Consider the following 56,685-nt stretch of genomic DNA (forward strand, 5'->3'; position numbering starts at 1 on the left):
TTGGTCGGCGCGATCAAACACACGCTGCGTTCGAACCGCTGCTGCGCATCGAGCCATGCGAGCGCGGCCGCGAGCGCCTCGGTCGCGTAGCCGTTGCCGTGTGCCCACGTCGCCAGGGCCCAGCCGGCTTCCGGCACGCCGCGAATCGACGGCTCGATGGCGCGATGGAAATCGGCGAAGCCGAGATCGCCGACGTAGCGGCCCGTCGCCTTCTCGCGAATCGCCCAGTAGCCGTAGCCGAGCAGCGGCCACAGCCCGCGATACGCGAGCAGGCGCATCCACGAGTCGCGCGGCGCCGACGGCTTGCCGTTGAAGATGTGCGCGACGACGTCCGGCTCGGTCCACATCGCGGCGAGCGCGTCGAAGTCGCCGAGCGGATGGCCTTCGAGGACGAGGCGCGGCGTGTCGAGGACGGGCGGGGAAGCGACGGGCGGCGTGGCATTCGACGTCATCGGGCATTCCATCGGCAGGAAGGGGAAAGGCACGCGGACCGGCCGCGCGGAACGTGCCGGTACGATACCGCGAATTCCGCCGCGCGGCCTCTACTTCAGGCTCTTCAGGAAGGATCGCCCTGCGGACGTGATCGAAATGCCGGAGCGGCCGTGCGGCGGATGGCTGGCGAAACCCGCACCGATGAGTTCCCGCGCGATCGACCAGCCGAGTGCCGGCGAATCCCGGCCGTAGCGAACGTCGGCGAGGCGTTCGAGGGCCCAGACGGCGGACGCCGACAGGGTGGGGTTTGACGTGTCGTGGTCGCTCATGACTTCCTCCGGGAACGGGTAAGCGGTGTGGGTCGCGCAAGCGCGTGCGGAATGCGGCGGCAGGCATTCCGTCATCGGGCGCGTGTCTCGCGGCGTGAGCGCATCGACAGCAGCAGGTCGACGCGCGACGGGGCGGAGGGCGGCACGCGGGTCAGCCCTCTTGCAGCAACGGCAGCAGCGCCTGAAGCGCCGCTTCCTCATCGGGTCCGGCGGCCAGCACCTGGGCGGACGTGCCGCCGCGCAATTCCAGCGACGCGATCGCGTCGCCGTTTTTCGCGTTGCCGCGGCACCCGTTCGCGATCAGCACGATGTCGCTGTCGAAGCGGCGTGCCGCTGCGGCGACCGCGTCCCGGGCCGCGCTTGCGCGGGTCCGGTTCCACGCGGCGCCGATTTGAAGGTAGACGACGGTTGCCACGTTCTTTACGAAAGCCTCTGGTTGAGTCGTCGGGGGCCGTGCGCGGCGCCGAGCCCGCAGTGCGCCAGAAACGCGCGAAACGCGGCTTCCCATGCCGCGTCGCGCAAGTCGACGTCGACGCCGGCGAGTCGTTTCATTTCCGGGTCGACGAACACGGCGCGCAGCGATCGAGGCGGCACGCCGCGCGCGAAACAACGGTCGTCGGCGTCGAGCAGCAGGTGCGGATGGCGCCGGAACCGCACGCAGGCGATCGAGATCGGGTCCGTCACGTGCCGGGCCGATTCCGCCGGATACACGAAAGCCAGCTGGATCTCGGCCGCCGCCAGCTGAGCGCCGGCGTCGTGGAAGCGATGAATCAGCTGGAAGCCGCGTTCTACGCCGCGCCCGACGCCCACGACGACGAGCGGCCGGTTTTCCGTGATTTCCCGCAGGGTAACGGGGCGCCGATCGGGCCGCAGCAATGCACCATCCAGCTCGAACATGTCGACATCCTCAGCGAAACCGCCTGCAAGTCCGATGAACGGCGGAAAGTGAGGATTATAGTACAGCGGTGGAAAACATGTGTATTGTATTATAATGCCGTGTGCAGCCGATGCTGCACGCACCCGTTTTTTCGACTCGAACCTTACCCGATGGAAGCTGCAATGAACGCCGCCCCTGCCTGCCCGCAATGCGCGATGGAAAACACCTACCCGGACGGCACGCTCTACGTGTGCCCGGACTGCGGTCACGAATGGTCGGCGACGGCCGGTGCCGAAGCCGGCGATGAAGCGGCCGGCGACGTCGTCAGGGACGCGAACGGCAACGTGCTGTCGGACGGCGATTCGGTCGTGCTGATCAAGGACCTGCGCGTGAAGGGCTCGTCGATCACGCTGAAGATGGGCACCAAGGTCAAGAGCATCCGGATCGTCGGCGGCGATCACGAAGTCGACTGCAAGACGGACGCCGGCGGCTTCATGCTGAAGGCCTGTTTCCTGAAGAAGGTGTGATTGCGCGCGTGCGCCGCGGCGGCGGCGCTTCGTCCGCGCGGCCGGCCGCACGCGCATCGAGCGGCTTCGACTGTTTGACTACCAAGGCTTAGCGAGTATGGCAGAGGATCGAACCTCCTACGATGCGTTCGTCAGATTCCTGTCGACGCCGTTGCACGATGGCCGGCCGTTCGTGCTCGAGACGCGCCATGCGGTGTCGCTGCACTTCGATCATCTCGCCACGCAGAGCTTCATGTCGCTGAAGGATCCGGCCGGGCTCGCGCTCGGCTACACGCGCGTGATGATGGGCTTCCTGCTGCTGCAGCCCGCGCCCGCGCGCATCTGCATGCTCGGGCTCGGCGGCGGCTCGCTGGCGAAATACTGCCACCGGCATCTGCCCGATACGGCGATCGATGCGGTCGAGATCAATCCCGAGGTGATCGCGCTGCGCGACGTGTTCAGGATTCCTGCAGACGACGCGCGCTTCCGGGTGGTGTGTGCCGACGGCGCGGACTACATGGCGGAAGCGGACGTGCGCACGGACGTGATCCTGCTCGACGCGTTCGTCGCCGAAGGCATGCCGGACCGGTGCGCGAGCGTCGCCTTTTTCGCGGCGTGCCGCGAGCGGCTGAACGACGCGGGTGTGCTCGCGATCAACTTCACCGACGACGACCCGGCGCTGCCGCTGTACCTCGAGCGGCTGCGCGCCGTGTTCGGTGCATCGTATGCGCTGGTCCCGTGCGGTGACGACAACAACTTCATCGCGTTCGCATGGAAGGGTGGCGATCGATTGCCGTCGATGCGCATCCTGCTCGAGCGCGCGCTTCAGTTCGCCGTTGCCGGTGAACTGAAGCTGGCCTCCACGGCCCGGCGGCTGAAGGGCGGCGCGAGCGTCGATCCGGCGCGGCTGGTCTGGCGCGAGCAGGCGTCCGGGCGCTGGGAAATCGGGGCTTGACCGCGATTACTTCACGCGCTTGCCGAGCGGGCTCTTGGTCTTGTAGGTCACGCCGTGATGCTCGAGATACTCGCGGATCAACTGACGGACGACTTGCGATGGCGTGAGATCCTGCGCCGCGCAGAGCATCTCGAATGCTTCCTTCTTGGCGGGATCGATCAGGACGGTCAGGCGGGCGGTCTTCGTTTCCATTGCGCGGACAGGTCGGCGGATATGTTAATCAAATTATAATACATCTGCGTTCGGCGCCACGGCCGAAACGGGTTGTCCGGCCGGTTGCCTTGGGGGCCGGGCATCCATCCGGACATCGCGCCGGGATGCGCCCGCACGGGTTGGGTTGCGCGCCGGCTCAGGGCCGGCGATCGAGCCGGCAGAGCCAGGTCAGCACGTCGTCGGCCACGGGTACGATCGCGAGCGTGACGAGCATGCCGGCGAGCGGTACCGTCGATACGTAGCCGACGTACTTGAAGCCGATCGCGCCGGCCAGGCCGCCGACGAAGAACGACGCCAGCATCGTGGCGTGAATCCTCAGCTTCGCGCGGTTGGCGACGACCGCATGCATGTCCACGTCGACGGCCGAGCGGTTCCAGTAAAACAGCTTGCCCAGCTCGATGCCGAGGTCGGTCACGATGCCGGTCATGTGCGTCGTGCGGATCTCCGCGCCCGACAGCTTCGTGATCATCGCGTTTTGCAGCCCCATGATGAAGCACAGCAGGATCACGGTCACGGGCACGAAGAACGCCTCCCACAGCGCGAGGTGGCTGCCGAGCAGCCCGAACAGCAGGAGCAGCACGGCCTCGACCAGCAGCGGCAGCACGTACTGGCTGTGCAGGCCGCGGCGGCGCCCCCAGTTGACGAGCACCGCCGAGCAGCCGGCGCCGACGAGAAACGACGCCAGCGAACTGATGCCGGCCAGCGCGAGCGGGATGTCGCCGAGCGCCGCCTGGTCGGCGATCGCCGACACGATGCCGCTCATGTGCGACGTGTATTGCCTGACCGCAAGGAAGCCGCCCGCGTTGGTCGCGCCGGCGACGAACGCGAGCGAAAAACCGAGCTGGCGGTTCGCGGTCGCGCTGCGGTGTTTGCCCGTCAGGCTTCGAAAGTACTGCGCTGGCATAAGGGTTTCGCTCAATCGCCGGGATCGAGGGCGCGGACGCGCCGCACGGCGCTCTTCGGGCCGAACGGGCGGCCCGCGAGGGCGCCGGCTTTCTCGAATCATGTGGCTTGTATGATAATGCAATTATCATGTTCTGTTAGCCAGATTGCGCTTTCGATGCAATAATGCGCGTGGAGCCGGCGCGCCTGCCGTCGCCGTTCCATGCCCCCGTTCAACCCGAGCGTACTGGAGACAATCCGGATGGCACCCGTGCCGGTCGTCCATTTCGTGCTGCTGGTCGTGGCCGCCTGGCTCGCGATCGGCGCGCTGGGGCTCGGGGCGCTGCATCGCACGCGGGTCGTCGCGCACGGGCTGTTTCCGCTCGGCGCGCTCGGCGGTCTGCTGCTGGCGGCCGCGGGGCTCGCGGGCGTGTTTGCCGAGCCGTCCGTCGCGGTGCTGCCGATCGGGCTGCCCGACCTGCCGTTCCATCTGCGGCTCGACCGCCTGTCCGGCTATTTCCTGTTCGTGCTCGGCCTCGTCAGCGCCGGGATCGGCGCGTTTTCCGCCGGCTACTTCCGTAAGGGCGAGGGTGCCGCGCCCGGGCTCATCTGCTGCGAATATCACGTGTGCGTCGCGAGCATCGCGCTCGTGCTCGTCGCGGACGACGCCTACGCGTTCATGGTCGCGTGGGAAACGCTGACACTGTCCGCGACCTTCCTCGTGATGACCAACCACCGGATCGGCGAAATCCGCCGTGCGGGTTACCTGTATTTCCTGATTTCGCATGTCGGCGCGCTCGCGCTGCTGCTGTGCTTCGGCATCCTGCAGGCACGCACCGGCGATTACACGTTCGCGAACATGCGCACCCAGTCGCTCGATGCAACCTGGGCGTCGCTCGCGTTCCTGCTCGCGCTCGTCGGCTTCGGCGCGAAGGCGGGCGTATTTCCGCTGCATGTGTGGCTGCCCGATGCGCATCCGGCCGCACCGTCCCCGGTCTCGGCGCTCCTGAGCGGGTTCGTGCTGAAGGTGGGGCTGTACGGGCTGCTGCGCACCGTGTTCGACCTGCTGCACGTGCAGATCGCGTGGTGGGGCGTGCTGCTGCTCGTGCTCGGCGGCGGCACCGCGCTGCTCGGCGTGGTCTTCAGCACGATCCAGGTCGACATGAAGCGCCTGCTCGCCTATTCGTCGATCGACAACATCGGCCTGATGTTCGTGTCGCTCGGGCTCGCGGTGCTGTTTCGCGCGTTCGGCATGACAACCCTGGCGGCGCTCGCGCTGACCGCGATGCTCTATCAGGTCGTCGCGCATGCGGCATACAAGAGCCTGCTGTTCCTGGGGACGGGCGCCGTGCTGCACGCCACCGGAGAGCGCAATCTCGGCAAGCTAGGCGGGTTGATCCGTTTCATGCCGTGGACGGCCTGGGCCGTGCTCGTGGGCGTCGCGGCGAGCGCGGGCCTGCCGCCGCTGAGCGGTTTCGTCGCGGAGTGGCTGTTGCTGCAGGCGTTCCTGTTCACGCCGGGCCTGCCGGATTCGGTGCTGGCGATGACGGTGCCGATCGCGGCCGCGCTGGTCGCGATGTCGGCCGCGCTCGCCGGCTACACGATGGTCAAGTTCTTCGGCATCGTGTTTCTCGGGCAGCCGCGGGAAGCCAAGCTGAGCCGCGCCCGCGACGCGAATGCGTGGGAGCGGCTCGCGTTCTGCTGGTTCGCGGCGGTCAGCGTGCTGCTCGGGCTGATGCCCGCGCAGTTCGTCAAGCTGCTGGATCCGGTCACGCGCGGGCTCGTCGGCGCCGGCGTCGGCGCGGACAATCACGGCTGGCTGCTGTTCGTGCCGGTGTCGACCGCGCGCGCGAGCTACATGCCGGCCGTGTTCATGCTGTTTTTCGTCGCGTGCTGCGGGCTCGCGTGGCTGCTGGTGCGGCGCTTCTATCACGGCCGGCTGCGCCGCGCCGCGCCATGGGGTTGCGGCTTCCCGTTTCCGACCACGCGGATGCAGGACACGGCCGAGGGGTTCGGGCAGCCGATCCGCGAGATCTTCGCGCCGCTGCTGCGCATCGAGCGGCAGGTGCCGTCGCCGTTCGAGGCGCAGCCCGCGTACCGGGTGTCGGTCGCCGATCGCACCTGGCTGCTCTACGAGCGCATCGCGGCGATCACGCTGCGCGCGGCCGAATGGGCGGGCCGGCTGCAGACGGGCAGGATCGCCGTCTACCTGACCTACAGCTTCGCGGTGCTGATCCTGCTCCTGATGCTGGTGAGAAGATGGTGACCGTCTCCGGCGTGGTATCGCAGATTCTCGAGATCGTGGTGGCGCTCGCCGCCGCGCCGCTGCTGTCCGGCTGGATCAACCAGTGCCGCGCGTGGCTGCAGAACCGGCGCGCGCCGTCGGTCTGGCAGCCGTACCGGATGCTCCACAAGCTGTTCAACAAGGAATCGGTCGTCGCGCACGGCGCGAGCGCGGTGTTCCGCGGCGCGCCCTACGTCGTCTGGGCCGCGATGACGCTCGCGTGCGCGATCGTGCCGACGCTGTCGACGGAACTGCCGCTGTCGCCCGCCGCGGACGCGATCGCGCTCGTCGGCCTGTTCGCGCTCGCGCGCGTCGCGCTGTCGCTCGCCGCGATGGATATCGGCACGGCATTCGGTACGCTCGGCGCCCGGCGCGAGATGCTGATCGGCTTCCTCGCGGAACCGGCGCTGCTGATGGTCCTGCTGTCCGCGTCGCTGATCACGCAGTCGACGCTGCTGACGAGCATCGTCGGCACGCTCGGGCGCGGCGAGCTCACGCTCTATCCGAGCCTGGCGTTTGCCGGCATCGCGTTCACGCTGGTGTCGCTCGCCGAAAACGCACGGCTGCCGGTCGACAATCCGGCCACCCATCTCGAACTGACGATGATCCACGAGGCGCTGATGCTCGAATACTCGGGGCGGCATCTCGCGCTGATGGAATGGGCGGCGAGCCTCAAGCTGTTCGCCTATTCGTGCATCGGCCTCGCGCTGTTCGTCCCGTGGGGCATCGCCGAGGCCGGTAACCCGCTCGCGCTTCTGCTGGCGGTACCGGTGCTGTTCGTCAAGCTGATGGCGGGCGGCGCGGCGCTCGCCGCGGTCGAGACCGTCAATGCGAAGATGCGGCTGTTCAGGGTGCCCGAGTTTCTCGCGACCGCGTTCCTGCTCGCGGTGATCGGCATGCTCGTGCACATCCTGCTGGGGGCGTGAATGCACGGCTATGCGACGCAACTGATCAACTTCCTGGCGGCGCTGTTGCTGATCCTGTCGTTCGCGATGCTGAGCCAGCGACGCACGCTGTCGCTGATCCATCTCTATACGCTGCAGGGTGTCGCGCTCGTGTCGGCCAACCTGATCCTCGGCGTGCTGACGGGCGACGCGAACCTGTTCGTCTCCGCCGGGCTGACGCTCGTGCTGAAGGTCGGCGTGATCCCGTGGCTCCTGTATCGGCTGGTGCGCCGGCTCGACGTGCGCGCCGACGTCGAACCGCTCATCAACATCCCGACCACGCAACTGATCGGCATCGTGCTCGTGATCGTCGCGTTCAACGTCGCATCGCCGATCAGCCAGCTCGCGACCTCGGTCGCACGCGGCGCGCTCGGCATCGCGCTCGCCTGCGTGCTGCTGTCGTTCATGGCGATGATCACGCGCGCCAAGGCGATTCCGCAGGTGATCGGCTTCCTGTCGATGGAGAATGGGCTGTTTTTCGCGGCGACGGCCGCGACCAACGGGATGCCGATGATCGTCGAGCTCGGCATCGGGCTCGACGTGCTGGTCGGCATCCTGATCCTGGGCGTGTTCATGTTCCAGATCCGCGAGCAGTTCGACAGCCTGGACATCCATCACCTCGAGACGCTCAAAGATGAATGAGGCCCGGGTCATGCTCGCCGTGCTCGGCCTGCCGCTCGCGGCCGCCGCGACGCTCGCGTGCGTGCGGTCCAGCCGCGTCGCGCGCAACCTGAACGCCGGTTTCAGTTTCGCGACGTTCGCGGCGACGCTCGCGCTCGCCGCGCACACCGTCGAAAACGGCCCGTCGAGCGTGTTCGACGGTGCGTTCTTCGTCGATCCGCTCAACGTCTACCTGGTCGCGCTGACCGCGTTCGTCGGCTGGACGACGTCGTTGTTCTCGCGTCCGTACATGCAGGTCGAGGAGGATCGCGGCCGGATGACGGCCGCGCGGATGCGGCTCTATCACGCGATGTATCAGCTCTTCATGTTCGCGATGCTGCTCGCGCTGCTGACCAACAACCTCGGCGTGCTGTGGGTCGCGATGGAGGCGGCGACGCTGGCGACCGTGCTGCTCGTCAGCGTCTACCGGACGGCCGCGAGCCTCGAGGCCGCGTGGAAGTATTTCATCCTGTGCGGCGTCGGCATCGCGCAGGCGCTGTTCGGCACGATCCTGCTGTACCTCGCCGCAAGCCGGCAGCTGGCCGGCGGGGATGCGCTGCTGTGGACGAGCCTCGTCGCGGTCAAGGCGCACCTCGACCCGACCATCGTGTCGATCGCCTTCGTGTTCCTGCTGGTCGGCTACGGCACGAAGGTCGGCCTCGTGCCGATGCACAGCTGGCTGCCGGACGCGCATGCCGAAGGCCCGACGCCGATTTCGGCGGTGCTGTCCGGCTTGCTGCTGAACGTCGCGCTGTATGCGGTACTGCGCTGCAAGGTGCTGGCCGACGGTGCGCTCGGCAACGGGTTGCCGGGGCGGCTGCTGGTCGGGTTCGGGCTCGTGTCGGTGCTGGTCGCGTCGTTCTCGCTGTTCCGGCAGAAGGACGTGAAGCGGCTGTTCTCGTATTCGTCGATCGAGCACATGGGGCTGGTGACGTTCGCCTTCGGCCTCGGCGGCCCGGTCGCGACCTTCGCCGGATTGCTGCACATGACGGTGCACTCGCTCGTCAAGTCGGCGATCTTCTTCGCGGTCGGCCATGCGGCGCAGAAGGCCGGCACGCAGGCGATCGACGGCATTCGCGGGCTGCTGCAGGTCAGTCCGACCGTCGGCTGGGGGATGATGCTCGGCACGCTCGCGATTCTCGGCCTGCCGCCGTTCGGCGTGTTCGCGAGCGAATTCCTGATCCTGACGACCGCGATGAACACGCTGCCGTGGACGGCGCCGTTGCTGCTGCTCGCGCTCGCCGCCGCCTTCGCGGCGATCTTCGCGCGCGTGCAGCGGATGGTGTTCGGCGGCACGACGACGGCGAAACCGCTCGGACACCGGCCGGCGCTGTTGCCGGTGTTCGTCCACCTGGCGCTCGGCCTGATGCTCGGCCTGTACGTGCCGCCTTATCTGGCGACCTGGTATCGCCAGGCCGCGACGATGCTGGCGGGGTGACGCATATGCGACTCGAATCGATACCCAGGGAGGCCGCGGTCCCGCTCGAATGCCGGGCGGGCCAGGTTCGCGCGGCGCTGATGGAAGTCGACCCGGCGGGGTGGCTCGAGGCGGCGCGCGTCGCGCGCTCGGAGCGGAGCCGGCTCGTCGCAATGTGGGGCGGCGACGCGCGCGACGCGGGTTTTGCGGTGAACGCCGCGTACGAATGCGACGACGGCATCCTGTGGGTGCGTCTCGCGACCGGGCGGCAGCCCGACGCCGGCGGGGATTTCCCCGATCTGGCGCCGCTGTTTCCGTGCGCCGCCCGGATGCAGCGTGCGATCTTCGACCTGACCGGCCTGAGCGCGCGCGGCGCGCAGGACACACGGCCGTGGCTCAATCACGGCAACTGGCCCGACGACTATTTCCCGCTGCAACGCTCGGCGAGCGGTGTCGAGGCGTTCGAATCGAACGAGGCGAACTACCGGTTCGTGCCGGTGGCCGGCGACGGCGTGCACGAGATCGCGGTCGGGCCCATCCACGCCGGCATCATCGAGCCGGGACATTTCCGCTTCTCGGTTGTCGGCGAGAAGGTGCTGCGCGTCGAGGAGCGCCTCGGCTACGTGCATCGCGGCGTCGAGCGACTGTTCGAGCGGACGGCCGCGTCGAGCGGCCATCGGGTCGCGGGCCGGATCGCCGGCGATTCGACCGTCGCGTTTTCATGGGCCTATTGCATGGCGCTCGAGCACGCATGCCGCACCGCAGTGCCGAAGCGCGCGCTGTATCTGCGCGCGCTCCTGCTCGAACGCGAACGCGTGGCGAACCACCTGGGCGATCTCGGCGCGCTCGGCAACGACGCCGGGTTCGGGTTCGGTCTCGCGCAGTTTTCCCGGCTCAAGGAGGACTGGGTGCGGATGAACGATCGCGCGTTCGGGCATCGATACCTGATGGACCGGATCGTGCCCGGCGGCGTGGCGGTCGACGTCGGGCCCGACAGCGTCGCGAGCCTGGCGGACGCGTGCGAACGCATCGAACATGACGTGCGCGTCATGCGGACCATCTACGAAGACCAGTCGGGGCTGCAGGACCGGTTCGTGGGCACCGGCCGATTGACCGCCGAGGTCGCCGCGCACTTCGGCGTGCGCGGCCTGGCCGCCCGCGCCAGCGCTCACGGGTTCGACGTGCGCGCGGCGATGCGGTCCGCGCCGTACGACGAGGTCGCCGTCAACGCGGCGAGCGATCCGCGCGGCGACGTCGCCGCGCGCGTGGCCGTGCGGTTCGCCGAGATCGACGAATCGGTGCGCGTGATGCGCGTGCTGCTGGCGAATCTGCCGGCGGGCGAGGTTGCCGTCGAGGTGGCGCCCGCCGCGGCGCCTGCCCGCGGGATCGGCTGGGTCGAGGGATGGCGCGGCGATATATTCGTCGCGCTCGAGACGGAAGCGGGCGATGCGATCGCGCGGTGCCATTGCCACGATCCGTCGTGGCAGAACTGGCCGGCGCTCGAACATGCGATCATCGGCAATATCGTTGCCGATTTTCCGTTGATCAACAAATCGTTCAACCTGAATTACGCGGGGCACGACCTCTGATGTGGCAGCTTATCCGGCAATTCGCGCGCACCGATTTTCCCGACGAGCCCGTGCCGGCGGCGGAGGACGCGTGGCGTCGCGAGGAGGGGCGCATCCGGCAGGACATTCTCGATCTGCTCGGGCGGGCGCTCTGCATCCGGCAGATCGACGCGGGATCCTGCAACGGCTGCGAGCTGGAGATCCATGCGCTGAACAACGCCTACTACAACATCGAGGGGCTCGGCATCAAGTTCGTCGCGAGTCCCCGCCATGCGGACCTGCTGCTCGTGACCGGGCCCGTGACGCTGAACATGCGGGCGGCCGTGCTCGCCGCATACGACGCGACGCCGGCGCCGAAGCTCGTCGTCGCGGCCGGCGAGTGCGCGTGCACGGGCGGCATCTTTGCCGAAAGTTACGCGGTGTGCGGCCCGGTTGCGTCGATCCTGCCGGTCGACGTGACGATTCCCGGCTGCCCGCCGCCGCCTCGCGACTTGTTGCGCGGGATCCTGACGGCCTGCCGGGCGCGCGGTGTTTGACGTGGCGGGGCCGTGGCGACTTTCAGCGCGTTCGTTCGGGGATCCTGCGATCATCGTGCCGCGACCGGGCCGTGCGGCGCGACCGGCGCCGGGAGCGCGGCCGAATCCTGTGTTTATCCCCGCTTCTATCGGCTGACGAGCCGGATATCCGGCCCGTTCGCCATGACTTCGACTCCTGCTTCATGACACCCATCAAATTCATTCTTCGCTACACGGCGATCCCTTTTACGGCCATCGTGGCCGTGGTGATCTGGACCGTCATACCATCGTCGAAAGAGATCGATGCGAGACAATATGCGGCGCTGTCGCGTTCGTATGCAAGTTTCCCGCTGCCGTTCCGGCACGAGATCTCGGAAGCGATGGACCACGGCCGGATCAACGACCGGCGCTACCAGGCACTCGTGCGCGATTCGCTGGGCAACGGCGTCGCGCTGGACTGGCCGGCATCAGGTGTCGGCGACATCGCGGACGAACGACAAAAACTGGCCGAACTGATTCAGGCCGATTCGGATCTTCAAAGGCAACACCCATGAAAACTCTGCTGGTCTCCGTGGCATTCGCGATGATTATCGCGAGCTTGATTTTCGCGCTGTATTTCATGAATCACGATCGCGGCAAGTCGAAGCGGATGGCGTGGTCGCTCGCGGCACGCGTCGGGCTGTCGGTCACGCTGTTCCTGTCGCTGCTGATCGCATACAAGCTCGGCTGGATCGAACCGACCGGGCTGCCGATCGGGCGTTGAGCAGGGCACGCCCCGCTGCATGCGGGGCGTTCTCGTGAATGCAAGTTTGATTCGGTAATCGAGGTGTTGTGATAAGAATACTTATCCCGATGTAATTGATGCGAATGAATTCGATCGGCGGAATTGCAGCAACGGTTGCGTAACTGAAGCGGGTTCCGGGCTTCAACAGGAGGGGGAACGACCGGCGCGACGACGCTCCAGCTGCCCGACTCGTTGGTCATGTCATGGCGATAAGCGCGTGGCGAGCCGCCCGCGATGCGCTTGAGCGCATGTCCGAACGCGCTATCAGAGTCCTAGCCGAGCCTCTGCGCGATCGCCGATATCGATGCGTTCGAGCGCTTCAGCTCCCGCAGCACGTATTCGAACGGCCCGAATCCCGGCCGCCGCTTGAAGTGCAGCACGAGCGCCGACAGCCGCTCATCCGCGCGCTTGACGAAGCGCGCGGCCCATCTCAGCGATCGGCATCGACGCAATCGAATTCAGCAGGCGGATTTCCCCGGCATCGGGGCGGGCGATCTCGCGCACTTCGTCGAGCGTCTGCGCGACGCTGCGATCGAGCGGCTCGAGAAAGCGCCGAAGCTCGCTTTCGGCCGCCTTCTCCTTGAGCCCGAGCGCGTTGCCGAATGCAATCAGCGCGCCCATGTCGATGTCGGAGAAGCGCGTCGCCGTGCCGAGCGGCATCGTCAGTTCGCAGTGCGGCCAGTGGTCGCCGCGATGGTCGGGCCGGTGCGTGGGCGTGTGATAGACGACCGTGCTGACGATGTCGTAGAACGGCGCAAGCCGGTAGCCGCGCGCGTCGACGAAGAACGACAGGTTTTTCAGGTGCGCGTCGCCATTGCCGACCACCACGTTGAAGATCGTCCAGCGGAACACCGACAGGCGCGCGAGTGCGCGCGTGCTGGTCTGCCCGATCGCGCGGCCGAGCTCCTCCGCGTTCGCGCGCTGGTACTTGAAACCGCGATCGTAGTTCAGCAACTGCATCGCATCGATCGTGTGCAGGCGTCCGGCCGGCTCCGACGCGGTGTCGCGGTCGAAGCGGTCGATCACGTAGCACGCGGACGGCGCGCGAAGAAAATGCACGTCCGGAACGTCGAGCCCCATCCGCTTCGCGAGCTTCATGCAGAAGAACTCGTTGATCGCCGAATGCGGATAGCCGGCGGCGCGCATGTCCGGCTTCAGCAGATGCATCGACGGCTCGCTGCCGACCGGTTCGAACAGCGCGTAGTCCGGCGCGTCGCCGCGCAGGATCAGCAGCAGCTTCTGCTGCGCGCCGGCCGCGGACATGCGCTTGGGCGCGGTGGCCGTCAGCGCGTGCTCGGGCATCGCCTGGATGCGGCGCTCGAGCTCGTCGAGCGCAAGCGGCTGCATGCTGCCGGCGGCCTCCTGTTCGCCTTCGGCCAGCAGCGTGAGCGCGCCGGCCGATTCGCGCCCGAAATACGCGAGCAGGCCCCACGCATCGGCGGCATCGACCTTCGCCTCGCGCGCGAGCGATGTCCGCATGCCTTCTTCGGGCAGCAGGTTGTCGAAGAACCACTGGACCGGGCGATCGGTCGAGCTGTCGGTGAAGGTGCCGGCGCGCAGCGCGAACGCGGGCGACAGCGGGTACGCGTGCGGCGACGCGAGCCACTGCGCGTCGTACGTGAACGACCAGATGCCCTTGTCGTCGGTCAGCCTGCCCATGCGCAGCCCGTTCGCGGACGCGATCAGTGTTCTAGCCATGGCTGCTCCTGCGGCGTTGAGCGGCCTTGAGCGCGTTTTCCGCCGAAATCTCGATCGACGACTGCGCGAACAGGCTCACGCCCAGTTCGCCGAGCAGCAGCAGCACCTTGCCGATTTGCGCGGTCGGCTTCCCGGCTTCCACCTGGCTGATGAATTTCGGCGAGAGCCCCGTGGCGTTCGCGAGTTCGTCCCGCGTGAACCCCTGCTGGAGCCGCACGGCGCGAATGAGGTTGGCGAGGGCGCCGATCGTGTTGACGGACCGAGTCTCCGGCATGACGTTCTCCGTGCTTCGTATCTGAGCGGGAACAGTATGGCACAACTCATCGGGATGGGCGTCAATTCGTACCCGTTCGGAAACGAAAATGCGTCGCTGATGGCTGCGCGTCTGTTTCGTATCCGAGCGGGAACCGGATGGTATGGAATCGCGGGCAACGCCATTTCCGTATCCGGTCGGATACGTGATTGGCGCGCGGGACGGAGCCGGCCGGCCGCGCGTGCAACCCGGGCACGGTACGGCTGGCATCGACGCCGGCGCGACGATGTGTTCGTCCGGACCGGCATGAGCGCGCAGGTCTTGTCCGACGATCGTGCGGCGCGTGTCAACGCCGCCGTGCAGCGGGCGGCAGCGCGCGCCAACATGGTTGAATGACCGCCGCACATCCGTCCATCCGGTGGACCGACTCCGGCCTCATATAAACCCATGACCGTACAAGAACTGGAAAAACTGATGCGGAGCCTGTTCGACGACGACAGTCTCGAAGTCTTCGGCGAGACCGGCTACAGCCTCTCTTTCGTCGTGCCCGGCAAGGTCAAGGACGTCAAGGCGGCGCTGCTCGCGCGCACGGACCCGGCCGGATGGGACGGCGAGGCGGTGCACTGGTTCTACCGATGCGACGACGAGGACTGGGCACTGTATCTGCGCTCGATCCCGCATGCGGTGTCCTGCATCGCGACCGTGCAGTCGCTGCATGCGCTCCACATGCAGCGGCATCTGGACGCATCGGCGGTCACGCCGGAGCAGCAGGCGAGCTACGACGCCGAGGAGGCGCAGCGACAGAAGGAGGCCGAAGCCCGGCACCGGCGCGACACGCGGACCGAGCCGCTTGCGCCGCTCGGCGGGCCGTTCCATACCGATGGCGAACGCGTATGGGCCCGCATCGGCAGCGAGCATCGGTATCGTGCGCTCAACAATTTCGATCTCGGCAGCTTTCGGCATCTGGTCGACAACTTTGCGGTCGATGCGTCGGGGCTGCGCTACTACGCGAGCGGCGCCGCGTTCGGCTACGACGACGAAGGCGAAGGGCTGATCGCCGACGGCGATGCCGCGACGCTGCAATCGCTGGGCGGCGACTGGTATCGCGATGCACGGCAGGCCTACTATTTCGGCCCCGATATCTACGATCGCGGCGAATGGCATCTGACCGTGGTCAACGCGGACGTCGCCAGCCTGACCCATATCGGCGGCGCGTACGCGCGGGATGCGAAGCACCTGTTCTGTGCCGGCGTGCGCAAGCGCGGCATCGCCGATCCGGCCCGCGTGGTCAGCCTCGGTTACCGGTATGCACGGCTCGGCGCGCAGATTCTTTACGACGGCAAGATCGTGACCAAGCCGGGGGGCATCGACGTCGAGACGGCGCGCGCCGTCTTTCACGACGTGCTGGTCGACGATGACGGCCACGTGCTGTGGGGGCAGAGCTATCGCAAGCCGTTGCCGGGGATCGACGCGAAAAACCTGCGCTTTCTGACGCGGTTCTATGCGGTCGACGACCATCGCGTCTACTACCGGACCAACACGAACCTGGCCGTTTGCGACGGCGTCGACCGCGCGAGCGTGGAGGTTGTGTCGTCGATGAGCATCCGCGACAAACACGGGTTGATCGGCCTTGGGTATCCGGATGGCGTCGTGCGCGTGCCGGATTCATCGACGCAATCCTGAAGGTCCCGATCGGGCGGTTTCGTGCGCGGCGCAACCGCCCGTTGCCGCCCGTATGCCCGAGCAGCGATCTTTATGACCGCAGCAGATAAACGTATCCGAATCGCTTCGTTGACGCAGTCCGGCACGCACTCGTAGATTCGCGTTTTGACCGAATCAGGGGTTGTGCCGTGACGACTACCGCCATCCGCGACGCTGCAACGCATTCCGCCGGGCATCCGCCCGCATCTTGGTCACGCGGTGCGGCGCAACGCTTCGACATCGTTCCGTTCGACGCGCCGCTCGGCGCCGAAGTGGTCGGCCTCGACCTGTCGCGGCCGCTGGACGCCGAAGGTTTCGCGCGCATCCATCGCGCGCATCTCGACCATCACGTGCTGGTGTTTCGCGACCAGCGCATCACGCCGGACGAGCACATCGCATTCAGCCGCCGCTTCGGCCCGCTGCAGATCCATGTACTGCACCAGTTCGCGCTTGCCGGGCACCCGGAGGTGCTGATCGTGTCGAACATCGTCGAGCACGGCAAGCCGATCGGGCTCGGCGACGCAGGCCATTTCTGGCATTCCGACCTGTCGTACAAGGAGAAGCCGAGCCTCGGTTCGCTGCTGCACGCGCAGGAATTGCCGGCGGAGGGCGGCGATACGCTGTTCGCGAACATGCATCTCGCGTGGGACACGCTGCCGGCCCATCTGCGCCGCGCGGTCGACGGGCGGCGCGCCGAGCATACGTATCTCGCGCGCTATGCGGAACTGCAGGCGCGCAGCCCGTGGCGGCCGAACCTGTCGCCCGAGCAGATCGCGCAGGTCGATGCGGTCGTCCAGCCGGTCGTGCGCACGCATCCGGAAACGGGCCGCAAAGCGCTGTTCGTCAGCGAGCATTTCACGACGCGCATCGTCGGCCTGCCCGACGACGAAAGCCGCGCGCTGCTCGACGAACTGTTCGCTCACAGCGTGCGCGCCGAACACCTGTACCGGCACCAGTGGCGCGAGCACGATCTCGTGTTCTGGGACAACCGTTCGCTGATGCATCTCGCCGCCGGCACGCCCGACCACCTGCGCCGCAAGCTGTACCGCACGACGATCGAAGGCGACGCGCCTTTCTGAGCCGCGCGCCGCGTCATTCTTCCGCCCCATCCTGACCGGAGTTCCGATGTCGTTTTTGTTCTTGCCGGCGCGCCGCGCGCTGGCGGCCACGCTCACCGCCGTGCTTGCATTTGCCGGCACCGTCATACCGCACGCCGCGCACGCGGAAGGCCGCATCCGCATCGCCGAGCAGTTCGGCGTCGTCTACCTGATGCTGAACGTCGCGCGCGACCAGCAACTGATCGAAAAGGAAGGGCGCAAGGCCGGCATCGACATCAAGGTCGACTGGGTGCGGCTGTCGGGCGGCGCGGCCGTGAACGACGCGCTGTTGTCCGGCGCGGTCGATATCGCGGGCGCGGGCGTCGGGCCGCTGCTGACCGTGTGGGACCGCACACGCGGCCGGCAGAACGTGAAGGGTGTCGCGTCGCTCGGCAATTTCCCGTATTACCTCGTCAGCAGCAACCCGAACGTGAAGACGATCGCCGACCTCGGCGCGAAGGACCGCATCGCGGTGCCGGCGGTCGGCGTATCGGTGCAGTCGCGCGTGCTGCAGTACGCGGCCGCGAAGCAGTGGGGCGACAAGCAGTTCGACAAGCTCGACGCGCTCACGCAGGCGATTCCGCACCCCGATGCAACGGCCGCGATCCTCGCGAACAGCAGCGTGATCACCGGCCACTTCGGCAATCCGCCGTTCCAGGAGCAGGAGCTTGCCGGCAACCCGAATGCGCATATCGTGCTGAATTCGTACGACGTGCTCGGCGGCCCGAGCTCGGCTACCGTGCTGTACGCCACCGAGAAATTCCGCGACGACAACCCGAAGACCTACCGCGCGTTCGTCGCCGCGCTGGCAGACGCCGCGCGGCAGATCGCGGCCGACCCCGAACGCGCGGCCGATACCTATATCCGCGTGAACGCATCGAAGATCGATCGTGCGCTGCTGTTGAAGATCCTGCGCAATCCGCAGGTGCAGTTCAAGACCGCGCCGCAGAATACGCTGCCGCTCGCGCAGTTCATGCACCGCACCGGCGCGATCCGCAACGAGCCGAAGTCGTGGCGCGACTACTTCTTCGACGATCCGGCGACCGCCGGCGGCAGTTGAGCGGTGCCGCCGCTTCGACGTCGCGATCGACGCTTATGCGTCGGCGCGGTTTCGATATGCGCAATCGTTGGTTGGTCCACGCAAGGCCCGGCCGTATGTTGACGCTTTACCCGCAAGAGATTCGATCGTGAACGCCACCTCTCCCCGAACCTGGCTGCCGCCGTATGCGGCGCGCGGCGGCGCGTCGCCCGCCGCCCAGGCCGCGCCCGACACGCGCGCCGCGATCCGGCCTGCGCAGGCCGGCGCGCACAGCGAACGCCTGCTCGCCATCGACCGCGTGAACCTCGAATACCGCAGCGGCGCGCGAATCGTTCGCGCGACGCATCAGGTGAGCTTCGACGTGTACGGCAGCGACCGCTTCGTGCTGCTCGGCCCGTCGGGTTGCGGGAAGTCGACGCTGCTGAAGGCGATTGCCGGCTTCATCGAGCCCGTGTCGGGTTCGATCGCGCTCGACGGCCTGCCGGTGCGCGGGCCGGGGCCCGACCGCATCGTGGTGTTCCAGGAGTTCGACCAGTTGCCGCCGTGGAAGACGGTCGTCGAGAACGTCGCGTTTCCGTTGCGCGCCGCCGCGAAGCTGTCGCGTGCCGAAGCTCGCGAACGCGCGCTGCATTATCTCGACAAGGTCGGGCTGAGCGCGTTTGCGGATGCGTATCCGCACACGCTGTCGGGCGGCATGAAGCAGCGCGTCGCGATCGCGCGTGCGCTTGCGATGCAGCCGCGCGTGCTGCTGATGGACGAACCGTTCGCCGCGCTCGACGCGCTCACGCGCCGCAAGATGCAGCAGGAACTGCTGCGGCTGTGGGACGAATTCCGCTTCACGCTGCTGTTCGTCACGCATTCGATCGAGGAAGCGCTCGTCGTCGGCAACCGGATCCTGCTGCTGTCGCCGCATCCGGGGCGCGTGCGCGCGGAACTCAACAGTCACGAGCACTCGCTCGACAGCATCGACACCGGCGATTTCCGCGACAACGTCGCGCGGATCCATCGCCTGCTGTTCGATACCGATGCAACGAGCGCGCTGACGACGGAGGAAGCCGCATCATGAGCACGATCGATCCGGTCCTGCCGCCGCTGCCGCCCGTGCGCGCCGAATACGAACGCACGCTCGACACGCTGCCCGACGCCGAACGCGCGGCGCCGGCCCCGCTGTTGCGACGCATCGCCGGCGCCGGCTGGTTCCGTCGCAGCGTCATCGCGCTCGTGCTGATCGCTGCATGGGAGATCGTCGCGCGGATCGTCGCGAACGACCTGCTCGTGCCGACCTTCGGCGCGACGCTGGCCGCGTTCGTACAGGGCATCGAATCGGGAGAACTGCTCGTGAAGACGGGCATCTCGATGTCGGTGCTGCTGCGCGGCTACGCGCTGGGCGTGTTCTTCGCGTTCGCGCTGACGTCGCTCGCGGTATCGACGCGCATCGGCCGCGACCTGCTGACGATGCTCACGTCGATGTTCAATCCGCTGCCGTCGATCGCGTTGCTGCCGATCGCGCTGCTGTGGTTCGGGCTCGGCACCGGCAGCCTGCTGTTCGTGCTCGTGCATGCGGTGCTGTGGCCGCTCGCGCTCAGCATGTACACGGGTTTTGCCGGCGTGCCGGCCACGCTGAAGATGGCCGGGCGCAACTACGGCCTCACGGGCCTGCGCCAGATCGCGCTGATCCTCGTGCCGGCCGCGCTGCCGTCGATCCTGTCGGGCCTGCGCGTCGGCTGGGCGTTCGCGTGGCGCACGCTGATCGCGGCCGAGCTCGTGTTCGGCGCGAGCGCGGGGCAGGGCGGGCTCGGCTGGTACATCTTCCAGAACCGCAATGAGCTGTATACCGACCGCGTGTTCGCGGGCCTCGCGGCCGTCATCGTGATCGGCCTGCTCGTCGAGAACCTCGTGTTCGACACGCTCGAACGCGCGACCGTGCGGCGCTGGGGCATTCAGCACTGACGCGATGGTGCGCCGCCATTCCCGGCGCACGCATAACAAAAGCTGAAATCGGTTTTTCGTGCGCGGCGGGTGCGTCCCTATACTTTGCGGTGCCGCGCGTGCGCCGTGTCGCGAATACCTCGACCATGCCACGCGGCGACGCTCCCGATCTTCTCGCATAAGGAACTGCCGAATGACTGCCCGTGATGCCGTCGACCCGCGCGACGCGTTGCGCGACGCGCTCGCCGCGCTGCCCGATCTCGCGAACGCGATCGGGCAGGATGCCGCCCAACGCGAGGCGCGTCGCGAGCTGCCGTTCGAAGGCTTCGCGATCTTCCGGCGTTCGGCGCTCGGTGTGCTGCGGATTCCGGTCGCGCGCGGCGGCCTCGGCGACACGCTGGTCGATCTGTTCGACACGATCGCGACGCTGGCCGCGGCCGATTCGAATCTCGCGCACGCGCTGCGCATCCACTACGACATGACCGAGACGCTGCGGCTGTCGCCGCGCACGCCGTTCAACGACGTGCAGCTCGAACGCGCGCTGGCCGGCGCGATCTTCGGCGGCGCGTCGACCGAGCGCGGCACGTCGCGGCCCGGCGAGAACACGACGGTGCTGCGCCGGGACGGCGCTCATCATCGCGTGACGGGGCGCAAATACTATTCGACGGGCACCGCGTTTGCCGATTTCGCGCGCATCAACGTGGAGAACGAGCAGGGCGAGGCACTCGCCGTGATCATTCCGGTCGCGCGCGACGGCGTGCAGGTGCTCGACGACTGGGACGGGATGGGGCAGCGCATGACCGCGAGCGGCAGCCTGCTGCTCGACGACGTGCAGGTGTTCGCGGACGAAGTGGCCGCGCGCGACGGCTCGTCGCTCGTCGGCCGCCATTGCGGCGCGCTGCGGCAGCTTCATCTCGTCGCGACGGGAGCGGGCATCGTGCGCAACGTGGTCGCCGATGCGCGCCGCTACGTGCTCGCGCACGGCCGCCCGGCGCTGCACAGCCCGGCGCCGACCGCGCGCGACGATCATTTCATCCAGCAGATCGTCGGCGAACTGTCCGCGCACAGTCACGCGATCGATGGGCTCGTGCGCGAAAACGCACGGGCGCTCGACCGCTCCGCCGACGCGATCGAGGCCGGCGACGCCGATGCGCATGCGCTCGTGCTCGACAGCGCGCTCGCGACCGCGCGCACGCAGTTGATCGTCAGCAAGCTCGCGCTGCATGCGGCCGAGCGGTTGTTCGAAGTCGGCGGTGCGTCGGCGACGGCGCGCGAACACAACCTCGACCGGCACTGGCGCAACCTGCGCACGATCTTCAGCCACAACCCGTTGCTGCACAAAGCGCGCGTGATCGGCGACTACGAGTTGAACGGCGTGACGACGCACCTGACCGAAGGGCGCGTGTTCTGATCCGGGCGCGCGCGGCCATTGGCAGCTCGTCGGCACGGCGGAGCAGATCGTCGACCCGCTCGAGGAGCGGTTCGTGTATTACAGCGCCGACGGCTACAACGTGATGGCGCCGACGCTGCCCGGCGGGCTCGACGATTTCATCGCGCTGGTGCTGCCCGAGCCTGCGCCGCCGTGGGTTGTTTCGCAGCGACTATGCGGGCCGCACGCTGCGCGACCACCTCGGGTTGCAGCGGCCCGTGCACCGCGGCGCGCGACGCATCGGCCGCCTGACTTCAGCGCCGCAACCCGGCGTCGCGCAGCAGCGGCAGCACGCGCTCGCCGAAGAAGTCGAGATCGGGCTTGAAGTCGTAGAAGCTCAACTGGATGCCGTCGATGCCCGCGCGGTGCAGTCGCACGATGGTGTCGGCGACTTCGTCGGGCGAGCCCGTGATCGAGATATTGCCGCCGATCGCGCGTGCGGCAGCCTGCGAGCGCTGCTCGAAGCCGCCGCGCCACGCATGCGCGTCGCTGTCGAAGCGATGGAAGCTACCTTCGTCCGCATGCGCGACGATCGCGTCGCGGTACGCGCGCGCTTCGGCCGCCGTCTCGCGGCAGATCACGAGCGGATTGAGTAGCGTACGGATCGTCCGGCCGCGTGCCGCGGCGGCCGCCTTCACGCGTGCGGTATGCGCGGGCAGCGCGTCGAGCGCGCGGTCGACGTCGGGGCCGGCCGGGCTCGTGACGAACACGATGTCCGAATAGCGCGCCGCGAAATCGATGCCCGCATCGGAGCCGGTCGCGTTGATCAGCAGCGGGCGGCCATAGCGCGGCTTCGGCGTCACGAATGCGCCGCCCAGGCGCCAGCTCGACAGTGCGGGCGCGTAGCTGAAATTGTCCGATTGCGCCCACAACTGCTGGACCGCGTCGAGGAATTCGGCGGCCATCTCGTAGCGCCGGTCGTGCTCGATCCGGTTCCAGCCGAACATCTCGTGCTCGATCGCGCGATGGCCGGTCACGACGTTGATGCCCCAGCGCCCGCGCGAGATGTGATCGAGCGTCGCGGTGAATTTCGCGAAATGCAGCGGATGCCACGGCCCGTAGAGCACGTGGCTCGTCGCGACGAGGATGATCCGCTCGGTGCGCGCGGTCAGCGCGGCCAGCGTCATGAACGAGTCGAGTGCCTGGCCGTCGAACACGCCGCCGTAGCCGCCTTTCGGCAGCCACTGCGACAGCGCGAACACGAGATCGAAGCCGAGCGCTTCGGCACGCGCGACCAGGTCGGCGTTGTAGTCGAACGTCCAGTCGGTCGAGCGCGGCAGCGTCGATGCGCTCCATCCGCCGGCCTGGATCGGCAGGAACAGCCCGAGCATCAGCGGCTGCGCGAGCGCGCGCGACATCGGGCTGTCGGGGAAATCCGCCGGCGAGCGAACGTCGACGAACGGCGACGATGCGACGGGGGCGGCGAGGGTGGTTTCGCTCATGACGGGTTCCTTGCGGGGTATGCGCGCGCTGAAGCCGAACGAAGACGATACGCACGCGCTGCGGCGGTTCGCGCGGGACCGATTGCGGATTGCACGGCGAGCGGATCGCGCCGCGTCATAACCGGCCCGGCCTCGGATCGGGCACGAAGCCGTCGCGGTTCGGCATCTTCACGCGCGGCAGCGTGCGCGCATCGAGCCGCGCGTCATCGGGCACGATGCCGTTCAGGTGCAGCACGTATGCGGTGACCGCGTAGACGTCGTCCGCGCTCAGCGATTGCGGCGCGTTGTACGGCATCGCACGGCGGATGTAGTCGAACAGCGTCGTCGCGTAGGGCCAATAGCTGCCGACGGTCTTTTTCGGTTTTGCACCCGCGAGCGAGCCGATGCCGCCGACGAGCGGATCGCCGACGCCGCCTTCGCCGCCGGCGCCGTGGCACATCGCACATTTGTCCGCGAACACATGGCCGCCGCGCGCGACCGTGCCCGAGCCGGGCGGCAGGCCGCTGCCGTCGGGCGCGACGTCGATGTCCCACGCGGCGAGCGCCGCGCGGTCGACCGGCTGCCCGAGGCCGAACTCTGCGCCGAATGCATTCGACACGACCACGAACGCAGCGAGCAGGCAGGCGAGCGGCTTACGCATTGCGCACCTCGCCGTCCGTGCCGACGTGCCAGTTCTGGATGCCGTTGTAGTGATACTGAGAATTGAGCCCGCGCGCGGCGACGAGCGCGTCGCGGGTCGGCTGCACGTAGCCCGTGTCGTCGGTCGCGCGGCTTTGCAGGTCGGCCGGCTCGCCGTTCCAGACCCAGTCGGCCTCGAAGCGCGTCAATGCGCGATCGCGCACGTCACCCGCGAGCCGCGCGGGCCGCCACGTGCGGCCGCCGTCGGTCGATACGTCGACCGCGCGAATCCGGCCGCGGCCCGACCATGCGTAGCCGCCGATCGGGTGATAGCCGTGCGCAGCGAGACGATGGCCGGCCGACGGCCGCGTGATCACCGACTTCGCGTCCATCTCGAACGCGAACTGGCGCGCGCAGCCATCGGGCAGCAGGTTCGTGTATTTCGACGTTTCCTCGCGCGTCATCTCCGGCGCGCGAACCAGCTTCAGCCGCCGCAGCCACTTGATGTTCGTGTTGCCTTCGAAACCCGGCACGATCAGCCGCACCGGGTAGCCGTTCTCGGGGCGCAGCCGTTCGCCGTTCTGCGCATAGACGACGAGCGCGCGCTCGAGGATCCGGTCGAGCGGCAGGCTGCGCGTCATCGCGGCGCCATCGGCGCCTTCGGCGAGCAGCCAGCGCGCGGACGGATCGACGCCTGTTTCGTCGAGCAGCGTCGACAGCCGGACGCCCGTCCATTCGCAGCACGACAGCAGCCCGTGTGTGAACTGGACGGGCAGCCCGCTCGGGCCGTTCCATTCGCTGCCGGTGTTGCCCGAGCATTCGAGGAAGTGGATCCGCGATTCGGACGGGAAGCGCAGCAGGTCGTCGATCGTGAACACGCGCGGCTCGCGCACGAGGCCGTGCACGACGACGCGATGGCGCTGCGCATCGATCTCGGGCACCCCGGCGTGATGACGCTCGTACACGAGGCCGTTCGGCGTGAGGTCGCCGAACAGGTCGGCGAGCGGCGTCATCGACGAGCCGGAGCCGGGCAGCGCAGGCGTGCGGGCGCTGCGGCGGATCACGTCGCGTTCGTGCGGGCCCGGCACGCCGTACGGCGGCGACAGCAGCGGCGCGCCCGGCGAACGCGTCCACGGCGGCACGTCCAGCGGGGAGATCGGAGCGAGCGGCTGGCTTGCGAGCGCGCCGCCGGCAGGCAGCAGCGCGGCGGCCCATCCGCCGGCGAGCTGGCGCAGCGCCGCGCGCCGGCCGGTGCGAGGCGGGCGGGAAGGAAAACGGGAATCGGTCATGGTCGAACGCGTATCGCGTGCGGCGGCCGCACGTGGGGAAACGGACATTCTCGGCAACCGGGCGCGACGCGGCAAACATCGATTCCCGCTTTGCTTATCGTGCTTATCGCGCCGCGCCCGCTGCGCGTGCCGTCAGAACTTCACGCGCAGCCCGCTGACGATCGCGACCTGGCGGTTCGTCGACGACGCGCTGCCGATGTTCGAGATCGCCGCGACCTTGCGATAGCCGCCCGGCGTTGCCGTGCTCGGATCGCCGGCCGCGAGCTGGTAGATGCCGGACAGGTAGAGATCGGTGCGCTTCGACAACGCGTAGTCGAACCCGAGCGTGAACTGGTGCCAGCGCGGCTTCAGCGTCTGGCCGCCGGTGCCCGGCAAGCCGCTCGCGCACCCGTCGGTGAACGTATAGACGCCGATCAGCGTGGCCGCCGGCGTGATCTGGTAACGCGCGTTCACGTCGTAGTTGTTGAACTTGCGCGACGATCCGTCGACATAGTCGAGCTGCGTGTGGCTCCATGCGAAGCCGAGCGTCGCGCGGCCGAGCGCGTAGTTCGCGCCCACGGCGCCGATCTGCTGCTTGAGCACGCCGCCGTTCAGCCCGTAGAAGAACGCGCCGCTGTAGTCGTTGCCGGTGGTCGAGGTCGCGCCGCCCACCGCGCCGCTGGTATTCGACGTCGCGTTCGGATGATTGAGCCGCACGTAACCGCCGCCGACCGACAGCGGGCCGTTCACGTAGTTCGCCGACACGCCCCACGCGTTGTTGTTCGAGAAACCGGTGCCCGCGCCGCCGTTCGCCTGGTTGCTGAACGCATAGAGCAGGTCGGCCGTGAAACCGGCGATCGTGTCGCTGCGGAACTTCACCGCGTTGTTCAGCCGGAAGCTCTGGTTCAGGTTGTCGTTGTCGCCTACGTGCGTAGCAGGCGACCAGAAGCCGGACCCCGAGTACTGCGCGACGAGATCGGTGATCGGCTCGTACTGGCGGCCGAACGTCAGCGTGCCGAGCCCCTTCTTCGCGAGGCCCACGTATGCGGAGCGGCCGAACAGGCGGCCGCCCTGGCCGAGCCCGCCGTCGCTCGGCCGGAATCCGCTTTCGAGCGTGAAGACCGCCTGCAGGCCGCCGCCGAGATCCTCCGCGCCTTTCAGGCCCCAGCGGCTGCCGCTCAGCTTGCCGCTCGTCTGCTGGATGTTGCTCGCGCCGCCCTGGTTGTTCGTATAGGCGATACCGGCATCGACGACGCCGTACAACGTGACCGAACTCTGCGCATGCGCGCCGACCGAACCGATCGAAACCAAACCCAGGACTACCGATTTTTTGATCATGACCATCCTCTGTTTTTATGACTACGTCTGCGAGGGTCACGATGCTATTGACGACGGGCGCCGCGCTGAACGGTCGATCCGTGGTTTGTAAATCGCTGCGCGGCGGATTTGCAACGTGCGTCGCCGCACGCTCGGCACGTGCGTCGCGATCGCGTCCGGCGCGCATGCTGCGGCGAACGCATCGCACCGACGGCGAACGTCGAGCGCTGCAAACGTGCGGCCGCCGTCATATCGATCGATGAAATCGTTCGATGTCCGCAATGCATGCGGTTCGGCTCGCGATGCATTTATGCAACGGACTCTTGTGCGGCGAACGGCCGATGCGCTATGCGCGGCCGCATATCGATTTCGCAAAACGTTGGTAGGGCAGTGCGATGCGTGACGGTAGAGTCGGGCATCCGGTCGCGGGCCGGCATGCTCCGGGAACACGAGGGCGCCGATGCGCGCGTTCGTCCCGGTCGTAAAACGAACACGGGAGCCGTTTGACATGAGTCGCGATGTGCTGTTTCTGCTGGAACCGGGCTTTAGCGATCCGAAGCATCCGGGCCGACGCTTCGTCTGTCCGCATGGACTGTCGATCGAAGGGCTGCTGGCGAGCGCGCCCGACCGCGCCGACCGCATCGACGTGAAGCGCATCGGTTTCGAGCGGCCGCGGCACGCGGTGATCGACGCGCTCGACGACGCGCACCAGGGCCTGCCGGTGCTCGTGCTCGGCCGCGACCAGCCGGCGCCCGACGACGCGCAGACGCTCGGCGACGTGCGCTTCGTTACCGACGCGCGGCGCATCCTCGAACTGCTGGCCGAACGCCACGGGTTTCCGGTGCTTCATTGATACGACGGTTTTCACTTCTTATCCGATTCCTATCCGACTGACAGGAGCATCCGATGTCGTCAATTTCGGCGGCACGCCGCCGCCTGCTGCTCGCCGGTGCCGCGGTCGTGTCGGCACCGTTGGCCCCGTTTGCCGCAAGGGCCGTGTTCGCCGCGCCGGCCGTCAATACCGATCTCGCCGGCACGACCTTGCGCGTCGCGACCTACAAGGGCGGCTGGCGCGCGCTGCTGCAGGCGGCCGGCCTCGGCGACACACCGTACCGGATCGAATGGCGCGAACTGAACAACGGCGTGCTGCACATCGAGGCGCTCAATGCGGATGCGCTCGATATCGGTTCGGGTAGCGAAATTCCGGCGGTGTTCGCCGCGCGCCAGAAGGCCAATGTGCGGTTCATCTCCCGCGCCCGCGAAGACCTGAACAACCAGGTCACGCTTGCGCGCAAGGACACGCCGATCCGCGGCATCGCGGAACTGAAGGGCAAGCGCGTCGGCTACGTGCGCGCGACGACGTCGCACTATTTCCTGTATCGCCAGCTGGCGGAGGCCGGCCTGAGCTTCGACGATATCCAGCCGATCAACCTGTCGCCGACGGATGGGTTGTCCGCATACGATCGCGGCGACATCGACGCGTGGGCGATCTACGGCTACAACGGCCAGCTCGCGCGCAATCGCTACGGCGCGCGCGTGCTGAAGACGGGGAAGGGTTATCTGTCGGGCAACTTTCCGGTCTACGCGAACCCGCGCACGCTCGACGATGCGCGCCGTCGTGCCGCGACGGGCGATCTGCTGCTGCGGTTCCGACACGCGTATGCGTGGGCGAACGGGCATTTTCGCGACTATGCGCTCGTGCAGAACCGCGAGACGCGCGTGCCGGTTGCCGATCTCGTCGCGATGTTCGAGCAGCGCAGCGACGACTATGCGCTGCTGCCGGTGACGCCCGACGTGGTGGCGCAGCATCAGCAGGTCGCGGATGTGTTCGCTCGTATCGGCGTGCTGGACGGACCGGCGAATGTCGCGCCGTTCTGGGATACGTCGTTTAATTCGCTGGTTGCGACGGGTTGATGCGGTGCAGCGGGGAGAAGCCCGTGTGGCTTCACGGCTTCAGGCTCGACGTGGGCCTCGTCGGGCGACCCGGCGCGACCGGATCAGGGGAACGTCGTCGCGTTCGAATGAAATCGGCGCCCGGTTCGAGCATCTGAAAAATAAAAGGTTTCGCCACCGCTTCGCCGGTCGACAGCAACGTGGCGGAAATCCTCGCATGATCGAACCATGCACCGCGCATCCGACGGCCAGTTACGCGCGCCCCATGATCCGGGTGCCGAGCGAGATGCCGAGTTCGGACAGCGACGCATTGGCGGCAAGCTGACGGGCCTCCCAGCGCGACAGCGCGGCGTCGAACGCGGGGCCGTGCACGACGCCGCGCAGCGCGTCGGCGAGACCGACCGCATTCTCCGCCGCTTTCGCGACGCCGGCGGCCGTGTGCGGCCGGACGAGGCACGCCGCATCGCCGAGCAACACCGCGCGGCCGAACGCCATACGCTCGACCGCGAGATCCAGGATCGCCTGCGCGAACGGCGCATGCGTCGCGTCGACGAGCGCGGCGAGCGTCGGCGCAAGCATCCGGCGGCCGGCGTCCACGAGTTCGAGCCGGTTGTCGTCCCGCATCGCGCCGGGCGGCAGCGACCCGTCGCGCTGCGTGCCGTCCTGCGCGACGAACAGCGACGGCAGGCGATCCGCTGCGAGCCGCCGGTACCAGACCCAGTTCACGCGGCGTTTGCCCGGCTCGATCGCGCCGTCGCGGCCGGGCACCAGATAGGTCAGGAACAGATGCGCGTCGCCTTGCTGAAACGTGAAGCGGTCGCGCAGCACCCGCAGCACGGTGTCGGGAAGCAGATGCTCGTCGACGAGCCCGCGCCACGCGACATAACCCGCGTACGCGGGCCGCGTGTCGGGAAGCAGTTGCGCGCGCACGTTCGAGCGGCCGCCGTCGGCGCCGACCAGCAGGTCGGCCTGCTCGACGCGACCGTCCGCGAAATGCGCGATCACGCCGTCGCCTTCCTGCTCGAACCGCTCGAACGATACGCCGGCATGCACGACGCCGGCGGGCAGCGCGCGCTTCAGGGCCGTGTAGATCACGTTCCACGCGGTCTGCGTTTGCGGCATGTGAAGGCGTTGCACGATCCGGTCGTGTTCGTCGAGATAGATCCGGTCGATCGAATCGACGCCCGCATCGCGCGGCACGGGCACGCCGCCGAACGCGAATGCGCGTTCGATCGGCGCTTGCAGCACGATGCCGCCGCCGCGGCTGTCGAGGTCGTTCGGCGATTGCTCGAAGACCTTGACGCGCCATCCGGCCGCCCGCAGCGCGGTGGCCGTGAATAGCCCGCCCACCGATCCGCCGATGACGACCGCCAGCGGGCCCGAAACGTCGCTCATGATTGCTTCCTCCCGATGATCCGTCGCGCGCGCGGCGGTTCAGCCTTCCCAGTGCTTCAGGAAGTCGAGCAGCAGCGCGTTCACGCGCTCCGGCTGCTCCTCCTGCGGCAGGTGCCCGCATTGCGCGATCGGCTCGGCACGCAGGTTCGTCGCCATGCCTTCCCACACGGATTTCATGTCGAACATCTTGCCAACCGCATAAAAATCCTCGCCCCAGATGGCCATGGTCGGGCATGCGATCCTGACGTCCGCGTCGACGAGATCCTGCTGCACGTCCTCCGCGTTCGCGCGATAGTCGGCCAGTGCGCCGCGCACGGCGCCCGGGCGTCGATACGCACGCACGTACGTGTCGAACGCTTCGCCGGAGATCGCGTGCGGGTTGTAGCACCAGTCGGAAAAGAAATAACTCAGCCATTCGGCCTCTTTGCCGGCGATCAACGCCTCGGGCAAATCCGGCACCTGGTGGAACAGGAAGAACCAGTACGCGCGCGCCGTTTGCGCGGTCATGTTCTGCGCGACGATGCGCGTCGGCACGTTGTCCATCACGACGAGCCGCTCGACGCGCTCGGGGAAGTCTTTCGAGAAACGCGTCGCGACGCGCGCGCCGCGGTCGTGCCCGACGAGCGCAATGCGGCCGATGCCGAGCGTGTCGAGCAGTTCGGCCAAGTCGCGCGCCATGTTGCGTTTGTCGTAGCCGGCGGCCGGCTTGTCGGTTTCGCCGTAGCCGCGCAGGTCGGGCGCGATCACGCGGTAGCGCTGCGCGAGCGCGGGGATCTGGAAGCGCCACGCGAAACTGGTTTCCGGGAAGCCGTGCAGCAGGACGACCGCGGGCCCGCTGCCGGCATCGATGTAGTGCTGGCGGATGCCGTTCGCGGTGACGGTGTGATGGGTGATCGAAGGCGTGGCGATGGTCATGTGACGGTCCCTGTCCGGTTCGGCGTGCGCGCGACAGGCGCGGGCGCGAATGCCTATCGAGGATAGGTGAAGCGCGCGGCGCGGCGGATAAATTGTTCTGAATTCGTCTGGTTGCGCGCGCCGCCGGCATCGACCGCTGCATCACGATCACGTTGTCGCCGGGTGGCCGGTGCTCCTTGATCGTCGCGTGAATCGCGTGAATCGCGCGCGCAAGCGGCGATCCGACGATCCGCACGACCGACGAAGGAGCCCGAGCGTGAAAATGCGGAATGCGGAATGCGGAATGCGGAATGCCGAATGCCGGATGCCGATTCGACCGTCGGCAACCGTCCTCGAGCGCCGCGCCGCGATTGCACGCGATCCGCGCGCGATCGTCGGCCGCCGCCGCGTCACGCGCGCCGGCGGCGCCGGCCGGTCGCGCCCGACGCGAGCTGCTTCAGCGCGGCGGGCGTGCCGTGCAGGAACGCGTCGATCAGCCGTTCGATCTCGGTGTCGAGATCGTCGGGCACCGGCAGGCCGTAGACCCACTTGCGGACGCCGAAATAGAAGATGCTCGCGTGCAGGCTCCAGACCAGTTCGATTTCCGCATTGCGCTGGGCCTCCGTCGCCGGCGTGGCGATGGCGTATTCGTAGCGCAGCTCGCGCAGCACCGGCAGGAAGACGCGTTCGCGCAGCCGCGACAGGTAGCGCGTGTTGAAACCCTCGCGGCTGAGCCCCGCGAAGATGAAGGTGCGGATCCATTCGCGCCGCAGGATGGTCTGCGCGTACGCGCGGTAGAACGCGACGAGCCGTTCCTGCAGCGGGACCGCGCGATCGGCGATCAGCTTTTCCCAGTCGGGATTCCACGTGTAGATCTCGTCGTACACGCGATCGATCAGCGCCTCCTTGCTCGGGAAGTACCGGTACAGCAGCGGCTGGGTGACGCCGATCTGCCGCGCGAGTTCGCGCGTGCTGCCGGAAAAGCCGTGCGTCGCGAAGTGCTCGATCGCCTTCTCGACGATCTGCCGCTCGCGCGCTTCCGGCGCGAGCCTGCGGCCCGGCGTGACGGCGTTGCCGTCGGTCCCGGGCTCGCGGGCCGGCGTGCTGCGTTTTCTTTCGGTCATTCCTCGGCTCCTGATGGCGCGCATGCCTAAACTATCGATCGAAAAATAGCACGATCGGGGCCGCGCATACGGTTTGCGGCGCGGCTTTTGTTGCGGCGCTGAATTCCTCGCGGGATCTTCCTGCGTCGAACCGGACCGGCGCCCCCGTCCTGCGCTCGAGCCGGCGGATTCAGAAAATTTCAGGCCGCCGCCAAGACATTTAGGCCGGCCTTCACTACTCTAGCTTCCGAACCGCCGCATGGGCCGGATGCCAGTCGGCAAGCCGGACCGGTCGGCGAAACCGAAGCGGAACATGCTTTATCCGATCTCGCCGGGCGCACGCATTGCGGGCGCCGGCGCAGTCGACACCTTCCAGGAAACCGGGTCATGCCTTCGCAGCAAGTAACCGCCGGCGCCGCAGCAGCGCCCGATCACGTACGCGGCGAGGACGTGTTTCTCGCGTCGATCGCGGGTTATGTCGACACGCTCGGCTTCGTCGCGCTGTTCGGCCTGTTCACCGCGCACGTCACCGGCAACTTCATCCTGATCGGCTCGGGGCTGGCCGGCGTCGGGCAAGGGCTCATGATCAAGTGGCTCGCGTTTCCGGCCTTCATCGCCGGCATCGTCGGCGCGCGTGTGCTCGACCATCGGATGCGCGTGCTGGGCCACGGCGTGCGCGCGCGTTCGCTGTATGCGCTGCAGGCCGTGCTGCTGGCCGGCTTCATGCTGGCCGGCGTGATGGCGTCGCCGATCGCCGACGCGGACGCGCCGAGGACGATCCTGTGCGGCCTGCTCGGCGCCGCGGCGATGGGCGTCCAGAACGCGCACGGCCGGCTGACGGCCCGCTCGGTCGTCGCCAACACGGTGATGACGGGCAATGTCACGCAGGCGGTGATCGATGCGTTCGACTGGCTCGTGCCGCTCGCAGCGCCGGCCGAACGGGAAGCCGCGCGTGCGCGGCTGCGGCGCACGCTGCCGCCGGTCGCGGGCTTTGCGCTCGGCGCGGGCGCGGGGGCCACGGCCTATCTGTTCGCCGCCTTCTGGGCGCTGGCGCTGCCGCTCGCGGTGCTGTGCTTCCTTACCTATCAATCCGGTCGGTCCGACGCGCGGCCGACGTCACGCTGAATGCGTGCGCAGCGTGCCGCTGCGCTTGCCACTTTCAAGGAGAACTCGATGTTTGCACTGAAGTTGCGACAAGTATTGCGGATGACGGCCGCGTCGACGGCCGTGCTCGGCGCTTTGCTGGCGACCGCGCCGGCCCATGCCGACGAGACGCGCCTGCTGGAGACCTCGTCCGCGAAGGTGCCGGCCGTCGCGGTCGGCCCGCAATACGACACGACGCACGTGTGCGTCGCACCGGAAGACTTCGACCGCTTCACCGACAGCTTCGTCGCGACGTTCGGCGGCAAGAAGTCGCAGCAGGGCGTGTTCCAGGTCACGCCGACGCCGAGCCAGACGATGTCGCAGCTCGTGCTGACGCCGGTCGGCACGGTCTCGGTGTTCGGCTTCAAGACGCCGATCCCGTATCCGTTCTGCGAGGAGCGCACCGGCTATCTCGTCACCGACATGGACGTCGCGGTGAAATCGGCGCGCGCGCACGGCGCGGACGTGATCGTCGACACGTTCCCCGACCCGATCGGCCGCGATGCAATCGTCCGCTGGCCGGGTGGCGTGAACATGCAGCTTTACTGGCACACCCAGGCGCCGAAGTATGACCCGCTGCAGACGGTGCCGGAAAACCGCGTGTACGTGTCGCCGGAAAGCGCGAGCAAGCTGGTGCACGACTTCGTCGCGTTCTCGCGCGGCAAGGTCGTGTCCGACGTGCGCAAGGCGCCGGGCGTCGAGATCGGCCGGCCGAACGACACGTACCGCCGCATCCGCATCGAGTCGGGCTTCGGCAAGATGACCGTGCTGGCCACGGACGGCCATCTGCCTTACCCGTTCGGCCGCGAGATGACGGGCTACGAAGTGCCCGACCTGGCCGCGACGCTGAAGCAGGCGCAGGCCGCGGGCGTGACCGTGCTGGTGCCGACCTTCACGTCGGACGGGCGCGATGCGGCGCTCGTGCAGTTCCCGGGCGGCTACGTCGCCGAGATCCACGCGCGGTCGAAATGATGGGCCGCCGGCCGATGAGACTGGCGTGGCGGCGCGTGCTGCCGGCTGCCGTGCTGGCGGGCGGTGTCGCGACGTACGCCGGGACGGCGGCCGGCGCGGAGGAAGCCGCGGCGCCGGCCACGACCGCCGGTACGACGTGTACGGCCAAGCGGCCGGCCGTGCTGTTCAACCGCTGGCAGGAAGACTGGTCGGTACTCGCGAATCCTTGCGTGCCGCGCCAGCCGCTCGATACGCTGAAGTACATCCCGCTGGGCGCCGACCCGTCGACCTACCTGTCGCTCGGCGCGAACCTGCGCGAGCGCTTCGAGCTGAACAATGCGCCGCTGTTCGGGCTCGGCGCCGCGCATGACGACAATTACGTGATCCAGCGCGCGACGGTGCATGCGGATCTGCGTTATGCCGGGCATTTCCAGGCGTTCGTCCAGTTCGTCGATGCGCGGCCGTTCGGCAAGGATACGGTCGGGCCCGTCGACAAGGATCAGCTCGATATCGAGCAGGCGTTCGTCGCGTATGTCGACCAGGTGGGCGGCGGCACGTTCAAGACCCGCATCGGCCGGCAGGAGATGGCTTTCGACTTGCAGCGGTTCGTGTCGGTGCGCGACGGCCCGAACGTGCGCCAGGCGTTCGACGCGCTGTGGGCGGATTACGAAATCGGCAAATGGCGGCTGATCGGTTATGTGACACGCCCGGTGCAGTACCGCAACGACGCGGTGTTCGACGACGTGTCGAACCGGCACCTGAGATTCGACGGCGTGCGTATCGAGCGCAACGGCACGGGCCCCGGCGACCTGTCGGGCTACTGGTCGCGCTATACGCGCGACAACGCGCGCTATCTGGCCGGGGCCGGGAACGAGCGGCGCGACGTATTCGACATGCGCTACGCGGGCAAATCCGGCCGGCTCGACTGGGACGTCGAGGCGATGCTGCAGACGGGGCACATCGGGCAGGACACGATCGGTGCGTGGGCGTTCGGCGCGCTGGGCGGCTACACGTTCGCGAAGACGGCGGGCACGCCGCGCATCGGCATTCAGGTCGACGGCGCGTCGGGCGACAAGCATCCCGGCGACGGGCGCATGGGCACCTTCAACCCGCTGTTTCCGAATGGCTATTACTTCACGCTGGCCGGCTACACCGGCTACAGCAACCTGATTCACGTGAAGCCTTCGCTGACGTTCAAGCCGGCCAGCAACGTGACGGTGCTGACCGCGGTCGGTTTCCAGTGGCGCGAGACGACGGGCGACGCGATCTACGGGCAAGGGATGACGCCGGTGCCCGGCACGGCCGGCAAGGGCGGTTCGTGGACGGGCATGTATGCGCAGGCCCGCGTGGACTGGCTCGTCAATGCGAACGTGGCGCTGGCCGTCGAGGCCGTGCACTTCCAGGTCGCCAACTCGATTCGCGCGCTCGGCGCGCGCAATGCCGACTATGTCGGCATGGAAGCGAAGTTCGGCTGGTAACGCGCCGCGCCGCGCGGCTCAGTGCTGCGCGCGCGCCAGCGCTTCGACAAAATCGATGAATGCCGTCACGCGCTTCGAGCCGCGCTGGTTCGGCAGGTAGAGCGCCGTGACGACCGAGCGGGCCGCATCGGGCGTGACGTCGTACTGTTCGAAGAGCCTGCGCAGGCGGCCCGATTGCACGTCGGCATCGACCAGCCAGTCGGGCAGCAGCGCGATGCCGGCGCCGTCGAGCACGGCGTCGCGCAACACTTCGCTGTGATTCGATTTCAGTCGCCCGGCGACGAGCACTTTCGTCGTGCCGCGTGCATCGGCAAACGTCCACGCCTGCTGGTCGCCGCCGAAGTGAAAGCGCAGGCACCCATGATCGACCAGCTCGCCCGGCGCCGATGGCGTGCCGTGCGCATCGAGATAGTCGTGGCTCGCGACGACATAGCGCTGGAACGTGCCGAGCTGCCGCGCGACGACTTCCGCGGACGGCGCCGCTTCGCCGAGCCGGATCGCGACGTCGATCCGGCCGGCGACGAGATCGACGCGTTCGTCGGTGAGCTGCAGGTCGAGATCGAGCTTCGGATAGCGCGCGAGAAAGGCCGCGACGTGCGGCGCGATGCGGCGCACGCCGTACGCGACCGGCACCGATACGCGCAGCGGCCCGGACGGCTCGTCGCCGCGATCGGCGACCAGTGCGTCGGCTTCCGCGAGTTCCTCGAGCAGCCGCTTTGCGCGGGCGTAGTACACGGAACCGGCATCGGACAGCGTGACCTGTCGCGTCGTGCGGTTCAGCAGCACGGTGCCGAGCGACGCCTCGAGCGCATCCACCGCGCGCACCACCGACGACGCCGCGAGTTCGAGGCGCCGTCCCGCGCTCGAGAAGCCACCGGCTTCCGCTACTTCCACGAACGCGCGCAGCGCGGAGAATTTGTCCATGTCGTCGCCTTTGTGACTTCGTGTCTTTGTGCCTTTGTGCGCGCCGCAACGATGCGTTGCGTGCCGTTCGCATTCTATCGTCGGCCCGCACGCGCTATCTTCCGGACTGCAATGTACAGGAAGGAGCTTGCGATGAAACCCCTCGAAGTAACGGTGACCTACGACCTCATCTGCCCGTGGTGCTGGATCGCGGAGCACCGGCTCGCGGAGGCGCTCGACGAAGCCGGCCTGGCCGGCAACGTGAGCGTCCGGTTCGTGCCGTTCGAACTGAACCCGACGATGCCGGCCGGCGGCATCGACCGCAAGACATACCGGAGCGCGAAGTTCGGCAGCTGGGCGCGCTCGCAGGCCCTCGACGCGCATGTGGCCGAAGCCGGCCGGGCGGCAGGCCTCGTGTTCGATCACGCGCGGATCGCGCGCACGCCGAACACGCGGCTTGCACATCGGCTCGTCTGGTTCGCCCAGCAACGCGGCAGCGCGGCCGCGCTCGTCGATGCGCTGTTTGCCGCGTATTTCCGTGACGGCCGCGATATCGGCGACGCGGACGTGCTGGTCGAGATTGCAGCCGGCGCCGGTTTGCCGGGCGACGCGGTGCGTGCGTTCCTGGCGTCCGGCGAAGGGCTCGATGCGGTGGTCGGGCTCGAAGCGCAGGCGCTGCGCGAAGGCGTCGCGTCGGTGCCGTCGACACGCATCGGCCAGTCGGTCGTCAGCGGCGCGCAGCCGGCTGCCGTGTTTCGCGATGCATTGATTGCCGCGCAGCACACGCGTGACCCGGCCGCCTGAAGCCGCCTGAGGCCAAACCGGTGCCGCCGAGGCCCGGCCTTCAGAACGTTTCATGTTCCGCTCAGGATTATTGCGAATCCGGCCGGTAAGCTCGGTGTCGCGTGCATCTACGCCGGCCGGGCAGGCAAGCCGGCGCGCAACGTCGCAACGTCGATACGCAACCCGGGAAACGGACATGAAGAACTCGAACTGGCGCACGCGCGCGGCGCGCTCGGGCCGCATGCTGCTCATCGCGTGGTGCGTCGGCATCCTCGCATCGGTCGCGTTCGCCGATGAGCCGGGCGGCGGGAGCCAGGCCCCCGGCTTCTATCGGCAGAAGCTCGGCGACCTCCGGATCGTCGCGCTGTCCGACGGCACGCATCCGTTTCCGGTCGATACGGTCTTCCGCGATGTATCGAAGGACGAAATCCGGCGCGATCTCGATCGCGAGTTTCTCGAGCCGCCGGTACAGGGGTCGATCAACGCGTTCCTGGTCGATACGGGATCGAAGCGGATTCTCGTCGATACGGGCGCCGGCGTGCTGTATGGCGACTGCTGCGGCAAGCTGCTCGCGAACCTGCGCGCGGCAGGCTATGCGCCGGAGCAGATCGACGAAGTGTTGCTCACGCACCTGCACAAGGATCACGTCGGCGGCATTGCGTCGAACGGCAGGATGACCTTTCCGAATGCGGTCGTTCGCGTGAACGAGATCGAAGCGAATTACTGGCTCGGTCCGGACAACAAGGCGCAGGCGCCAGCGTTCCTCGCGTCGTTTTTCGATGCGGCGGCCGCGTCGGTCGCGCCGTACGTCGCGGCCGGACGCTTCAAGACGTTTCGCGGCGAAGCGACGCTTGCTCCCGGCATTCGCGCGGTGCCGATGCCCGGCCATACGCCGGGCCATACGGCCTATCTGATCGAGAGCGGCGACGCCGGGCTGCTCGCGTGGGGCGACATCGTGCACGTCGCGGCGATCCAGTTGCAGGATCCGGACGCGACCGTCCAGTACGACAGCGATGCCGACGCGGCGCGCCGCACCCGGCGCGATACGCTGAAGCGCGTCGCGGACAAGCGTTATCTGGTCGGTGCCGCGCACATCGCGTTTCCCGGGCTCGGGCATCTGCGCAGGAACGGGCAGCAGTACGACTGGGTGCCGGTCAATTACGACGCGACGCCGCTTCAATGACGAGCGTGGCGCGCGCGTGGCGGCTGCTTCAGCGCGACAGTTCGCGTCGCCATACGCCGGGCGGATGGCCGACGATGCGCGCGAACACGCGGTTCAGGTGGCTCTGGTCCGAGAAGCCGCAGGCGGCCGCGATTTCCGCGAGCGTCATGTCGGTCGTCTCGATCAGTTGCCGCGCGCGGATCACGCGCTGTTCGAGCAGCCATTGATGCGGCGTGCGTCCCGTCGTGCGCGAGAACGCGCGGATGAAATAGCCGCGCGACAGATCGCATTCGTTGGCCACTTCCTCGATCGACACGCCGAGATTCGCCTTTTCCATCAGCAGTTCCTTGGCGAGCGCTGCCTTGGCCGGCGACAGCAGGCCCTTGCGCTGCAGGTCGCGCGCGTGCGCATTGCCGTAGCGGCATGCGAGATGCGTGCCGATCGCGAGCCCCATCTGCTCGACGAACAGCGTATTCAGCGCGCCCGGCGCATCGAGGCTGTTGGCGACGGCATGCGCGAGATGGCCGAGCACCGCGTCCTGCACGTCGGGCGCGCAGGTCAGGCCGCCGATTTCCGATCCGTCGTGCTCGCGGCCGAGGCGGTCGAGGTAGCCGCGCGACAGCTCGACGAGCAGGAAGTCGAACTTGCCGTACAGGTCGGCGCGGAAATTCCGGGAAAAGTCGCGAATGTAGATCGAGTTGTTTTGAAACCGCCGCTCGGATTTGCCGGTCCCGCCGTAGATCGTGCGGCGGTGCCCGCCATTGAGCGACACGCCGATCAGGAAGCCGCGATCGCTGGCCGCCATCTCGATGCGCTCGAATTGCTCGTCGCGCATGCATTTGCGGTGCAGCGTCAGGCCGCCGACCGACCTTTCAATATCCTTGGATAACAGGGTCGAGATGCATCCGAGCGTGTCTTTCGGCGCCGCCGGTGGCGCGACGAGGGGGGCTTGCATGGTGGAACGATCCTTCGATGGGGGCCGGCGCGCGAGCACCGTGTTGCGTGCAGTGTATAGGTATACGGCGCGCCCGACAGGCCCAGGATAACTTGAATAAATGTCCGCTGGCCGACGAAATGTATCGTGCGGGCCGATCCGCGCCGCACCAGGCCCGACCGGCGCATGAACACTGCGTTCCGACCGATCTTGCCCCGTTTGAATTCGCTCCGCCGGGCTTCCGTCGCGCGCCGGTGCGCAGGTTTCAGCGCATTTTCCTTCAAGATTTTTGTTTATACGGCGTTTACACTCGGCCCACTTTTTGAGACTTTGCGCCAGCCTGCAACGCAGGCCGGGTGCGGACTCCCGCCCCGGTGAACCGTGCGTTCACATGGCGGTCATCGTGGGGAACCTGGAGGCGGCCATGATCCAGATCGGGCATTTGTCGGTGGATTTCGAGCAGCGCGACATTCGCCATCACGGCACGTCGCTGCGTATTGGCGCACGCGCGCTCGACATACTTGAAGTACTGCATCGCGCGAACGGTTCCGTCGTGTCGAAGGACGACATCATGGATGCCGTCTGGCCGGGCCTGATCGTCGAGGAAAACCGGCTGCAAGTCCATGTCGCGACGTTGCGCAAGGCGCTGGGCGAGAACCGCGACCTGATCAAGACGGTGCCGGGCCGCGGCTACCTGCTGATTGCGCAGCCGCCGGTCGCGCACTCGGCGGCGCCGCGCGCGGCCGAATGTCCGCCCGAGGTTGCCGCCGCTTTTCATCCGGTTCCGCTGGTTGGACGTCAGGCGGAGATCGAGCAGATCGTCGACATGATCGAACGTGTGCCGGTCGTCACGCTGGTCGGCGCGGGCGGCATCGGCAAGACGAGCCTGGCCAACCGCGTCGCGCACGAACTGCGCAGCCGATCCGGCGAGCGTGGCCTGTTCGTGGAGCTGGCAAGTGCCGCGACGCGCGACGACGTGCTGCTCGCGATTGCCGCCGAACTGGGGCTCGAGACGGACGGCGTGCCTGCCGCCGACCGGATCGGCGACGCATTCGCCGCTTCGCGCGGCCTGCTCGTGCTCGACAACGCGGAGCACGTCGTCGACCTGGTGGCCGACCTCGTCGAAACGCTGACGTCGCGCGCCGCGCCGCTGCGTGTGCTCGTGACGAGTCGCGAGCCGCTTCATATCTCGGTCGAGGCCGTGTTTCGCGTGAGCCCGCTGGCGGTGCCGGACGGCAGCGCGTCCGTCGACGAGATCGTGCGCCATTCGGCCGTCGAGCTGTTTCTGGCGCGGATTCGCGCCGCCACGCCCGATTGCGCGGTCGACGCGGCCGGCGTCAGGCTGATCGGCGACATCTGCCGGCGTCTCGACGGGCTGCCGCTCGCGATCGAACTGGCCGCCGCGCGCGTCGCGACGCTCGGGCTCGAGGTCGTCGCGTCGCGTCTCGACGACAGGCTGAACCTGCTGACGGGCGGGCTGCGCTCGGCGCTGCCGCGCCACCAGACGCTGCGCGCGACGTTCGACTGGAGCTACGTGCTGCTGGATGCGGCCGCGCGGTCGCTGTTTCGTCGCATGGCGTGCTTCATCGGCCCGTTTACGTTCGATGCCGCCCGCGAGGTTGCGATGGATTCCGGCATGTCGGCTGCCGAGATGATCGCGGTGCTCGGCGAATTGGTCGCGAAGTCGCTGGTGACCGTCGAGTTCAACGGCGCGCAGGCGCGCTACCGGTTGACGGAATCGACGCGCGCGTACGCGCTCGAGAAGCTGCACGACGAGGGCGAATTCGACGCCATCGCCGAGCGTCATGCGCACTACGAACGCGAGCAGGGGGAAGCCCGGATGCCGGCGCAGGCACCCGCCGCGGACCTGGTGAGCCAACCGCTCGCCGCGGGCGCGCCGGCGCCGCGCGAGCCCGTTGCGGCCGAGCCGCAGGCGCTGCTGGAAGCGGACGCGCTGGCGCTCGCGCTGCTGGAGCCGGCGCGGATGCGTGAATGTTCGATACCGGCGCGGCGAGCGCTCGATGCAATCGAGGCCGACGGGGCCGCGATCGTCGACGCGGCGCTCGAGATGCGTTTGCGCGCGGCCTATGCATCGGCGCTGCTGCATACCGACGGCGATACGCACACGGCCGCGGCGATGTGGGACCGGACGCTCGATCTCGCGGGCCGGATCGGCGACGAGGCGTTCGACGCGCGCGCGCTGGTCGGGCAGTGGAACACGATGCTGACGCGCTCCGACATCCATGAATCGTTGCGCTACGCGACGCGCTTCGAGCGCGCCGCCGAGCGGCGGGGCGACCGGTCGCAGCGGCTGCTGGCGACCGCGATGGTCGCGACCTCGCTGCATTACTTCGGCGAACATGCGCAGGCGCGCGAGCGGCTGGAGGTGGCGACGGCCGAGCTGGCCGACGCAGGCGAACCGCCCTGTGCCGAAGCGGCGCTGGGCGTCGACGTCGCGACGCTCGGCCGGACGATGCTGACGCGGCTCGTGTGGATGCAGGGCGATCCGGAATGTGCGATGCAACTCGCGGCGCAGGCGGTCGAGTGCGCGCGGCGCAGCGGTTCGGGGCTGGCATTGTGCGTCGTGCTCGGCGCCGCGGCCGTGCCGATTGCGTTGCGCTACGGCGATCACGACGCGATTTCCGACTATCTGGCGACGCTGCGATCGACCGCCGATGCGAACGGGTTCGACATCTGGCGTAGCCATGCCGAATGCCTTGTCGGACAGTTCGACATGCAGGCCGGCCATCCCGGCGCCGGGCTCGCGCGGCTCGAGCCCGCGCTGCGGCGCATCGAGGCGAGCGGCTTCCGGCGCATGCTCGCGCCGCTGGTCGTCGCGTACGCGGAAGGGCTGACGCGCACGGGCCGCGCGGCCGAGGCATGCACGAAGCTCGACGCGACGCTCGCGCGCTGCCGCGCGCACGGCGAGCATCTGTTCGTGCCCGAACTGCTGCGCGCCAGGGGGCTGGCGAAGCTCGAACAGGCCCGCACCGCCGACGTGGACCTCGCGGCCGCCTGCGAAACGGACGGGCAACGTGATCTGCTGATGGCGATCCATACCGCGAACGGGCAGGGGGCCGCGATGTGGGCGCTGCGCGGCACGCTCGATCTCGCCGATCACCTGATCGAGCGCGGGCGCACCGCGCAGGCGTCGTCGCTGGTGGCCAACCTGTCGGGGCATTTCGATCCGCAATCGCGCGCGTTCGACGTGCGCCGGCTGGCGCGCGTGCAGAACTTCGTTCGCCCGGAGACGACGCCGTCGACAGGCCGCACGCGCATGCGGCACGAGGCGATCGATGCGATGCAGTCGGTCGCGTAACGGCGCGCGGGGCCCGCGCAGGACGCCGCCGCGCCATCGCGCCGCGGCCGGTCCGATCGTTCAACGTTCAAGGGGGAGAGTGGATGGTCCGTGTATCGTCAAACCGGCAGCAGGCGGCGTGTGGCCGTATGCCGGCTTGCGGCGCATGCGGGGGGCATGAAGGTGCTTAGGGCGACGGAATCCGCCGAAGCGGCGGACCTCATCGTATATAACGGCAAGATCGCGACGCAGGACGCCAAACGGTCGTTCGTCACCGCGCTCGCGGTGAGGGACGGCCGCGTCCTCGCGACCGGCACCGGGCCCGAGGTGATGCGCTATGCGCGCGCCTACACGCGTCGCATCGACCTGAACGGCCGCACCGTGATTCCGGGGCTGAACGATTCGCACCTGCACGTGATCCGCGGCGGCCTGAACTTCAACCTGGAACTGCGCTGGGACGGCGTGCCGACGCTCGCCGATGCGCTCTGCATGCTGCGTCGCCAGGTGCTGCGCACGCCTGCGCCGCAGTGGGTGCGCGTCGTCGGCGGCTGGACCGAATTCCAGTTCGCGGAAAAGCGCGGGCCGACGGCGGCCGAACTCAACGCGATCGCGCCCGACACGCCGGTCTTCATCATGCACCTGGGCGACAGCGCGCTCCTGAATGCGGCCGCGCTGCGCGCGATCGGCTATGGCCGCGATACGTCCGATCCGCCCGGCGGCGAGATCCAGCGCGATCGCCTCGGCAGGCCGACCGGCATGCTGATCGCGCGTCCGGACATGGGCATCCTGCATGCGGCGCTCGAGAAGGGCCCGAAGCTCGGCCACGACGACCAGATGAATTCGATGCGGCACTTCCTGCGCGAGCTGAACCGCTTCGGCGTGACGAGCGCGATCGACGCAGGCGGCGATTTCCAGGCCTATCCGGACGACTATGCGGCGATCATGGCGCTCGCGCAGCGCGGCGAACTGACGGTGCGCATCGCCTACAGCCTGTTCGTGCAGCATGCCGGCCGGGAACTCGACGATTACGCGCGCTGGGTGACGCTGGCGAAGCCTGGCGACGGCGACGCGTTCCTGCGGATGAACGGCGCCGGCGAACTGCTGGTGTATTCGGCAGCCGATTTCGGGAATTTTCTCGAACCGCGCCCCGATCTGCCCGCGGCGCTCGAGGTCGAACTGGCCGCGGTGGTCCGGCTGCTGGTGCGGCAACGCTGGCCGTTCCGGCTGCATGCGACGTACGACGAATCGATCGGCCGCTTCCTGAACGTGCTCGAAGCCGTGAACCGTGACGTGCCGTTCGACGGGCTGCGCTGGTTCTTCGACCACTGCGAGACGATTTCGGATGCGAACATCGCGCGCATCGCGGCGCTCGGCGGCGGCGTGACGATCCAGCACCGGATGGCGTTCCAGGGCGAGTACTTCATTGCGCGCTACGGCGCGGAAGCGGCCACGCGCACGCCGCCGATCCGCGCAATGCTCGCGGCCGGGCTGCCGGTCGGCGCGGGCACCGATGCAACGCGCATCGCGAGCTACAACCCGTTCGTGTCGCTGTACTGGATGGTGTCGGGGCGCACGGTCGGCGGCACGGTGCTCTATCCCGAACGCAACCGGCTCAGCCGGATGGAAGCGCTGCGCCGCTACACGGTCGGCAGCGCATGGTTCTCGCACGAGGACGACTGCAAGGGCGCGCTGGTACCCGGCCAGTATGCGGATTTTGCGGTGCTGACGGGCGACTACTTCACGATCGACGACGCGCAGATCAAGTCGCTGTCGTCGGTGCTGACGGTCGTCGACGGCAAGGTCGTGCATGCGGACGACGAGTTCGCGCCGCTCGCGCCGCCGCCGCTGCCGGTCAGCCCCGCATGGTCGCCGGTGGCCGAATTCGGCGGCGTCGGCCGGCGTCGCCCGGCCGCGTCCGCGCAGCCGCGCGCGGCGGCCGACGACGGCACGGATGCCGGTTCCGCGCTCGCTCGCGGGCGTCGTTTCGCGCAGCGCCTTCATGCGGCCGCCACGGAGGCCGCCGAGCAGTGCGAAGCATTCGGTCGGCACGGTGTCGCCTTTTAGGATGGCGTCGATCGGCGGGCAGGCCGGCTACTCCCGTGTGTGTCGCGCGATAAATGAATAATTTTCCGCCCCGGTGCGGGGCAGAAGGAGACGAGATGAATTCTGCGCACATGTGCGCATCGGGCGATGACGAAGTCGCCGGCGTCCGCATTCCCCGGACGCCGATGGCGATCGACGCGGCCGAAGCGGCATGCGCGTCGCTGCCGCAGGTGATCACCGATCACGCCAGCCGGGTGTTCGTGCTCGCGTCGCTTGCCGCGCGCCGTGCCGGCGAGACCTGCGATGCCGATACGCTGTACGTGGCCGCGATGTACGCGAACATGGGGTTGAGCACCGCGTACGGCCGTTCGACCGAGCGCTACGAGCTCGACAGCGCCGATGCCGCGCAGGCGTTCCTGCTGCGCCATCAGACGTCGCAGCGCATGCGCGACGACGTGTGGCACGCGATCGCATTGCATACGACGCCCGGTGTGGCCGCGCGCGTGTCGCCGCTCGCGCGCGTGCTGGCGTCCGCCGTATCGACCGACCTGATGGCGACCGGCTTCGACGCGTATTCGGCCGACGAGCGGCGGGCGCTGCTCACTGCCTACCCGCGCGGCGACGGGTTCGGCGCCGCGTTCCTCGACGCGATCGCGCGCGGGGTTGCGCACCGGCCGGCGTCGACCTTCGGCACGTGGAGCGCCGACGTGCTCGAGCGGACCGATCCGGATTTTCACCGGCCGAATTTCTGCGGACGCGTGCTGGGCGCGCGCTGGAACGACGCGTGAGCAGGTCCGCACGACGGGTTCGACCGAGGTTGGCGACGGCCTGAGCGATACTGCATCGGGCCGCCGCTGGAGCGGGGCTCAGGCCGTCTGGCTGGCCACGTCGTGACGCGCATAGTCGACGTATCCCGCGCGGTCGCCGCCATACCAGCCGACCGGCTTCGGCGCGGCGAGCGGCGCATTCGCCGCGAGGCGTTCGACGAGATCCGGGTTCGCGATATACGCCCGCGCGAACGCGACGAGATCGGCGTCGCCCGCATCGATCAGTGTGTTCGCGGAATCCGGCGCGATGCCGCCGTTGACGATCAGCGTGCCGCCGAAGGTCTTGCGCGTGTTCTCGACGATGCGCGGCAGGTCGGGCTCGCCGCTCCAGCCGTTGGTGTCGGCCGCGTGCAGATAGGCGACGCCGGCTTCGTCGAGCATGCGGCCGACGTACGCATACGTCGCATCCGGATCCGCGTCGCGCACGTTGTTGTACTTCGCGTACGGCGAGATACGCACGCCCACGCGGGCGAGCGGCATCACGCCGCCGACCGCGTCGACGATTTCCTCGAGGAAGCGCGCGCGGTTCGCGACCGAGCCGCCGTAACGGTCGTCGCGGCGGTTCAGCGTCGACGACAGGAACTGGTGCGGCAGGTAGCCGTTGGCTGCGTGGATCTCGACGCCGTCGAAGCCGGCCGCCATCGCGCGGATGGCCGCCTGGCGGAATTCGTCGACCGTGCCGGCGACTTCGTCCGTCGTCATCGCGCGCGACGGCGTCGCGTGAATCTTCGTGTAATAGCCGTTCTGCAACTGCGCCCACACCTGCAACTGCTCGAGATCGTCGTTGACGCCGGACGGCGACAGCGGCGCGTCGCCGCCGAGCAGCGTCAGCGAGCTCACGCGGCCGCCGTGCCACAGCTGCGCGAAGATGCGGCCGCCGTTCGCGTGGACCGCGTCCGTGATCTGCTTCCAGCCGGCCGCCTGCTCGTCGGTGACGAGCCCCGGCGTCAGTTCGAACGACGCGGAGGCCGGGCTGACGTTGGTCGCTTCGGTCACGATCAGGCCGGCGGACGCACGCTGCGCGTAGTACTCGGCCATGAGTTCGGTCGGCTGGCCGCGCGACGGCGCGCGCGAACGCGTCATCGGCCCCATCACGACACGGTTGGGAAGCGGCAGGCCGCGCAGATCGTAGTGGCTGAGCAGGGAAGACATGATGGATTCCTTTTGCGTGGAGCAGGGCGGCGCCGTTTATCGTGCGATAGCGTCCGGTTGCGACCGGCACAACGGCGGGCCCTGCGGAAAGTTCGGGAGTGACGCGGGTGACGTGCCGGCAGCGTTCCGGCGCGCGAACGGCCCGGGCGGGATTCGCGCGTGAACCGGTGCCGGCGCCGGTTCAGGTCCGTGCGTGGCGTTCCGCGTGCGGACGCCCGATCACGAGGTAGTGCGCGAGTGCAACGATCGGGAACGCGCCGGCGACCGCGGCGACGAGCGGCCAGCCGCCATGCTCGTACAGCGGGCTCGCGAGCGCGGAGCCGATGGCGCCGCCGACGAAGATGCTCGTCATGTACAGCGCGTTCAGGCGGTTGCGGCTTGCCGCGTGCAGCGCGTAGATCTCGCGCTGGCCGAGCACCATGTTCATCTGCACCGCGAAATCGAGCACGATGCCCGTGACGACCAGGCCATACAGGCCGGCGCCGTGGATCAGCGCAACCGCGTACGACAGCGTGCCGGCGACCAGCGCGATCAGCGTCGCCCGCACGGTATGGCCGGCATCCGCGAGGCGGCCCGCGACCGGTGCCGACGTCGCGCCGATCGCACCGACGAGCGCGAACAGGCCGATGGCCGATTGCGACAGCCCGTAGTGACGCGTCAGCTCGACCGGCACGGCGGTCCAGAACAGGCTGAACGACGCGAACATCAGGCCCTGGTAGAACGCGCGATGGCGCAGCACCGGCATCGTGCGAACCAGGTGCAGCAGCGAGCCGATCAGCTCGAAATAGGTCGCACGGTGATCGGGCTGGCGCGACGGGATCGTCAGCGCGAGCACGGCCGTCACGAGCGTCATCAGCACAGCGGCGGCCGCGAACACGAAGCGCCAGCCGAATGCGTCGGCCACCACGCTCGACAGCGGGCGCGCGAGCAGGATGCCGAGCAGCAGCCCGCTCATGATCGTGCCGACCACGCGGCCGCGCGAATGATCCGGCGCGAGGTGCGCGGCGAGCGGCACCAGGATCTGCACGGCAACCGAGCTGAAGCCGACCAGCAACGAGATCGCGAGGAACAGCCCGGGTGTCTGGACGACCGCGGCCGCCGCGAGGCTCGCGATCGACACGACGGCCGTGACGATCATCAGCTTGCGGTTCTCGAGCAGGTCGCCGAGCGGCACGATGAAGAACAGGCCGAGCGCGTAGCCGATCTGCGTCAGCGACACGATCAGGCTCGCGGTTTCGCCGGACATGTGCAGGCTCGGCGCGATGAGTTCGGTGATCGGCTGCGCGTAGTACAGGTTGGCGACGATCGCGCCGCAACTGAATGCGAACAGCAGGATGAGGCCCTGCGTGAGCTTGGCCGCGTGCCCGTGGGGCGCGAGCGGGGTGGTTTCTGCTGACATGGTCGACTCCTTGGAAAGAGATGTCGGGGGCCCGTGCGTCGGGCGGGCGTTTTGATTGCCGTCGCGGCGAAACGGAAGCCGCCGCATTGCCGTCAAGATTATTGATCGATCGATAACAAGGGAATACGTCCGGGGCGCAATCGAGCATTGCGTGCCACGCAAAGGGGGCGGGCCGGGCGCGGGTTCATGCGCGAGCGCCGAGGCCGGGATCGGTCGCGAACCGCATGCCGGCGTCGGCGAAGGCGGCCGACGCGACACGGCGCGTGGCCGCCCGCGATGCGGTTCGCGACGCGACGTCGTGCGCGCCGGGCGGCAGCGCCTGCGCGAGGGTGACCGTGTCGGCGAGGGGTTTCGGTATGTCGGATGCGATAGGGGCCCGCGGCGTGCAGGCCGCGTTGCCGGCGAGCGCGAATGCGGCCGCCGGCAACGCGGGGGCCGAGGACTTCGAAGACGGCCTGGACGGACGGCGCGGCGGTCGCGATCTTCATGATGCGCCTCTCGAAACGGGCCTCCGGCGCGGATATCGCGGATCGCGAAGCCCGATGAGGTCAGTCTGGATCGACAGCGCTGAATAGTCCTGAACGCCGGCTTAAATCACATGATTCATGCGGCGCGCGCGATGGCGAGGACGATCGGATTCAAAAGCGGGCTTCAACAGCGGGCTTCAACGAAGGGTGTCAACAGCGCTTGCCCTGCAGCGTCGGAATTTCCGCGAACAGCCCCGCGAGCCAGTCGACGAAGACCTTGAGCTTGACGGGCGTATGTCGATTGGGCGGATACAGGATCGAGATCGGCCGGGGCGGCGGGTTGAAATCGGTCAGCACCTCGCGCAGGCGCCCCGATTGCAGATACGGCTCGACCAGGTACAGCGAGGTCTTGATCAGGCCGATCCCCGCGACGCCGCACGCGATGTAGGTGTCGGCGTCGTTGACCGCGACCGTGCCGCACATCTGCACGATGCGTGTTTCGCCGTCGACGACGTAGTCCCACGGGCGCGGGCGGCCCGTATCGGCCGAGATGTGGCTGACCGCGATGTGCTGCGCGAGATCGTCCACCGTTTCGGGTGCGCCGCATCGTTCGAGATACGCGGGGGCCGCGCACGTGCAGGTGGTCAGGCTGCCGATCCGTTTCGCGACCAACCCCGAATCATCGAGCGCGCCGATGCGCACGACGCAATCGACACCCTCGCCGACGAGATCGATCTGGCGATCGGTCACGCCGAGCTCGACCATGATGCCCGGATGGGCGGCAAGAAATTCGGGCAGCGCGGGCACCATGATCTGTTTCGCCATGGCCGGCGGCAGGTTCACTTTCAGCCGGCCGCGCGGCACATTGCGCGCTTGCGATACCGATGCCTCCATGTCGTCGATCTCGCGCAGCACCGCGACCGAGCGTTCGTAGTACGCCTGCCCATCCTCGGTGAGCGAGATCCGGCGCGTGGTGCGGTTCAGCAGCCGGCAGCCGAGATGCTGTTCGAGCGCGCTCAGCAGCGCGGACACGCGCGGCGTCGTCAGGCCGGTCGTGTCGGACGCGCGCGTGAAGCTGCCTGTCTCGACGATGCGCGTAAACACGCGCATTGAAAGCAAGGTATCCATCGTTCCGAAATCTCCGGCCTGTTCGTTGCCCGCGCCGGTTCATGCCGGCGCGATGTGTCGTGTGATGCCGCTATGCGTCGATGCGTTTCCTGAGCGCGTCGCCGGCAAACGGCATTTCGCGCATGCGCTGGCCGGTCGCGTCGAAGATCGCGTTGGCGAGCGCGCCGGCGGTCGGTCCCATCGACGCCTCGGCCGCGCCGAGGAACGGCGCGCCGGGACGATTGATCAGGTGAACCTTCACGCTTTGCGGCGCGGCCGAGAAGCGCAGGATCGGATAGCTGCTCCAGTCGAAGCTGCGGATGCGCTGCGTATCGTATTTCAGCGCCTCGTACAGCGTCCAGCTCGCAGACTGGATGATACCGCCCTCGATCTGGTTGCGAATGCCGTCCGGCGACACGATCTGGCCCGCGTCGACGGCCGCTTCCGCACGTTCGAGCGTCACCTGGCCGGTTTCCGGCACGACCGACACCTCGACCGCGATCGCGACGTAGGCCATCAGGTTCTTGTATTTGCCGAAGGCGAAGCCGACGCCGCGGTTGCGTTCGCGCGGCGGCCGCGGCCAGCCGAATTTCGTCGCGGCGAGCTTGATCACCTGGCTCGCGCGGTGATCCTGCATGTGACGCAGCCGGAATTCGACGGGATCGACGCCGGCCGCGTGCGCGAGCTCGTCCATGAAGCTTTCGATCGCCCAGACGTTCGTGTGTGCGCCGAGCGAGCGCATCGCCGACGTCTGCAGCGGCATCGTCGGCGAGAAGTTGTTGACGATGTGCATGTTCGGCAGCGCATACAGCGGGATCGCGTTGCGATCGCCGCCGCCCTCGGGCTGCAGCATCGGCGTCGACGGCGCGGGCACGAACGGCGGCTCGAGCATGCGCGCGGGCAGCAGCCGGCCGGCGTTGACGATCCGCTCGTTGTGCGAACTGCTCCACAGCGCGTAGTTCCAGTCGACGATGCGGCCGCTCGCGTCGAGCGACGCGCTGAGCTCGGTGACCATCGCCGGCGTGAAGTGGTCCCACGTATGTTCCTGCTCGCGCATCCACTGGACGCGGATCGGCTTGCCGGGCATCGCTGCCGCGACCAGCGCCGCATGCGCGGCCACGTCGTCCGCGCCGTTGTGGCCGTAGCAGCCGGAGCCCTCGGTGTGAATGCAGCGCACGCTCGCCTTCGGCATCGACAGCATCTCGGCGAGCGCGTCGCGCAGCGGGTAGACGCCTTGCGAGTGGGTCCACACGGTCAGCGTGCCGTTCTCGAGATGCGCGACCGAGCAGGACGGCCCGATCGAGCCGTGCAGCAGGTAGTTCTTCAGGAACGTGGCGGACAGCGTTTTCGTCGCGGGCGCGGTTTGCGCATGCGTATTGGCGATCTCGATGCGCTGCGTCGCGATCCGCTTCAGGTCCTGATGAACCGTCGCGCGATCGGGCAGCGCCCGGCCGGGCGACCAGCGGCAGCCGGCGGCCAGTGCGCGCTGCGCGACGACCGCCTGCCATTCGCCCTGTGCGACCACCGCGAGCATGCTGCCGTTGCGCACGATCCGCACGACGCCCGGCATCTTCAGGATCGCGGCTTCGTCGAACGACAGCAGCTTCGCGTCGTACACCGGCGGCATCACGACGCGCGCATGCAGCATGCCGGGCAACGTCATGTCCTGCACGTAGCTGACGCCGCCCGTGACCTTGTTCGGAATGTCGACGCGCGGCAGCGACGTGCCGATCACGGCGAACGTGGCCGGACTCTTCAACGGCGACGTCGGCGTCGCGTTGCGATGCAGGTCGACGGTGCGGACCGCGTCGCCGTAGCGCATCGTGCGGCCGTCCGGCGCCTTGATGACCGCGTCGGCGACGGTGAGCAGGCGCGCCTCGACGCCGAACTGCTTCGCCGCGCCGTCGACCAGCAGCCCGCGCACCTGCGCGGCGGCGTTCAGCAACGCGGAGCCGCTGTCCGCCATCGTGTGGCTGCCGGCGGTCAATCCCTCGTCCGGCGACGCGCCGGTGTCGGCGGTCAGGAACGTGATCAGCGAGGGCTTCATGTTCAGCTCTTCGGCGGCCACCTGCAGCAACGCGGTGCGCACACCGGTGCCGAGCTCGACCTTGCCCGTGAACACGGTGACCTTGCCGTCGGGCGTGATCTTGATCCACGCGTCCAGCAGCGGATTGGTCTTCAGGCTGCCGGCCAGCGTTTCGGTGGCCTTGGCCACGTGGACGGCGGCGCCTTCGTCCGCGATCACGACCTCGGCGGCGGCGCGCGCGGCCGGTGCGAGGCTGAACGCGACGAACAGCGCGCCGGAAACCATGAAGTGCCGGCGGCCTTCGTCGATGTCGTCGGGTGCGTTCATCAGAGGCCCTTGCTGATCATGACCGGAGCGGCAGCCGGTTCCGGGTCCGGCAGGCCCGCGACCTGGCGCACGGCCGCCAGGATCCGCATGTGGGTGCCGCAACGGCACAGATTCGGTTCCATGTGCGTGCGCAGCTCCTGTTCGGTCGGTTTCGGTTTGCGTTCGAGCAGCGCCTGCGCGCGCATGATCATGCCCGCGATGCAATAACCGCACTGCGCCGCCTGATGCTCGATGAACGCTTGCTGGAGCTTGCCCGGATGCTCGGCGGTGCCGAGGCTCTCGAGGGTCCTGACGCGGCGCTCGCCGACCGCGGCAACCGGAATCAGGCACGAGAACATCGGCTTGTCGTCGACGATCACGGTGCACGCGCCGCATTGCCCGAGGCCGCAGCCGAACTTCGCGCCGTGCAGGTGCAGGTCGTTGCGCAGCGCGTAAAGGAGCGGCGTGGACGGATCGATGTCGAGCGTGTGCCGCACGCCATTCACGGTGAGGGTGATCATCGCGCGCTGTCCTCCTTTCTGAGCTTCGCGGCCAGGGTGTCGATGCCGCTCCATGCGGGGCGATCGGTGTACGTTTCGCGGATGTATGCGGCGAGATCCGCGATCTGCGCGTCGTCGTACTGGTCGAGGTAAGACGGCATGTAGTTCAGCGTGTCCTCGCCATGCCAGCCGATCCCGTTGAACATCATCTGGATCGCATTGCGCGGCGTGTCGGCGGCGACCGCCGTGCTGAACGCGAGCGTCGGCCGCTCGCCGATCGACTGCATCGGCGATGCCGGCCCGTGGCACTGCGCGCACGACGCCTGGAACAGCACCGCGCCGCGCTGGCCGGCGGGCGTCGTCGCATGGCGTTCGGCGGCGGTCGTCGCGGGCTGTGCGGCGGCCGGCTTCTGGATCGACAGGATGTAGGCCGCGATGGCCTCGACATCCTCGACCGGCACCGTCGCGAGATCGCGCGTGACGGGCAGCATCGGCCCGGCGGCCGCGCCGTGCTCGCTCGCGCGGCCGGTGCGCAGGTACGTGACCAGTTGCGCCTGCGTCCACGGCCGCGCCGCATTGCCGAGCCTATTGAGCGGCGGTGCTTCCCAGCCGTCGACGATGCCGCCGTCGAATGCCTTGCCCGCTTCCTCGCCACCGATCGCATTCAGCGGCGAATGGCAGGACGCGCAGTGTCCGAGGCCGTCGACCAGCAGCTTGCCGCGATTCCATTGCGCGGATTGCGACGGGTCCGGCCGGTACGCGCCCTCGCGCAGGAACAGCACGTTCCAGAACGCGACCAGTGGCCGGAAGTTGAGCGGGAAGATCAGGTCGTTCGCCGGCGTCTTCGTTTGAACCGGCTCGCGGGTCATCAGGTAAGCGTACGCGGCCGCAATGTCGTCGTCGGACATCCGCGTGAAGTGAATGTACGGAAAGGCCGGGTAGAGCGGATGGCCGTCGCGGGCGATGCCGCTGCGCAGCGCGCGCGCGAACGCGTCACGCGACCAGCGGCCGATGCCGGTGTCGGCATCCGGTGTGATGTTGGTCGCGTAGATCGTGCCGAACGGCGTCGCGAGCGGCAGCCCGCCCGCGAACGGCTTGCCGTCCTTCGCCGTGTGGCAGACGACGCAATCGCCGAGCGCGACCACACGCGCGCCGGCCTTGATCAGTTGCGGATCGAACGATGCGCGGGCAGGCGGATCGATCGGCGCGATCGACGGCCGAACCATGATGCCGATCGCGACCGCGAGGCCGGCGATGGCGACGCCTGCGGCACCCAACCAGATTCGCTTGTGCTTCATGCGCGCTCCACGCGAACCGGTTCGTCCGGCGTCATTCGACAGGCGGGACAATAGACGGCGCGTCGGCCGCGCACGTCCGCATGACGATCGCGCGCGGCAGCACGGATCCGGTTGTCGCGACAGGCTGGCCCACGAGCGTGGCCCGGCTTGCGCGTGCTCGCGACGGACGTTCCGGTCGGCGCCGCCGGATGGCGGCGCAGCATCGCCGATAGATTCGGCGATGACAAACCTGTCCGGCGACAGCGATTCGCGGCGGAAATCATGTCGTTACTCCATGGCTGGGGACCGCGCGCGGACCGTCTGTCTGCGCGGCGGATGATGGGAGGCAGTCTACGCGGGCGCCGACGCCATTTCCTGAAGCTGCGCTGAAACGTTCTGAACGCGCGCATGCTGCGTCCCGGCGCCAGCACACATGCGTCAGCGCGGCGTGCCGAGACCGAACGCCGCGGCAAGTTGCGGACCCTTGTCGAGCAACGAGGTCACTTCCTCTCGCCGCCGGGCCGACCATGACGCCAGGCGCGCGACGACGTCGGTCGCGTCCGCCGGCAGCGCTTCGGCGAGCGACACGGCATCGCTCGCCGCCTTCGACGTGCCGGATGCCGTATGGGGGCGCACGGTGCAGGCCGCGTCGCCGATCAGCGCGACGCGGCCGTCGACGAAGCCGGGGCTCAGTGCATCGAAAATCGCCTGGTTGAATGGCGCGCGCGTCGCGAGCACCAGTTGCGACAGGGAAGCAGGCAAGCGTTCGCCCGCGAGTTGCCGCAGCGTCGCGACGGTGTCGTCGGAAAGCTGCCCCGGATGCACGGACGCGTGATGGAGGTGACCGTGCCGATCCGTCAGGTGCCGGCGCAGCGCATCCGGATCGGCTTCGTTGCGATACCACAGCCAGTTGAAGCGGCGCGTGCCCGGCGCGAGCGAGCCGTCGAGCGCGGGAATCAGGAACGCCATGAACAGCTCGCCCGGCGCCTTGTGCAGCGTCATGTTCTCGACCAGCGACGCGATCGCCGCGGCGTCGAATTCGGCTTCGTCGACGATGCCGCGCCATGCGAGGTAGTCGGCAAACGACGGCGTATAGCCGGGGAAGAGGTGCGCGCGCAGGTTCGAGCCGGAGCCGTCGGCGGCAATCAGCACATCCGCGCGGATGCGTTCGTCGTCCAGGTGAACGTCGACACCGTCCGCGTTCTGGGTGAAGCCGGTGACCGTGCGGCCGTAACGGATGCGCCCGCGCGGCAGCGTCTCGCACAGCGAGCGGTAGACGGCGTCCCATGACGAGAACGGCAGCATTTCGGGTTCGTCCCGCGTGACGACGCCGTCGCGATCGATCCAGCGCCGCCGGTGCGTCGGCACGCTGATCATTTGGCGGCAATGCCGGCCATGCTGTTCGAGAAACGCCATCATGCGCCGCAGCACGGCCACGCCGCCGCCCTGGCCGCGCAGCGGGGACGGCGAGCGCTCGCAGACCATGACGTCGTGCCCGATGCAATCGAGCGTCAGCGCGGCCGCGAGGCCGGCGATCGATCCGCCTGCAATGACTATCTTCATCGTGCGTGATTCCCGTGTTCGGCCGGCGGCGTGCGTCGCCGGGCGGTGGTCGCGATGCGCGGCGTCGCATGCCGGCCCTCACCGGTTCGCCGGATGATGCCATGCCCGGCAACGGCCTGCGCCGACGGTGCAGACGTGGGTCGAAAACCGCCGTACGCTTGCTTGCCCGCTAGATTCCGAGCAGCTTGCCTGCATTGCCGCCGAGTATCATCGACCGCTGTTCCGCCGTCAGGTCGAGGCGCTCGAGAAAGCGGACCGGCTGCTCGTAGCCCATGTCGAAGCAGTAGTCGCTGCCGAGTACGAGCCGGTCGACCCCGACGTTCTCCATCAGGAAGTTCAGCACGGGCCCCGAATGGGACACCGTGTCGTAGCTGAAGCGCCGCAGATAACTGCTGGGCTTTTGCGCGAGCCGGCGTGTTTCGGGGCGGGCGGCCCAGCCCGCATCCAGGCGCCCGACGAGGATCGGCAGCGCGCCGCCCGCATGCGGCAACGTGACGTGCAGGTTCGGGTAGCGGTCGAGCACGCCGCCGAGTATCAGGTGCGAGCCCGCGATCGCCGTATCGAACGGATTGCCGAGCAGGTTGCTCAGGTAGAAATCGCCGAGCCGTGCGCCGCCTACCGTTTGCTGCGGATGCAGGAACACGGGCAGGCCCAGTTGCTCGATGCGCGCGAAGACCGGTGCGAACAGCGGATCGTCGAGATCGCGGTTGTCGATGTTGGTGCCCATGTACACGCCGCGCACGCCCGGCAACTGCGCAGCGCGCTCGAGTTCGTCGATCGCATCGGTCGCGTTCAGCATCGGCAGCGTCGCGAGGACGACGAAGCGCGTCGGGTGCCGCCGGTAGACGCGCGACGCAGCCGAATTCCAGTCGCGCGCGAGCTTCGCGTTGAACGGCCGGTCGCCCCAGTACGCCATCGGCACGCTGAGCGACAGCGCCTGGACGTCGACGCCGGACGCATCCATGTCCTTGAGTCGTGCGTCGACGTCGATGAACTTCATCGGCAGCGGCCCGAGGCCGCCGGCGGGCGTCCGGAACGTGAACGACGCATCGTCGCACGCGAACGAGCCGCCGAAGCGCTTGCCTTCGCCGCCGACCAGATCGCAAAAGCTTTCAGGGTAGTAGTGCGCATGGATGTCGATCGAGCGGGGCCGATGCCGCGGCACGGCGGTCGATGCGGCCGGTGCGCTCGCGGTTTCGGTAGCCGACGCGTGGCCGCCGGCGACGGCCGTGCCGGCGAGCGCGGCCAGCGCGCCGAGCAGGCGGCGCCGTGCCGGCGACATGCAGCAGGTGCAATTCAACATGGTGTCTCTCTTGGGGTATCGATTCTTCGGGGCGTGCGGCTCAGCCGCGTTGCGTCATGCCCATTTCGCATGCGACGAGCTGCGTGTCGAACTGCGCGCGCTCTCGTTGCGCACGGGCCGAGCGGTCGGTGATGGAGAACAGGACGACGCCGGCGAATGCGGCCGCCATCGAGAACAGTGCCGGATATTCGTACGGATAGACCGCGTGCGCATGACCGAGCACCTGCACCCAGACGGTCGGGCTCAGCACGGTCAGCGTGACGGCGGTGGCGAGCCCGGTCAGGCCGCCCAGTACCGCGCCGCGCGTCGTCAGGCCGCGCCAGTAGATCGAGAGCAGCAGCACGGGAAAGTTCGAACTCGCCGCGATCGAAAACGTGAGGCTGACGATGAACGCGATGTTCTGCTTCTCGAACGCGATGCCAAGCAGGATCGCGAGCACGCCGAGCGCTAGGGTCGTCCCGCGCGCCACGCGCATTTCCTCCTGATCGGAAGCGCGCCCGCGACGCAGCACGTTCGCATAAAGGTCGTGCGAGATCGCCGACGAACCCGCGAGCGTCAGCCCGGCGACCACGGCCAGGATGGTCGAGAATGCGACCGCGCAGATGAAGCCGAGAAACACGT

General features: G+C 68.2%; 54 protein-coding genes and 1 pseudogene (2 of these 55 running past the window's edge). 28 read left to right on the top strand and 27 right to left on the bottom strand.

All coding sequences use genetic code 11. From position 1 onward, the window contains the following. From GD429_RS22375 to GD429_RS22390, 4 genes are all read right to left on the bottom strand, one after another. A protein-coding gene (locus GD429_RS22375; RefSeq protein ID WP_227791716.1) for a GNAT family N-acetyltransferase crosses the window boundary here: on the bottom strand, positions 1-452 show its 5' portion. Its footprint begins 103 nt before the window's first position; only the first 452 of its 555 coding nucleotides appear in the window; its start codon is at positions 450-452; its stop codon lies beyond the left edge, outside the window. 90 nt (positions 453-542) lie between these two features. After that, a complete protein-coding gene (locus GD429_RS22380; protein ID WP_152860010.1) occupies positions 543-761 on the bottom strand; it encodes a hypothetical protein in 219 nt (72 codons plus the stop codon). Between the two features lie 151 nt (positions 762-912). After that, positions 913-1,176, bottom strand: coding sequence for an HPr family phosphocarrier protein (locus tag GD429_RS22385; protein ID WP_258285558.1), 264 nt, complete (start codon positions 1,174-1,176; stop codon positions 913-915). Between the two features lie 5 nt (positions 1,177-1,181). Beyond that, positions 1,182-1,847, bottom strand: a complete 666-nt coding sequence (locus tag GD429_RS22390) for a hypothetical protein (protein ID WP_227791717.1) — start codon at positions 1,845-1,847, stop codon at positions 1,182-1,184. On the opposite strand from GD429_RS22390, the gene GD429_RS22395 reads away from it, so the two are divergent. After that, positions 1,821-2,165 carry a zinc ribbon domain-containing protein YjdM gene (locus GD429_RS22395; RefSeq protein ID WP_034184663.1) on the top strand — a complete coding sequence of 115 codons (345 nt, stop codon included), beginning with the start codon at positions 1,821-1,823 and terminating at the stop codon, positions 2,163-2,165. The two genes, GD429_RS22390 and GD429_RS22395, sit on opposite strands and share 27 nt — an antisense overlap. A gap of 97 nt (positions 2,166-2,262) precedes the next feature. Beyond that, positions 2,263-3,099: a fused MFS/spermidine synthase gene (locus GD429_RS22400; protein ID WP_152860014.1), complete on the top strand. Its 837-nt coding sequence runs from the start codon at positions 2,263-2,265 to the stop codon at positions 3,097-3,099. Positions 3,100-3,105: 6 nt separating this feature from the next. Here GD429_RS22400 and GD429_RS22405 read toward each other — a convergent pair whose 3' ends face one another. Together GD429_RS22405 and GD429_RS22410 are read right to left on the bottom strand one after the other, a co-directional pair. After that, a complete protein-coding gene (locus GD429_RS22405; RefSeq protein ID WP_152860015.1) occupies positions 3,106-3,291 on the bottom strand; it encodes a ribbon-helix-helix protein, CopG family in 186 nt (61 codons plus the stop codon). A gap of 157 nt (positions 3,292-3,448) precedes the next feature. Continuing rightward, on the bottom strand, positions 3,449-4,216 hold the full coding sequence (locus GD429_RS22410) for a YoaK family protein (protein WP_111021410.1): 768 nt from the start codon (positions 4,214-4,216) through the stop codon (positions 3,449-3,451). 240 nt (positions 4,217-4,456) lie between these two features. Between GD429_RS22410 and hyfB the strand changes: the two genes are divergently transcribed. From hyfB to GD429_RS22450, 8 genes are all read left to right on the top strand, one after another. Continuing rightward, positions 4,457-6,460, top strand: coding sequence for a hydrogenase 4 subunit B (gene hyfB / locus GD429_RS22415; RefSeq protein WP_152860017.1), 2,004 nt, complete (start codon positions 4,457-4,459; stop codon positions 6,458-6,460). Beyond that, complete coding sequence (locus GD429_RS22420; protein ID WP_034184415.1) at positions 6,454-7,404, top strand: respiratory chain complex I subunit 1 family protein; 951 nt, start codon at positions 6,454-6,456, stop codon at positions 7,402-7,404. The genes hyfB and GD429_RS22420 overlap by 7 nt, the downstream gene beginning before the upstream one ends. Next, a complete protein-coding gene (locus GD429_RS22425; protein WP_034184414.1) occupies positions 7,405-8,064 on the top strand; it encodes a formate hydrogenlyase in 660 nt (219 codons plus the stop codon). It abuts the gene before it with no gap. Next, positions 8,057-9,520, top strand: a complete 1,464-nt coding sequence (locus GD429_RS22430; protein WP_152860019.1) for a hydrogenase 4 subunit F — start codon at positions 8,057-8,059, stop codon at positions 9,518-9,520. The genes GD429_RS22425 and GD429_RS22430 overlap by 8 nt, the downstream gene beginning before the upstream one ends. A 5-nt stretch (positions 9,521-9,525) precedes the next feature. Continuing rightward, positions 9,526-11,088: an NADH-quinone oxidoreductase subunit C gene (locus GD429_RS22435; protein ID WP_152860021.1), complete on the top strand. Its 1,563-nt coding sequence runs from the start codon at positions 9,526-9,528 to the stop codon at positions 11,086-11,088. Beyond that, positions 11,088-11,603: an NADH-quinone oxidoreductase subunit B family protein gene (locus tag GD429_RS22440; protein ID WP_111021414.1), complete on the top strand. Its 516-nt coding sequence runs from the start codon at positions 11,088-11,090 to the stop codon at positions 11,601-11,603. Before GD429_RS22435 ends, GD429_RS22440 begins: the two co-directional genes overlap by 1 nt. Positions 11,604-11,785: 182 nt before the next feature. After that, on the top strand, positions 11,786-12,136 hold the full coding sequence (locus GD429_RS22445) for a hypothetical protein (protein WP_152860103.1): 351 nt from the start codon (positions 11,786-11,788) through the stop codon (positions 12,134-12,136). Continuing rightward, positions 12,133-12,345, top strand: a complete 213-nt coding sequence (locus tag GD429_RS22450) for a twin transmembrane helix small protein (RefSeq protein ID WP_006489184.1) — start codon at positions 12,133-12,135, stop codon at positions 12,343-12,345. Before GD429_RS22445 ends, GD429_RS22450 begins: the two co-directional genes overlap by 4 nt. Before the next feature lie 417 nt (positions 12,346-12,762). Here the strand turns inward: GD429_RS22450 and GD429_RS22460 are convergent, their stop codons facing one another. Together GD429_RS22460 and GD429_RS22465 are read right to left on the bottom strand one after the other, a co-directional pair. Beyond that, the gene (locus GD429_RS22460) at positions 12,763-14,064 is read right to left on the bottom strand and encodes a HipA domain-containing protein (protein ID WP_152860023.1); all 1,302 of its coding nucleotides are present in this window, start codon (positions 14,062-14,064) and stop codon (positions 12,763-12,765) included. Beyond that, on the bottom strand, positions 14,057-14,338 hold the full coding sequence (locus GD429_RS22465) for a helix-turn-helix domain-containing protein (protein WP_096475974.1): 282 nt from the start codon (positions 14,336-14,338) through the stop codon (positions 14,057-14,059). The genes GD429_RS22460 and GD429_RS22465 overlap by 8 nt, the downstream gene beginning before the upstream one ends. A gap of 36 nt (positions 14,339-14,374) precedes the next feature. Between GD429_RS22465 and GD429_RS22470 the strand changes: the two genes are divergently transcribed. The 8 genes and pseudogenes from GD429_RS22470 to GD429_RS41215 form a co-directional block, all read left to right on the top strand. After that, positions 14,375-14,713, top strand: a complete 339-nt coding sequence (locus tag GD429_RS22470) for a hypothetical protein (RefSeq protein ID WP_152860025.1) — start codon at positions 14,375-14,377, stop codon at positions 14,711-14,713. 51 nt (positions 14,714-14,764) lie between these two features. Beyond that, the gene (locus tag GD429_RS22475) at positions 14,765-16,000 is read left to right on the top strand and encodes a DKNYY domain-containing protein (RefSeq protein ID WP_193727169.1); all 1,236 of its coding nucleotides are present in this window, start codon (positions 14,765-14,767) and stop codon (positions 15,998-16,000) included. Between the two features lie 167 nt (positions 16,001-16,167). Next, positions 16,168-17,097, top strand: coding sequence for a TauD/TfdA family dioxygenase (locus GD429_RS22480; RefSeq protein WP_321574789.1), 930 nt, complete (start codon positions 16,168-16,170; stop codon positions 17,095-17,097). 46 nt (positions 17,098-17,143) lie between these two features. Beyond that, positions 17,144-18,175 carry an ABC transporter substrate-binding protein gene (locus GD429_RS22485; protein ID WP_152860027.1) on the top strand — a complete coding sequence of 344 codons (1,032 nt, stop codon included), beginning with the start codon at positions 17,144-17,146 and terminating at the stop codon, positions 18,173-18,175. A 67-nt stretch (positions 18,176-18,242) separates the two neighbouring features. Next, positions 18,243-19,220, top strand: a complete 978-nt coding sequence (locus tag GD429_RS22490; RefSeq protein WP_152860028.1) for an ABC transporter ATP-binding protein — start codon at positions 18,243-18,245, stop codon at positions 19,218-19,220. Next, on the top strand, positions 19,217-20,104 hold the full coding sequence (locus GD429_RS22495) for an ABC transporter permease (protein WP_152860029.1): 888 nt from the start codon (positions 19,217-19,219) through the stop codon (positions 20,102-20,104). The genes GD429_RS22490 and GD429_RS22495 overlap by 4 nt, the downstream gene beginning before the upstream one ends. A gap of 172 nt (positions 20,105-20,276) precedes the next feature. Further along, positions 20,277-21,494, top strand: coding sequence for an acyl-CoA dehydrogenase family protein (locus GD429_RS22500; protein ID WP_152860030.1), 1,218 nt, complete (start codon positions 20,277-20,279; stop codon positions 21,492-21,494). A 4-nt stretch (positions 21,495-21,498) separates the two neighbouring features. After that, a pseudogene (locus tag GD429_RS41215) lies at positions 21,499-21,748 on the top strand (nitrilotriacetate monooxygenase); the annotation flags it as partial. Between the two features lie 18 nt (positions 21,749-21,766). Here the strand turns inward: GD429_RS41215 and GD429_RS22510 are convergent. The 4 genes from GD429_RS22510 to GD429_RS22525 all read right to left on the bottom strand — a co-directional run bounded on the left by GD429_RS22510 (position 21,767) and on the right by GD429_RS22525 (position 26,178). Further along, positions 21,767-22,954, bottom strand: a complete 1,188-nt coding sequence (locus tag GD429_RS22510) for an LLM class flavin-dependent oxidoreductase (protein WP_152860031.1) — start codon at positions 22,952-22,954, stop codon at positions 21,767-21,769. Positions 22,955-23,069: 115 nt separating this feature from the next. Then, positions 23,070-23,594 carry a c-type cytochrome gene (locus GD429_RS22515; protein ID WP_152860032.1) on the bottom strand — a complete coding sequence of 175 codons (525 nt, stop codon included), beginning with the start codon at positions 23,592-23,594 and terminating at the stop codon, positions 23,070-23,072. Then, on the bottom strand, positions 23,587-24,861 hold the full coding sequence (soxC, locus tag GD429_RS22520; RefSeq protein WP_152860033.1) for a sulfite dehydrogenase: 1,275 nt from the start codon (positions 24,859-24,861) through the stop codon (positions 23,587-23,589). Before soxC ends, GD429_RS22515 begins: the two co-directional genes overlap by 8 nt. A gap of 132 nt (positions 24,862-24,993) precedes the next feature. Beyond that, a complete protein-coding gene (locus GD429_RS22525; RefSeq protein ID WP_152860034.1) occupies positions 24,994-26,178 on the bottom strand; it encodes a porin in 1,185 nt (394 codons plus the stop codon). A gap of 487 nt (positions 26,179-26,665) precedes the next feature. Between GD429_RS22525 and GD429_RS22535 the strand changes: the two genes are divergently transcribed. Further along, positions 26,666-27,010: a DUF3088 domain-containing protein gene (locus GD429_RS22535; protein ID WP_152860036.1), complete on the top strand. Its 345-nt coding sequence runs from the start codon at positions 26,666-26,668 to the stop codon at positions 27,008-27,010. A 53-nt stretch (positions 27,011-27,063) separates the two neighbouring features. Next, positions 27,064-28,071, top strand: coding sequence for an ABC transporter substrate-binding protein (locus GD429_RS22540; RefSeq protein ID WP_152860037.1), 1,008 nt, complete (start codon positions 27,064-27,066; stop codon positions 28,069-28,071). A gap of 231 nt (positions 28,072-28,302) precedes the next feature. Here GD429_RS22540 and GD429_RS22545 read toward each other — a convergent pair whose 3' ends face one another. From GD429_RS22545 to GD429_RS22560, 4 genes are all read right to left on the bottom strand, one after another. Continuing rightward, a complete protein-coding gene (locus GD429_RS22545; RefSeq protein ID WP_152860038.1) occupies positions 28,303-29,445 on the bottom strand; it encodes an FAD binding domain-containing protein in 1,143 nt (380 codons plus the stop codon). 39 nt (positions 29,446-29,484) lie between these two features. After that, positions 29,485-30,360 (bottom strand): alpha/beta fold hydrolase, encoded by an 876-nt coding sequence (locus GD429_RS22550; RefSeq protein ID WP_152860040.1) that lies wholly within the window; start codon positions 30,358-30,360, stop codon positions 29,485-29,487. A 53-nt stretch (positions 30,361-30,413) separates the two neighbouring features. Further along, positions 30,414-30,686 (bottom strand): hypothetical protein, encoded by a 273-nt coding sequence (locus GD429_RS22555; RefSeq protein WP_152860042.1) that lies wholly within the window; start codon positions 30,684-30,686, stop codon positions 30,414-30,416. A 63-nt stretch (positions 30,687-30,749) separates the two neighbouring features. Further along, complete coding sequence (locus tag GD429_RS22560) at positions 30,750-31,463, bottom strand: TetR/AcrR family transcriptional regulator (RefSeq protein WP_152860044.1); 714 nt, start codon at positions 31,461-31,463, stop codon at positions 30,750-30,752. 366 nt (positions 31,464-31,829) lie between these two features. On the opposite strand from GD429_RS22560, the gene GD429_RS22565 reads away from it, so the two are divergent. The 3 genes from GD429_RS22565 to GD429_RS22575 are packed head-to-tail and all read left to right on the top strand — an operon-like array spanning position 31,830 to position 35,014. Next, on the top strand, positions 31,830-32,567 hold the full coding sequence (locus GD429_RS22565) for a YoaK family protein (RefSeq protein WP_152860046.1): 738 nt from the start codon (positions 31,830-31,832) through the stop codon (positions 32,565-32,567). A 48-nt stretch (positions 32,568-32,615) separates the two neighbouring features. Further along, a complete protein-coding gene (locus GD429_RS22570) occupies positions 32,616-33,557 on the top strand; it encodes a glyoxalase (protein WP_152860048.1) in 942 nt (313 codons plus the stop codon). Continuing rightward, positions 33,554-35,014, top strand: coding sequence for an alginate export family protein (locus GD429_RS22575; RefSeq protein ID WP_415748951.1), 1,461 nt, complete (start codon positions 33,554-33,556; stop codon positions 35,012-35,014). The genes GD429_RS22570 and GD429_RS22575 overlap by 4 nt, the downstream gene beginning before the upstream one ends. An 18-nt stretch (positions 35,015-35,032) precedes the next feature. On the opposite strand, the gene GD429_RS22580 is transcribed toward GD429_RS22575, so the two are convergent. Further along, the gene (locus tag GD429_RS22580; RefSeq protein WP_152860050.1) at positions 35,033-35,938 is read right to left on the bottom strand and encodes a LysR family transcriptional regulator; all 906 of its coding nucleotides are present in this window, start codon (positions 35,936-35,938) and stop codon (positions 35,033-35,035) included. A 132-nt stretch (positions 35,939-36,070) separates the two neighbouring features. Here GD429_RS22580 and GD429_RS22585 point away from each other — a divergent pair, with 132 nt between their 5' ends. Together GD429_RS22585 and GD429_RS22590 are read left to right on the top strand one after the other, a co-directional pair. Further along, on the top strand, positions 36,071-36,721 hold the full coding sequence (locus GD429_RS22585) for a DsbA family oxidoreductase (RefSeq protein WP_152860052.1): 651 nt from the start codon (positions 36,071-36,073) through the stop codon (positions 36,719-36,721). Between the two features lie 220 nt (positions 36,722-36,941). Next, a complete protein-coding gene (locus tag GD429_RS22590; protein ID WP_152860107.1) occupies positions 36,942-37,883 on the top strand; it encodes an MBL fold metallo-hydrolase in 942 nt (313 codons plus the stop codon). A 28-nt stretch (positions 37,884-37,911) separates the two neighbouring features. On the opposite strand, the gene GD429_RS22595 is transcribed toward GD429_RS22590, so the two are convergent. Beyond that, positions 37,912-38,817: a helix-turn-helix domain-containing protein gene (locus GD429_RS22595; protein WP_152860054.1), complete on the bottom strand. Its 906-nt coding sequence runs from the start codon at positions 38,815-38,817 to the stop codon at positions 37,912-37,914. Between the two features lie 403 nt (positions 38,818-39,220). On the opposite strand from GD429_RS22595, the gene GD429_RS22600 reads away from it, so the two are divergent. From GD429_RS22600 to GD429_RS22610, 3 genes are all read left to right on the top strand, one after another. Then, positions 39,221-42,115 (top strand): ATP-binding protein, encoded by a 2,895-nt coding sequence (locus tag GD429_RS22600; protein WP_152860056.1) that lies wholly within the window; start codon positions 39,221-39,223, stop codon positions 42,113-42,115. Between the two features lie 156 nt (positions 42,116-42,271). Further along, a complete protein-coding gene (locus GD429_RS22605; RefSeq protein ID WP_152860058.1) occupies positions 42,272-44,158 on the top strand; it encodes an amidohydrolase in 1,887 nt (628 codons plus the stop codon). Between the two features lie 95 nt (positions 44,159-44,253). Continuing rightward, positions 44,254-44,925, top strand: a complete 672-nt coding sequence (locus GD429_RS22610; RefSeq protein ID WP_152860060.1) for a phosphohydrolase — start codon at positions 44,254-44,256, stop codon at positions 44,923-44,925. A 78-nt stretch (positions 44,926-45,003) separates the two neighbouring features. Here the strand turns inward: GD429_RS22610 and GD429_RS22615 are convergent, their stop codons facing one another. The 9 genes from GD429_RS22615 to GD429_RS22655 form a co-directional block, all read right to left on the bottom strand. Further along, the gene (locus GD429_RS22615; RefSeq protein ID WP_152860062.1) at positions 45,004-46,116 is read right to left on the bottom strand and encodes an alkene reductase; all 1,113 of its coding nucleotides are present in this window, start codon (positions 46,114-46,116) and stop codon (positions 45,004-45,006) included. 181 nt (positions 46,117-46,297) lie between these two features. Then, positions 46,298-47,515: an MFS transporter gene (locus GD429_RS22620; protein WP_152860064.1), complete on the bottom strand. Its 1,218-nt coding sequence runs from the start codon at positions 47,513-47,515 to the stop codon at positions 46,298-46,300. A gap of 677 nt (positions 47,516-48,192) precedes the next feature. After that, positions 48,193-49,110, bottom strand: coding sequence for a LysR family transcriptional regulator (locus GD429_RS22625; RefSeq protein ID WP_152860066.1), 918 nt, complete (start codon positions 49,108-49,110; stop codon positions 48,193-48,195). A gap of 70 nt (positions 49,111-49,180) precedes the next feature. Then, complete coding sequence (locus tag GD429_RS22630) at positions 49,181-51,442, bottom strand: xanthine dehydrogenase family protein molybdopterin-binding subunit (RefSeq protein WP_152860068.1); 2,262 nt, start codon at positions 51,440-51,442, stop codon at positions 49,181-49,183. Further along, positions 51,442-51,942, bottom strand: a complete 501-nt coding sequence (locus GD429_RS22635; RefSeq protein WP_152860070.1) for a (2Fe-2S)-binding protein — start codon at positions 51,940-51,942, stop codon at positions 51,442-51,444. Before GD429_RS22635 ends, GD429_RS22630 begins: the two co-directional genes overlap by 1 nt. Next, the gene (locus tag GD429_RS22640) at positions 51,939-53,219 is read right to left on the bottom strand and encodes a c-type cytochrome (RefSeq protein ID WP_152860072.1); all 1,281 of its coding nucleotides are present in this window, start codon (positions 53,217-53,219) and stop codon (positions 51,939-51,941) included. Before GD429_RS22640 ends, GD429_RS22635 begins: the two co-directional genes overlap by 4 nt. Positions 53,220-53,636: 417 nt before the next feature. After that, positions 53,637-54,761 carry an FAD-dependent monooxygenase gene (locus tag GD429_RS22645; protein WP_152860074.1) on the bottom strand — a complete coding sequence of 375 codons (1,125 nt, stop codon included), beginning with the start codon at positions 54,759-54,761 and terminating at the stop codon, positions 53,637-53,639. 169 nt (positions 54,762-54,930) lie between these two features. Continuing rightward, entirely contained in the window at positions 54,931-56,064 is a 1,134-nt protein-coding gene (locus GD429_RS22650; protein WP_152860076.1) for an amidohydrolase family protein, read from the bottom strand. Positions 56,065-56,104: 40 nt separating this feature from the next. Then, a protein-coding gene (locus GD429_RS22655; protein WP_152860077.1) for a cation acetate symporter crosses the window boundary here: on the bottom strand, positions 56,105-56,685 show its 3' end. The gene runs 1,072 nt beyond the window's last position; only the last 581 of its 1,653 coding nucleotides appear in the window; the start codon falls outside the window, past its right edge; its stop codon occupies positions 56,105-56,107.

The sequence above is a fragment of the Burkholderia sp. BE17 genome (assembly GCF_009362305.1).
GTDB classification, from domain to species: domain Bacteria; phylum Pseudomonadota; class Gammaproteobacteria; order Burkholderiales; family Burkholderiaceae; genus Burkholderia; species Burkholderia pyrrocinia_C.

Coding starts and splice junctions, on each gene's coding strand:
- GD429_RS22380 (WP_152860010.1), bottom strand. CDS start 761: ATGAGCGACCACGACACGTCAAACCCCACCCTGTCGGCGTCCGCCGTC.
- GD429_RS22395 (WP_034184663.1), top strand. CDS start 1,821: ATGAACGCCGCCCCTGCCTGCCCGCAATGCGCGATGGAAAACACCTAC.
- GD429_RS22400 (WP_152860014.1), top strand. CDS start 2,263: ATGGCAGAGGATCGAACCTCCTACGATGCGTTCGTCAGATTCCTGTCG.
- GD429_RS22405 (WP_152860015.1), bottom strand. CDS start 3,291: ATGGAAACGAAGACCGCCCGCCTGACCGTCCTGATCGATCCCGCCAAG.
- GD429_RS22410 (WP_111021410.1), bottom strand. CDS start 4,216: ATGCCAGCGCAGTACTTTCGAAGCCTGACGGGCAAACACCGCAGCGCG.
- hyfB (WP_152860017.1), top strand. CDS start 4,457: ATGGCACCCGTGCCGGTCGTCCATTTCGTGCTGCTGGTCGTGGCCGCC.
- GD429_RS22420 (WP_034184415.1), top strand. CDS start 6,454: ATGGTGACCGTCTCCGGCGTGGTATCGCAGATTCTCGAGATCGTGGTG.
- GD429_RS22425 (WP_034184414.1), top strand. CDS start 7,405: ATGCACGGCTATGCGACGCAACTGATCAACTTCCTGGCGGCGCTGTTG.
- GD429_RS22430 (WP_152860019.1), top strand. CDS start 8,057: ATGAATGAGGCCCGGGTCATGCTCGCCGTGCTCGGCCTGCCGCTCGCG.
- GD429_RS22435 (WP_152860021.1), top strand. CDS start 9,526: ATGCGACTCGAATCGATACCCAGGGAGGCCGCGGTCCCGCTCGAATGC.
- GD429_RS22440 (WP_111021414.1), top strand. CDS start 11,088: ATGTGGCAGCTTATCCGGCAATTCGCGCGCACCGATTTTCCCGACGAG.
- GD429_RS22445 (WP_152860103.1), top strand. CDS start 11,786: ATGACACCCATCAAATTCATTCTTCGCTACACGGCGATCCCTTTTACG.
- GD429_RS22450 (WP_006489184.1), top strand. CDS start 12,133: ATGAAAACTCTGCTGGTCTCCGTGGCATTCGCGATGATTATCGCGAGC.
- GD429_RS22460 (WP_152860023.1), bottom strand. CDS start 14,064: ATGGCTAGAACACTGATCGCGTCCGCGAACGGGCTGCGCATGGGCAGG.
- GD429_RS22465 (WP_096475974.1), bottom strand. CDS start 14,338: ATGCCGGAGACTCGGTCCGTCAACACGATCGGCGCCCTCGCCAACCTC.
- GD429_RS22470 (WP_152860025.1), top strand. CDS start 14,375: ATGGCACAACTCATCGGGATGGGCGTCAATTCGTACCCGTTCGGAAAC.
- GD429_RS22475 (WP_193727169.1), top strand. CDS start 14,765: ATGACCGTACAAGAACTGGAAAAACTGATGCGGAGCCTGTTCGACGAC.
- GD429_RS22485 (WP_152860027.1), top strand. CDS start 17,144: ATGTCGTTTTTGTTCTTGCCGGCGCGCCGCGCGCTGGCGGCCACGCTC.
- GD429_RS22495 (WP_152860029.1), top strand. CDS start 19,217: ATGAGCACGATCGATCCGGTCCTGCCGCCGCTGCCGCCCGTGCGCGCC.
- GD429_RS22500 (WP_152860030.1), top strand. CDS start 20,277: ATGACTGCCCGTGATGCCGTCGACCCGCGCGACGCGTTGCGCGACGCG.
- GD429_RS22510 (WP_152860031.1), bottom strand. CDS start 22,954: ATGAGCGAAACCACCCTCGCCGCCCCCGTCGCATCGTCGCCGTTCGTC.
- GD429_RS22515 (WP_152860032.1), bottom strand. CDS start 23,594: ATGCGTAAGCCGCTCGCCTGCCTGCTCGCTGCGTTCGTGGTCGTGTCG.
- soxC (WP_152860033.1), bottom strand. CDS start 24,861: ATGACCGATTCCCGTTTTCCTTCCCGCCCGCCTCGCACCGGCCGGCGC.
- GD429_RS22525 (WP_152860034.1), bottom strand. CDS start 26,178: ATGATCAAAAAATCGGTAGTCCTGGGTTTGGTTTCGATCGGTTCGGTC.
- GD429_RS22535 (WP_152860036.1), top strand. CDS start 26,666: ATGAGTCGCGATGTGCTGTTTCTGCTGGAACCGGGCTTTAGCGATCCG.
- GD429_RS22540 (WP_152860037.1), top strand. CDS start 27,064: ATGTCGTCAATTTCGGCGGCACGCCGCCGCCTGCTGCTCGCCGGTGCC.
- GD429_RS22545 (WP_152860038.1), bottom strand. CDS start 29,445: ATGAGCGACGTTTCGGGCCCGCTGGCGGTCGTCATCGGCGGATCGGTG.
- GD429_RS22550 (WP_152860040.1), bottom strand. CDS start 30,360: ATGACCATCGCCACGCCTTCGATCACCCATCACACCGTCACCGCGAAC.
- GD429_RS22560 (WP_152860044.1), bottom strand. CDS start 31,463: ATGACCGAAAGAAAACGCAGCACGCCGGCCCGCGAGCCCGGGACCGAC.
- GD429_RS22565 (WP_152860046.1), top strand. CDS start 31,830: ATGCCTTCGCAGCAAGTAACCGCCGGCGCCGCAGCAGCGCCCGATCAC.
- GD429_RS22570 (WP_152860048.1), top strand. CDS start 32,616: ATGTTTGCACTGAAGTTGCGACAAGTATTGCGGATGACGGCCGCGTCG.
- GD429_RS22575 (WP_415748951.1), top strand. CDS start 33,554: ATGATGGGCCGCCGGCCGATGAGACTGGCGTGGCGGCGCGTGCTGCCG.
- GD429_RS22580 (WP_152860050.1), bottom strand. CDS start 35,938: ATGGACAAATTCTCCGCGCTGCGCGCGTTCGTGGAAGTAGCGGAAGCC.
- GD429_RS22585 (WP_152860052.1), top strand. CDS start 36,071: ATGAAACCCCTCGAAGTAACGGTGACCTACGACCTCATCTGCCCGTGG.
- GD429_RS22590 (WP_152860107.1), top strand. CDS start 36,942: ATGCTGCTCATCGCGTGGTGCGTCGGCATCCTCGCATCGGTCGCGTTC.
- GD429_RS22595 (WP_152860054.1), bottom strand. CDS start 38,817: ATGCAAGCCCCCCTCGTCGCGCCACCGGCGGCGCCGAAAGACACGCTC.
- GD429_RS22600 (WP_152860056.1), top strand. CDS start 39,221: ATGATCCAGATCGGGCATTTGTCGGTGGATTTCGAGCAGCGCGACATT.
- GD429_RS22605 (WP_152860058.1), top strand. CDS start 42,272: ATGAAGGTGCTTAGGGCGACGGAATCCGCCGAAGCGGCGGACCTCATC.
- GD429_RS22610 (WP_152860060.1), top strand. CDS start 44,254: ATGAATTCTGCGCACATGTGCGCATCGGGCGATGACGAAGTCGCCGGC.
- GD429_RS22615 (WP_152860062.1), bottom strand. CDS start 46,116: ATGTCTTCCCTGCTCAGCCACTACGATCTGCGCGGCCTGCCGCTTCCC.
- GD429_RS22620 (WP_152860064.1), bottom strand. CDS start 47,515: ATGTCAGCAGAAACCACCCCGCTCGCGCCCCACGGGCACGCGGCCAAG.
- GD429_RS22625 (WP_152860066.1), bottom strand. CDS start 49,110: ATGGATACCTTGCTTTCAATGCGCGTGTTTACGCGCATCGTCGAGACA.
- GD429_RS22630 (WP_152860068.1), bottom strand. CDS start 51,442: ATGAACGCACCCGACGACATCGACGAAGGCCGCCGGCACTTCATGGTT.
- GD429_RS22635 (WP_152860070.1), bottom strand. CDS start 51,942: ATGATCACCCTCACCGTGAATGGCGTGCGGCACACGCTCGACATCGAT.
- GD429_RS22640 (WP_152860072.1), bottom strand. CDS start 53,219: ATGAAGCACAAGCGAATCTGGTTGGGTGCCGCAGGCGTCGCCATCGCC.
- GD429_RS22645 (WP_152860074.1), bottom strand. CDS start 54,761: ATGAAGATAGTCATTGCAGGCGGATCGATCGCCGGCCTCGCGGCCGCG.
- GD429_RS22650 (WP_152860076.1), bottom strand. CDS start 56,064: ATGTTGAATTGCACCTGCTGCATGTCGCCGGCACGGCGCCGCCTGCTC.